The sequence below is a fragment of the Rosettibacter primus genome, from assembly GCF_036860675.1.
Taxonomy (GTDB): Bacteria; Bacteroidota; Ignavibacteria; order Ignavibacteriales; family Melioribacteraceae; genus Rosettibacter; species Rosettibacter primus.
The window spans coordinates 230,687-288,357 of record NZ_JAYKGK010000003.1 but is presented as its reverse complement, the minus strand read 5'-3'; the positions used below and the strand labels follow the sequence as shown (position 1 = coordinate 288,357).

Here is a 57,671-nt window from a genome sequence, read left to right as displayed (position 1 = left end):
CGGCTTTGATGATTTTATTTTCTTCTTGCATCATTTCTTCTATTTTTAATTCAACTATTCCAGTAGTATTTCCAATAATGTAGATTGCATCACCAACAATTAAATCATTAGCTTCTATTTTCACATAAGCAATTTTATTTTTCTTGTAATAGTTCAAAACTTTGCCAATATAAATTTTTCTTGTGGTTGCAATGCTTCCGTATGCGTTTGCATAACTTTCAATTCCCGGAGTTCCAAAATAAAATCCTTTTGAAAATCCACGGTTATAAACTTTTGACAGCTCTTCTGTTAATTTTAATTTAATTTCATCTGTTAATTTGTTTTCGAAATATAAATCTATAGCATTTCTATACACTGATGTAACTTTGTAAATATATTCAGGACTCCTTTTTCTCCCTTCAATTTTGAAGGCATCAATTTTTGCTTCAATTAATTTATCGATAAAATCAATTGTGCATAAATCTTTTGGAGAAAGAACATAACCATCACCTATTAGTAAACTAAATTTTTCATCTTTATCATAAATTTCATATTCCCTTCTGCAGGGCTGAAGGCATTCTCCTCTATTAGCACTTTTATTAAATACTTCGTGACTCATAAAACATCTGCCGCTTACAGCTATACACATAGCTCCATGTATAAAGGTTTCGATTTCAATATCTACTTTATTTTTGATTTCTATGATTTTATCAAGTGTGCATTCTCTTGCAAGTACAATTCTTTTTGCTCCGAGATTTTTATAGAATTTAGCGGCTTCGGAATTTGAAATTGATGCTTGTGTGCTTACGCAAAATGGCATATCATATTCTTTACACTTTTGGAGAACTGATAAATCCCAACCAATTATCATATCAATTCCGTTTTCTTTGGCAGCAAGAATAATTCTATCTAATTCGTCAAGTTCATTTTCGAAAATTATAGTATTTAATGTAAGATGAGATTTAATTTCATTTTTTCGACATATTTTAGAAATTTCTTTTAAATCCTTCAGTTCGAAGTTTTTTGCCATTGCCCGCATATTCAGGCTTTCAACACCAAAATAAATTGCATTTGCCCCTGCTTTAATTGCTGCATTAAGCATACTCCAGTCCCCGGCAGGAGCTAAAAGTTCAGGTTTATTTTTATATTTTGCTTCCATTATATTCAAATGTAATTAAAAGACATTGTAAATCTATTTATTTAACAAATAATCTGCTTGTGAAATAATCATGCATAAAAATTTTTATATTGCTTTAATTGGGATTGGTATAGGAGGAATTGGATTTGGTCTGGTTACTCCTGTTACAGTAATGCTTCTTGAGCATAATAAAGCTCCTGCATTTATTACTGGAAGCATTACAATGGTAAATTATTTGAGTGTTGTATTATTCTCGCCATTGGCTGGAATATTAATAGATAAATTTAATGTTAAGAAAATCTTAGGATTGGGTTTGTTGATATGGTCATTAGGTGCACTGCTACATGTTTTCTGGTATGTATATCCTTTATTATATGGAATTAAATTCTTGATGGGAATTGGTGGTACAATGATTTTTGTTTCAACAGAATTTATAATTAATTATTACAGTGATGAAAGCAACAGAGGAAAAAATATAAATCTTTATGCAGTAATTTTATCAATTGGTATTGCTGCCGGAACCATTTTAATATGGACAATTAAAATTGCTTCATGGCTTCCTTTTGTTATTGGTTCTACGATAATGTTTGTAGTGTTCATACTTCAGGTAATGGCGTTTGAAGAAATTGAGAATGTGTATTTGGAAAAAGAAGTAGAAAAAATGTCTTTCGCAAAAATGCCTTTGTTAAGTATAATATCTTCTGCTTTGTATGGCTTTTTTGAATCATCAATTATTGTTGTAATTCCGATGTTTGGATTAAGAAATTTATTTGATGTAAATCAGGTCTCATATTTTATTGCATCATTTGTAACAGGTGGTATATTATTGCTTTACCTAATTGGGTTTATAAGTGATAAATATAATAGACGTAGTCTGTTGTTGTTAATTTCACTTTTATTATGTGCACTTATGATGCTTCCATCAATTAATACTAATTTTATTTTCCTGATTGGTGTATTCTTTCTAATTGGTGGAATAGTTCCAGCTATCTATACAGTTGGTCTAAGATATACTATTGAAAAAGTAGAAAAAAAATTTATGGCACAGGCAAATGGTTATTTTATAATGATGTATGGAGCTGGAACTATAGCCGGACCAATTTTAGGTGCAATGCTTGTAGATTTTGATAAAAGATTCGGCTACTGGTTCTTTGCATCGTTTATATGTTTGTTGTATTTTGTTTTTTTTCATAAGTGGAGAAATAAATCTTAGTATGTTTACTTAAATGAATTTATTATTTTAGAATAAAATTTATAGATATTTTTATAAATGATTAATAACTCGATAAATATTTTAGAAATACTTGAAGAAATTGATGTGCCTGTATTAATTAATTACCCCAAAGCAAAACAAATTGTATCAAATAGTAAATTAAAAAATCTGTTCGATAATCCAGAAAATTTTAATATAGACTTTTGGGATAAAGAAAAATTTTATGATACAAATAACAATCTGTTATCAACTCAAGAATTACCTTTCATTAAAGCAGCAAAGGAAGAAAAAAGCATCCCATTTTTTAGATTAAAGTATATTGATAAAAATTTATCAGAAAAATTTTTTATTGTTAATTCATTGTTTATTCCCGAAAAAAATGACGAATCTTATGTAATCTCCTTATTTACAGATGCAACAAAAGAAATCGGGATTGAACAATTATTAAAAGAATCAATTGGTAGCATTCAGGCAGTTCTTTATTCAACAAGTGCAGACGGTAGTGAATATTATTTTATTACAGAGGCAGTAAGACAATTATTCGGTTTTACTCCCGAAGAAATTTATGAAAATAAATTCTTAATTCTTCGAACAATAGCAAAAGAACATTTTGGAACATTTAAAAAGTTTATTGAAAAATTAAGAGCTGGAGAACCATCTATCGTTGAATATAAAATGAAAGATAGATTTGGAAAAGAACACTGGGTTAAACATTCTGGTGTTCCAATATTAAGAGGTGGTAAAGTTATTAGAATTGTGGGAATAATTCTCGATACAACAGAAGAAAAGATTACGAGACTTAAACTTGAAAACTCGGAAGAAAAATTTAGAATGCTGATAGATACAGCAGACGATTTGATTTTTATATTAAATGGATTTGGCTATTTTAATATGGTGAATAAAAATGGTGCAAATACACTTGGTTATAAACCCGAAGAGATGATTGGAAAGCACTTTCTGGATTTTATCGACAAAGAAGATGAACCTAAAATTGCCGAAGCTTTTTCAAAAATTTTGACAACACAAGAAAAAGTTGTTTTTGAAGCACCATTTGTTGACAGATTTGATAAAAGAATTACATTTGAAGTTCATTCAAAACCAATGATAGTTGACGGCGAAGTTTCTGGCATGATTGGAATTGGAAGAAATATTACAAATAGAAAAATTGATGAACAGAAAATTCGTGATTTAAATGCTAAACTCATAGAAGCTAACAGAATAATATCAATTGAAAGAGAAAGAGCCCGTCAAAAGATTAGTCTGCTTGAAGAATTAAGCAAACTTAAAAGTGAGTTCATATCAAATATTTCACACGAATTAAGAACACCGCTTGCTTCAGTTGTAGGTTTTGCAGAAACCATTGCAACAGATGAAGATTTACCTCGCGAAACAATAAAAGAATTTAGCGAAATAATTTTGAGCGAAGGAAGAAGGTTGGCTAAAATTATTAATGATGTTCTTGATTTTTCAAAACTAGAATCTGGCGAAGAGGAATTAAAGAAAGAAGAATTTGAAATTAAGAAACTTGTGGATGAAACCGCTGCAGAATTTTCTGAGGATATTAAAAAGAAAGAAATTGTTTTGTCAAAAGAGTATCCAGAAAAAGAAATAAAAATTTATGCTGATAAAAAAAGAATAAAACAGGCATTAAGTAATCTTATTTCAAATGCAATTAAGTATACACCAAACGGCGGAAGAATTTCTTTGATGATAAATGATTATGATAAAGAAATGGAATTTACAATTAGCGATACAGGCATAGGAATTCCTGAGAAAGAAATTCCGAAGTTGTTTCAAAAATTTAGTAAAATATACAGACCAAATGCACCAGTCTCTGGAGCAGGAATGGGTCTTGCAGTGGTAAAACAAATAGTCGATTTGCATAAAGGTATTATCAGAGTAAAAAGCGAAGAAAACAAAGGAACAACATTTATTATTAGATTACCCAAATAAATTTAAGAGGGTGAATTGGAAAAATTAATTTTTATAGTTGATGATGAAGAATCAATATTAAAAATGCTTACACATTGGTGTAAAAACCAATGGGGTTACAAAGTTAAAACATTTCTTTCCGGCGCTGGTGTGATTGATGCTCTATCTGAAGAACCAGATTTGATTTTGCTTGACATTATGCTGCCGGATATTAATGGTAATGAGTTGCTGATAAAAATAAAACAGCAAAATCCACAGTTGCCCGTAATTATGCTTTCTGCACAGGGAAGTATTGAAGTTGCAATTGAATCAATTAGACTTGGGGCTTTCGATTATTTTCCTAAACCGATTGACAAAAATAAACTTGAATCTGCAATCCGAAATGCAATTAAAAATTATGACCTCGAACGAGAGTTGAAAAAGCTGAAAGAAAATATTCAAAAAGAATACAGCTTCGATAACATTGTTTCTGCAGATAAAAAAATGCAGGAAGCCTTTAAAATGGTTTCGAAGGTTCTTGATAATGATATAACAGTATTAATTCAAGGAGAAAGCGGAACTGGAAAAGAATTAATTGCAAGAGCAATTCATTATAATGGAAAAAGAAAAAATGCTCCATTTGTTGTAGTTAATTGTGCATCAATACCAAGAGAACTCTTAGAAAGCGAATTATTTGGTCATGAAAAAGGTTCGTTTACCGGAGCCCATCAAAGAAAAATAGGTAAGTTTGAATTGGCAAATGGCGGCACAATATTTCTTGATGAAATTGGTGAAATGGAAATGTCTCTTCAAGCAAAAATACTTCGCGTTATTCAGCAAAAAGAATTTGAAAGAGTTGGAGGTAATGAAGTAATTAAAACTGATGTAAGAATTATCTCTGCAACAAATAGAGATTTAAAAGAGTGTGTTGATAAAAAACTTTTCCGAGAAGATTTGTATTATAGATTAAGTTCTTTTCCTATTTATATTCCACCATTAAGAGAAAGAAAAGCAGATATAGTTGTTTTAATAGACCACTTCATTAAACAATTAAATGAAAAACACGGTAAAAACATTAAAGGTGTAACAAAAAATGCCCTTAAACTTATGTATGATTATAACTGGCCTGGAAATGTTCGTGAACTTGAAAATACTCTCGAAAGATGTATGATTCTTACTGATGGAGATTATATTGATGTTGATGTGTTACCCCCTTCTATTACTTCTCAAACAATAGCTGTAGATTCTAAAACTGCTCTCTTTTCAGATGATTCTCCAATAATACCAATTGAAAAATTAGAAGAACTTGCCATTCGACATGCTATCAAAGCAACAGGTAGAAATATGGTTGAAGCAGCAAGAAAATTAAAAATTGGGAGAGCAACTTTGTATCGTTTAATAAAGAAATATAATATAGAAATTAAGTAGGAGCCATTATGGAAATTGTAGAAGAAATTATTGATGATATTGTTGTTGAAATAATAAACACTGAAAGAGCAACATTAAAAGAATCGAGCAATTTAAAAAATATGATATATGAAAAAATTGATAAGGGTTATAAAAATGTGATTATTGATTTGAGTAAAGTTGATTTTATAGATTCAACATTTCTTGGAGTAATTGTAAATGCTCTTAAAAAAGTAGCGAATCTAGGAGGCGATTTAAAACTTGTTGGATTTAAACCTGCTGTAAGATCAATGTTCGAATTGACAAGATTATTCAGAGTATTTGAGTCGTATCCTGAACTGCAGGATGCAATTAGAAGCTTTCAGAAAAATTAAATCTGGAGTTTAACTTTGTCAGCTGTTGAAAACAATAAAATATCCGGTAAAATTCTTCTTGTAGAAGATGAATTTAATATAGCAAAACTTTTTATGCACAATTTGAGCAAAGCAGGATTTAATTGTGAACATGCTTCAAATGGAAAAGAGGGATTAAAACTTGCTCATGAAATTAAACCTGATTTGATTATTAGCGATATAATGATGCCCGAGATGGACGGATTCGAATTTAGAAGAGAATTGCTTAAAGATCCGGAATTAAAAACAATCCCATTTGTGTTTCTTACTGCAAAAGGTTCAGAAGAAGATATTCTTAAAGGATTTGATTTAGAAATCGAAGATTACATTATCAAAACTGCAAGTCCCAAAGTTGTTATTGCAAAAGTGTCGGCAATTCTAAAAAGTCTGGAAAAAGAAAGAGTGAAGGTAGTTGACGAAGTACAAAGAGCCGCAGATTCTATGGTTGCTACTGTGGTTCCAGATGTGCCGCCAAAATTTCAAGGACTTGAAATTAATCAATTGTATATGCCATATAAAAATGTACCCGGTGGAGACTTTATAGATTATTTTAGTATAGACGATAACAATATTGTAGTAATACTTGGGGATGTTATGGGGAAAAGATGGGGAGCCTGGTATTTTGCTGTTGCATATGCTGGTTATGTTCGCAGTGCTGCAAGATTTGTTCTTGAATCTTCTAAAGAATTTAAACCAAGCGAAATACTTCAAAGAATTAATGAATCTGTTTACAAAGACGAAAGAATTTCAGAAGTCTTTATAACACTTTCAATAATAATTATTGATGTAAAAAATAAAATTGCAAAATATTCTGGGGCTGGTGACTTACCAATAATTCATAAATCTTCCAAACAGGCAAAATACATTCAATCAACTGGGTTACTGCTTGGATTTAGTCAATCAGGACAATATGAAGACCATGAAATTAAGTTACAAACGGGAGAAGAAATTATTTTAATTACTGATGGCATAACAGAATCAAGAAATAAAAAAGGTGAACAATATGGTCAGGAAAGATTAATCAATTTTTTGAGTTCATTATCTTCGAACGACAATACAATTGATGCGCTGAAAAAAGAAATTATGAATTTTACTGATGGTGAATTAGAAGATGATGTTAGTATCATTTCAATTAAGATGACTTAGTTACTTATTTAATCTTAATCGCTTTCATTTTCTATTGTTTCTTTTAATGTTAATCTTAAAATAATGTAGCCAATTGTACCTGCAATTAACGAAGCAAGCAATATTGCTATTTTTGAACTGTTGATTATTTGTATGTTTTCGTAAGCAAGAAGTGTGATAAAAATTGACATTGTAAATCCTATACCAGCAATAAATCCAACCCCAATAATGTTTTTCCATTTTAATTCTGATGGAAGTTGACAAAGTCTCAATTTTACCCCAGCATAAGATAAAATTGTTATTCCTAAAGGTTTACCAATTACTAAACCTAAAATAATTCCCAGGCTATAATTTTTAATTAAATTATTATAAAGTTCAGTTTCAATTGCAATGCAGGTATTAGCAAGAGCAAAAATAGGAAGTATAATAAAAGCTACAGGTTTGTGTAAAAAGTGTTGAAGTTTATATGATGGTGATTTTTCTCCTCCATCAGTAAAGGGAATTGCAAAAGCAAGCAATACTCCAGTTATAGTAGCATGAACTCCAGAATGAAGCATAAAATACCACATTATAATTCCACCAATTATATATGGAGCAAGGCTGTGAACTTTTAATCTATTTAATAGAATCAAAATAACAAATATTCCAAGAGCAATAAATAAATTTAAAAAGGAAAGACTGGTCGTATAAAAAATAGCAATAACTAAAATTGCACCAAGGTCGTCAATTACAGCAAGAGCAGTTAAAAATATTTTGAGTGATGCGGGCACTTTATTTCCTAAAAGGGAAAGAATTCCAATTGCAAAAGCAATATCTGTTGCCATTGGAATTCCTGCCCCGGACTGTGTTTCAGTTCCAAAATTTAGAGATAAGAAAATAGATGCAGGAATAATCATACCTCCAACCGCAGCAAAAATTGGCAGAGAAGCATTTTTTATATCTGATAATTCACCCTGATAAATTTCTCTTTCCAGTTCCAAACCAATTAACAAAAAGAATATTGCCATCAATCCATCATTAATCCAGTGCGCAAGTGAATGTCCTCCAATATCATGATTCCAGAAATTAATGTAACTGATTTGCCAAGCGGAATTAGCTAATAAAAGTGAAATTACAGTCATAATAACGAGGATAATTCCACCTGCTTTTTCGCTTTCAAAAAATTCTGCAAATAATTTGGTTAATTTCATTATTCTTATTCTATTTTGTTATCTTAAAATAATGGTAAATCTGAGAATTGTAGTTTCAAGATATAAAAATGATGCTCTTATTCAAACAAAATTTTTAATTTTTGCTATAGTTGATTGGTTATGTTAGGAAAATCCCTGCTCAATTTTATTTAATTTCTTTTCTTTTTTTATTGTTTTGATTTTTATCTAATTCGGGTGTCATTCTTTTTTCTGCAGGAATTGCAAATACAAACCTTCCTTTTAATACGCAGCCTGGTCTTCCGGGAATACAATCTTTTTTTAATCTTATACAATAACTTTTTTCACTATCTATAAATTGACATGAAAATGAGCTCATAAATATTCTCTCTATTTTTTAATCTTTTTAAAGATTATAAATTTTTTATATCATTAATTATTTCTTCAATATTGACTTTACTTCCCACATAATTTTTTCTAACTCTTCCAAGTTTATCGAAAAGCTGAATTCTATCTGTGTGAATGTAATAATAAATTTTTCTTCCATCTTTCAATATTGTTGAATCCCCAGGAATTACAAAAACTTCTGCTTTTTTAATTAATGAATCAATTACCTTTTTTTCTCCAGTTAGAAACTGCCAGTTTTGTAAATCAAGATTTCTAATCTCTGCAAAATTTTTTAACACTTCAGGTGTATCCTGCAAAGGGTCAAAACTTATTGAGACAAGTTCTACCTCATTAATTTTTTCTTTTTTCAATTTCTCTTGAATTAACCGCATATTATTAGTTGTAAGGGGACAAATATCCGGACAGTTTGTAAATATGTAGCCCACAATAATTATTTTACCTTTGAAATTAGAAGGAAAATTTATTTTCTCTTCGGACTGATTAATCAACGAAAAATTTTCATGACTAAAATCTTCAATCACCGGCAAATTATTATTGCACGATGATAATAAGATAATAAAGATAAAGCTAAAACAGATTGTTTTAATTAACCGTGATTCAATTTTTTTTATATACATTTTGGTTAATACCATAATTTTATATTTTTCATACCAAGAGTTTGTTTTCATAACAAATTTAATAACAATTTAGTTTTTATAAATGAAACAAAAAATTTTTCTGCTGATTTTTTTAATCTTTTCAGTAACTCTATATTCTCAGCAATATATCAGAATAATGACCTACAACATTCATGATTATACTGCTTACAATCCTACTCCTGCAAATCCAAATCAATTTGATTGGGATAATCCTGCTTTAAAATATGTAATAAATTATGTTTCACCGGATATCCTTGTTTGTCAGGAAGTAAGAGATAAAGCTTCAGTAAATCAACTACTAAATTATGTGCTTGATAACAAATATGCAGCAGCAGAATTTGTTGAATCAACAAATATGAATAGTGTATTGTTTTACCGGGATGATAAATTTATTTCACTTGGTAATATTGTTCATCAAGCAGAAACACGGCCAATCAATGAATTCCCTTTAATCAACAAGTTTACAAATGATACATTAATAATTTTTTCTGTTCACTTAAAAGCAAATACGCTTACAGGAGATAATTCAGAAAACATGCGAAGACGAGCTGTAGCAGTGGATTCATTGAGAAAAAGAACAGCACAACTTCCAGCAAACAAAAATTTTATTGTGCTTGGCGACTTTAATACTTTGTTCGGTTCAGAATCTGCAGTTCAAAAATTAATTGATAAAACTGTAAAAGGTTATGTTATTGACCCGCTTGATGCTATTGGTGAATGGGGCGATAATCCTCTTTATGCCTTTACACATACAATGTATGCTAATAATTTGACAGTTCGTTTTGACATGATATTAATTTCACAGGCAGTAAAAGATTTAGGTGGAATTGAATATGTAAATGGCACATATACAATTGTAGGAAATGATGGCAATCATTTTAATAAAGCAATTAATTATGGCTTTAATTCTTTTGGAAAAGAACTTGCTGACTCTTTAATTTCTGCATCAGACCACTTGCCGGTGTATGCAACTTTTAAATTCTCTGGCTCTACTGATGTAAAAGATGATTACAAATATGGTTTATATTATCTCAAACAGAATTATCCAAACCCTTTCAATAATGAAACTACTATAAATTATTCAACTCCATTTGCATCGTTTGTAACACTGAAGGTTTATGATTTGCTCGGAAGAGAAATAGCAACAATTGTTGAAGATTTCAAATCTGCTGGCAATTATCAAGTTAAATTTTATGCAGATACGTATTTTCTATCAAGTGGAATTTATTTTTATAAATTAACTGCACAAAATTTTTCTGAAATTAGAGCAATGGTTTATATTAAGTAATTATGTGAAACTTCTGAAAAATATATTTCAAATTGACTGTCATTCTCGCTGCCATAGACATTTCAATGGAAGATAGCGGGAATCTACTTAATAGTTAATGGATTCCTGGTTACACAGGAAAGACGAATTGAATTTTTAAGAAAACTATATTTTAATTAAAATAGAAATCAATTATGTCAGAAGAAGAAATTTATTCTTTATTAATTAAGAAATTAAGCAAAGATTTATCAATTCCTGGTGAATCTCTTCCTGCAAAGGCTGAACAAAAATTTATTAGGGAATATTTGATTGAAAAGGTTAAAGAATTAATGTCCCAAAATTTTGACAGGTTTATAATTAATCTTTATAGAATAGATGTTGATGAAAATAAAGTTCATGAAATTTTGCATTCGAAAGATAAAACAACAATTCCTGAAAAACTTGCTGATTTAATAATCGAACGACAGCTGCTGAGAATAAAAACTCAATTAATGTATAAAAAGGGAGAGTTATAAATTTTTTTTACTCTTTCAGTCTCACTATCTTTCAGAAGAATAAAATAATATTTTGATATGATAAGAGAAATTTTCAATAAGTACCCAATCATTGATTATATTGCAATTGTTTTTGGTTCTGCAATAATGTCAATTGGAATAGGAGTATTCCTTGTAGATGCGCGTGTAGTTCCAGGTGGAGTTAGTGGTCTTGCTATGGCAATTTATTATTTATCGGGGAACAAAATTTCAGTTGGAATTCTTGTCTGGCTGCTGAATGTTCCTTTATTTATCTGGGGATTAAAAGAATTAGGTAAAAAATTTGGGATGAGAACTTTTGTGGGATTTTCTCTTAATTCATTTTTTATTGATTTATTCAGAGGTGATATTCCAGGTTTGCAGTCAATTCAACTTCATAAATCTCAAGCTGTATTAGACCTTTACAAAAATGATTTTCTCTTTATGATTATTATTGGCTCTGTTCTTCTTGGAGTTGGGCTTGGAATCATTTTTAAATTCAAAGGCACTACAGCTGGTTCTGATATAATTGCTTCTATACTTCACAAACGATTTGGAATTAAACCCGGTCAGGCAATTATGATAATTGATTTTTTTGTTATTGCACTGGCTGGATTTATTATTGATATCAAGAATCTTTCACCGGAACGTCCAGCATTAACTTTAACATTTTATGCTGTGTTTTTGTTGTTCGTATCTTCCCGTTTAATTGATATGATAATTGATGGCTTTGATTATGCACGTGCAGCTTATATTATCTCTGATAAATTTAATGAAATAACAGAGTCAATTCTGAATGAAATGGGACGCGGTTGTACAGCAGTTAAAACACGCGGAGCTTTCCGAAATGTCGAACGCGAAATGTTGCTTACTGTAGTTCCTTTAAGAGAAGTTTCTAAACTTGTTGATGTGGTAAAATCAATTGACCCATCTGCATTTGTAATTATTTACAATGTTCATGAAGTGCTTGGTGAAGGTTTTAGAAGAAGAATATAAATTATGAATTCCTCAGAAAAATTTTTAACAGCAGAAGATATTAGAAATATTGCATACTCATTCCAGCAAAGCAGAATTCTTTTGACAGCAGTAGAATTAAAAATTTTTACTGTTATTGATAAACACATGCTTACATCAAAAGAAGTTGCCAGTAAATTAAATATAGATGAGAAAGCAACAGATAGATTAATGAATGCTTTGTGTGCAATGGGTTTATTGAAAAAGATTCATGGTAAGTTTTATAATTCGGAAAGTGCATCACAATTTCTTGTAGAAGGAAAACCTGAATTTATGGGAGGATTATTTCATACAAATGAATTGTGGAAAACATGGAGTACTTTAACTGAAGCAGTAAAAAAGGGAACCTCAGTTTATAAAAGAAACCTTGAAAATTCACACTGGACAAATTCATTCATTGCTGCAATGCATTATCGCGCATTGAAAGAAGCTAAAATTGTTTCATATATGATTGAACTTAAAAATGTTAAGAGAATGCTCGACGTAGGTGGTGGCTCGGGTGCATTTACAATGAAATTTGTTGAATCTAATCCTGATATGAAAGCTGTCATTTTTGATTTGCCAGAAGTTATTCCATTGACCAGAAAATATGTTGAAGAATTTTTATATAAAAACAATATCTCTTTTATCGAAGGTAATTATCTTACCGATGACATTGGTAACAACTTCGATTTGATTTTTCTTTCTGCAATTGTTCACAGCAATAGTTTTGATGAGAATATATTGTTGATTAGAAAATGTGCTGATGCCTTAAATAAAAATGGACAGATTATAATTAAAGACTGGATAATGGATGAAGACAGAACTAAACCTGCGGGGGGTGCACTATTTGCAGTTAATATGCTTGTCGGAACTAAAAATGGAGATACCTACACAGAATCTGAGATGAGAGATTGGCTTAACAATGCAGGTATTTCAAAAATTGAAAGAAAAGATACAAGTTTTGGATTTTCTCTTTTAATTGGTAAAAAAGACTGATAACAGTAATGAAGAAATATTTATTTTTATTTTTTATTGTGATTACAGCATGTAGCACCAGAAAAGATATTAACGAAGTATTACAAGGAACTTTTGTAGTTAGAACAATACCTCAAAATGATACTATTGAAATTGAGCTTAATAAAAAATATTTCAAAGAAATATTAATTCTTCTGCATGAAAATTTTGATAATGACAGAATTAAAAAACTTCTTGGATTGAATGACATACAATATGAAGAAAAAATAAATTTTCTTTATGCCAATAGTCTTATTAAAAAGAAAGATGACGGAGCTTTTGTTCCATCATGCATGATTATGGATTTTGAAAATCAGAAACAATTAAAAAAAATAGCAAAGCCAATCGGGAAAATTGTAGCAGAAATTGTTGTTGCACGTCTCCCAATGATTAGAAATTTTTATTCAGAGCATTTTACGAAAGTGAGTTCTAAACAAAAATCAGAACTTCAGAAAAATTCTTTTGAAGATTTATCTTTGTTTTTATTAAGCAATGTAGTATTGAATAAGTGGCAATTAGAAAATATTCAGGAAAGATTTATAAAATCTTCCCCACCAAAAAGAGGGAACAAAAATTTTTATGCAGCTCTTTTTCAGTTAAAAGATGATAACGATTCATTAATTTATTCTGAAAAATCAATTAATGATTCTATGAAGGTATATTCGAAGAATTTTTTTGTTAAAAATTATTTTAATGTGGCCTCAAAAAATTTTTATAATTATAAAAATGTTATGTTAAAAATAAACAAGAGTGATGAAAAATATTTTGAACAAATAGCATCGATAATTACAAAGGATTTAATAGAAAATCTCGACAAACAAAAACCGAAACTTGTTAAATATTATCTAAATTCTGTTTATAAAGAGGAAACATCATTCTGGGAATGGTTAAACTGGTTGTATCAATTTATAATTGCTGAAGCTACTGATGAACTTATTCGAGAAGGTTACATAAAGAATAATTCTATAATTTATTTTGCACAACAGTATGATAAGAATTAATTGAGTGACTGTTGCCCGATTGAAATATTTGAAATGTAACTCTTATGGTGGTTCCAATTCCTTTTTCGCTTTTTACTTCAATTATTGCATTGTTTAAGTCACAGTATTTTTTAACGAGTGCAAGTCCTAAACCCAGACCTTCATATGTTCTTGTATAACCAATCTCTTCTTGATTAAATGGGAAAAACAATTTGTCCATAAATTCTTTTGTCATTCCAATTCCCGAATCACTTATTTCAGCATATAAATTATTTCTCGCATCTCTTCCAATAGATATTTTTACAAATCCTTTATCGGTATATTTTATTGCGTTATCTATCAAATTTTCAAATATCTGTATTGTACTGTATTCATCTATTCTAATTTTTGAATTATTAGTAGAGCTTTCAAATCTGAAATCTAATTTTTTAACAGAAGCATCGTGTTTAAATTCTTGATAAATATCATATATCAAAGAATACAAGTCTCGTTCTACAAATATTGGTGTGTAAGAATTAGTGTGCATTTCAGACATATTCAAAATTGTATCTATCGTTCTTATCAGTCTACGGCTGGATAAATTTATTAAAGTATAGTAGTCATAAATTTCAGGGTCAACGTAATTATTTGTAAGTTCAATATATTCTTTAATAAGTTCAACAAATCCAAGTATTTTTTGAAGCGGACTCCTTATTTCATGTGACATTTGAGATAGGAAAGCGGTTTTTAATCTATCTGATACTTCTGCTCTTTCTTTTGCTTCGATTAGCTGTTGTTCATATTTTTTTCTTTCAGATATATCATTTACAATATCTGCGTGAATATATTGACCTTTATATTTTATAGTATCAACAAATATTTCTACGGGATATTCTCTTCCAGATTTTGAACGATGAATTGTTTCGAAAACATATGAATTCTTTTCAAGTGTTTTTTGCCAGTGTTCTTCCCAATTTTCCCTTTTTATATTGGGGTCAATATCGAACACAGTCATTTTTAAGATTTCTTCTTCAGAATATTCCAAGGATTTGCAGGCAGCTTTATTTGCATACAAAAATTCCCCTTTGCTGCCCACCCAGACAATTGGAATTCTTGCGTTATCAACAGAGTAGCTCACTAATTCTAATTTTTCCTCTTTCTCTTTGTAATGTGTAATGTCATATAAAATTCCATGAATAATTTTTTTATCATCTTTAAATGTTGTTGCTATATCTTTAATCCATACTATATTGCCATTTTTATGAACTATTCTGTATTCATTATCAGCCGTATAGTTATCGGATAAAGCTAAATTTTTTGCTTCGTTTAAAAATTTATTAACATCTTCACTGTAAACAATATCTATCCAGAATTTTTTCCCGCTCATAAATTCTTCAACTGAATATCCCGTAAGTTCTTCTACATTTCCTTCCATAAAAGTTATCTGCGGATGTCTAACATCAATTTGATAGGCAATACCGTTAAGGTTTTTAAGTATTAGTTTATTCCTCTCTTCGCATAGTTGAGCTCTTTCATTTAAAAAAGAATTTTTATTTCTAAGTATTTTTTTAAGAAAATTTTTCAAAGCAAGCACTCGCAAAAAATGGTAGATTACTACTTAATAATCGAAAATGCGGGGGAATTTTTGAACTTTATAGAACAAAAAAGTTATTTTTAATTAAGACAATTAATTAACTGAATATGATTGTAAGTCTTCCACGCGCATTATCAAAACTTGGTTATTGTTCTCGAAAGCAGGGTGAAAAATTAATTGCTGAAGGTAAAATACTTGTAAATGGAAAGATAATTACGGATATTCATAAAAGAGTTAATCTGAACAAGGATAAAATATCAGTAGAAGAGGAAGTTATTAATGAATCCCTGAAAATTTATATTGCTTTGAATAAACCGCGTGGTTTGATAACAACAAGGTCTGATGAAAAAAATCGTGATACAGTATTCAAGTGTTTTGCAAATTATAATTTGCCCTATATATTTCCAGTTGGCAGACTTGATAAAGCAAGCGAAGGACTCCTGCTTTTTACTAACGATACACAATGGGCAAATAAAATTTTGAATCCAGAAAATTACATTGAAAAAAAGTATCATGTTAAAATTGACAAAATTGCAGATGAAGATTTAATTAAGAAACTTGTAAATGGTTTTTATGTAGATGGAGAATTTTTAAATGTAAAAAGTGCAAAGATAATAAGGTGTGGTAAAAAGAATTGCTGGCTTGAAATTGTTCTTGTTGAAGGAAAAAACAGGCACATAAGAAGAATGCTGTTGAATTTAGGAATTAATGTTTTGAGATTAATCAGAATTTCAATTGGACAGATTAAATTAGGAAATCTTGAAAAAGGTAAATTTAGATATTTGACTGATGATGAAATAAAATCATTCAAATAAATTTTTTATTAATGATATTATGAAAGGAATTTAATATGAAAAAAATAATCATCAGCAGTTTAATCATATTTACTTTTTTATTATCCTCTTGTTTTGAACATGATAGTGTTATATCTCCCGAAATAAAAAAATATTCTGTTAAATTAAATGATTCTATTGTGGTACAATTAAGCTACAAACAAGAAATTTTGCTTGATGATAACATAGCAATAACTTTTGATGATGTTGCTGCAGATTCAAGATGTCCACTTTATGCAATTTGTGTATGGGCAGGTGATGGTGAAGTAAAACTTAGTATTTCAAAAGATGATGTAATTACTCAAACTTCGCTGCATACAACCTTAGAACCTAAGTCTGCTGTGGTGTTTGATTATGTTATCAAATTAAATTCATTAATGCCTTATCCCGAGATTGATAAAGAAATTAAAAAGGAAGATTATAAGATTGAGTTAATAATTAAAAGGATATAGATTCAGTTATTGAACGAAAAGCAAATCAGCTTAATTTTTTTTCCATCTGCTAAATGTTGTTTTTCATATTTTGTTTGAATTTTTTCTTCCTCGGTAAGTGAATTTGATTTGTAAAGGTCTTCTGTAGCTTTATGCAATATTAAATTTTCTTCCTCAATTACTTTTAATGTGTAAGAATATAAAGTTTCGTCATCAGTCTTTAAAAATATTTTTCCTTCAGGCAATAAAAGTTTTTTATACACTTCAAGAAACCTTGGATGAACAAGACGTTTTTTCATACTGCTTCTTCTTGGATATGGATCGGGAAAAGTAATCCAGATTTCATCGGTTTTTATTTGTTTGAAAATTTCATCGAGTTTTTCAATATAAGCAATTAAGAAAGCCACATTATTCAAATTTTCTTTAGTTGCATTTTTTGATGCATTCCATAGTCGTGCAGCTTTTCTATCTATTCCTATAAAATTTCGATGAGCGTAAATTTTAGCAAGATTAATTGAGTAATCTGCCTGTCCACACCCCAATTCTAAAGTTACAGGTTTGGCTGTTCCAAAAAAATTTATAATTTTTTCTTCGACATTTTCCTGTTTATAATCAAAAACATTTTGAAAAGTTCTAACTTCAGCAATTTTGATATGTTTTCTTCTTGGCATACGTTTTTAGAAATTTTTATTCACAAAAATATATAATTATATCTACTTGAGTTTATGAAAAATGGAGAATAATAACTTTCGATTAGAGGTAGATTTATATTTTATTGTAAAAAGCGTGTGAAAAAATTTTCAAATAAAATTTTTAATAAATATATAATTGTTTATATTTGAGCAGGTTGCTACTCGTTCACTTTGTATTCCACGCTGTTGCAACTCGTTTATTAACAAATCCATAAAAAAGGAAATCATTTCTGTAAGGACTGAAAGAATTTCTAAAGTGGTATAAACAAATTAACAACAAATCAAAAAGAAACGACTTAAAGTCGTTGGAGGTAATTTAATATGGCAGTAGCAAAAAGCGGCGATACTGTAAGAGTTCACTATACAGGAACGCTGAAAGATGGTAAACAATTTGATTCATCAATAGGCGGTGAGCCTTTGGAGTTTACCATAGGCGATGGAACAATTCTGGAAAAATTCGAAGAAGCTGTTATTGGTCTGCAGCCCGGAGAATCTATAGACATCACAATTCCGGCTGAAGAAGCTTATGGTGCTCGAAGAGATGATTTGATTATCAAAATAAGCAATGCAAATCTTCCGCCGGATTTAAATCCAGAAGTTGGAATGAAACTTCACATGCAGACAGCAGATAATCAAATTCTTGCTTTGCGTGTTGTTGAAGTATTGCCTGATGGTGTAATGATAGATGCAAATCATGAATTAGCTGGCGAGGATTTGAACTTCAATATTCAGTTAATCGAAATTTTGTGATAGATTAATCAATAAATATTTTTCTTTTTTGCATCTGTTAAAATATTTTAAGCGACCTATATAATTATGGGTCGCTTTTTTTATAATTGTTCTGCTCCTTCCGGCTTTTTCAATCAGTTGAAATATTTATTAAAAAAATTGAACCGTATTATCTATCCAGCAAAAAAATTTTTTTACTTGAGAAGGGCAAATCTATCGTAGCAATATTAGTTTTTTTGTTTGTGAAAAGGAGCCGGCAATTAATCTATAAAAATATACTCCACTTGATAAGTTTTCAGCATTCCAATTTATTGAATAAATACCCGCTGGCAATTTTTCTGATACTAAAGTAGATATTTCTTTTCCAAGAGTGTTATATATTTTTAATGATACAAATGAACTTCTTGAAATACTAAAATTTATTGTTGTTGTTGGATTAAAAGGATTAGGATAATTTTGCTCTAATAAAAAATCGTATTGTAATTCTCCAGGAATAAGATTAGCTATCACTAAAGAATCAATTCCGCCAAGTTCACTTGGAGTAGATATATCATTTGTTATGCAAAGTTTGTCAAAGAAGGCACCATCTTCACGATAACCAATTTGAATTGTGTGATATCCTTTTGATAATTCGTAGCTGTTTAATTTTTTCCATTCCCAGCCATTAGTTTTTAATCCATTAGCATTATAAAATTGATTATTGTCGACAGTTATCCAGAATGAATCGTCATCGTATGTGGGGCAATTTATGCGAGCAAAAACATTGTAAGTTGTGTCATATTCTACTTTAAATGGTATTGTAAGCAAATCTTCCTGAAGGGCTGGTGGAGAATTAAGAGATTGAATTCCAGTGCGAACAGTTATGTACTTTCCATTAGAAGCAGCGGCATCGGATATAATATTATAATTGCTTCCTTCTTTGACAAATCTTTCTGCTTCGAACCAAAGATATTCGAGATTACCCTGTTGAAAAGTTGTATCTTCACCTATAAATAAATTTAAGTCAATAGACTCTCCCATTTTTTTGTAACCATCAGCATCTGGATGCAAACCATCATTCTGAAATGAAGAGATAATTCTTAATGTATCCTGAGGGTCACGCATAATTTTATCGAAATCAATAAATGCATCAAAATTTCCTTTAGTGCGAATCCATTGATTTACAATACTTCGGCATGTTTCACTATATTGATTGTAATATTGATTTCCCTTAAATGGCATTATGGTAGCACCGTAAATTTTTATATTCTTTGCATGAGCTTTTGCTATCATTTGTTTATAAGCTTCAATAAGATTGTTTGCAATGTTTTTCGCTGCTTCTGAAGTTTTTACACTTCCAATATCATTTACTCCTTCAAAAACAATAATCCATCGTACACCTGACTGACCAAGAATATCTCTATCGAATCGACTTACTGCTGATGGACCAAGACATTGTGACAACACACAGTTGCCGCCTATTCCAAGATTTAATACACCAATGTGTTGTGTCCTTGAATCTTTGAGAAGTTGTTCTGAAAAAATATCAGTCCATCGATTTTGCATGTTTGTTGTTGAACCTCTTCCATCTGTAATCGAGTTGCCAAGAATTGCAATAGATGCATAGTTTGATGGAACTAAAACTTCAATTGCATTAATATTATACCAGTGGTCAGTTGTAACTGCACCTGTAAAATCTTTTACTTCGGGATTATTTCCGGAAATTATATATGAGGTTGTCCGAGAGCCGGGGTGACCTGTAACAGTTGATGATGTTTTTCCATAATAAATTGTGATTGCAACATCCATTCTTGGTTTTAAAGGAAATGCAATGGGGTCTGATATAACTGCGGTTCCAGGACTTATTGTAAATTCTGATTTTCCATTAAAAGTTAACTCTTTGTTTGTTGATACATCAATGGAACTACCTCCGGTAGATGCAGCTATTTGAACTGACTTTATTTCAACTGATTGGTAACTAAATTCGTTAGAGAGTTTAAGTCTTATAGAATCACCACCAATGGAAACCCTCACAATCTGTCTAAGTGAATTATTTGTTAGACCTGGAGATGGAGGCATGTTGTTCGGTTCTACAAGTTGAGGTGCAGTAGCCCATGTGCCAACCCATTTTTTTGATTGTCCTAAAAGATATTCTGTGCAAAACAATAAAAAGAAAATTAATATGATTGTGTAAGAAAGATTGGGTATGAAAATTTTAATAGAATTTTTGTTTCTCATGATATTTCTCGAAAGTTATTTGGTGATTAATTCAAAATAAATGCTTGCATTAAATAAATTTATCGTCAAGATAAAAAAAGATTTAGTGAGAACCAAAGTAAGAGTTCAATAACAGTATTAGTTTTTAATTTTTAAAAAAGATTATTGAAAAAAATTAATTATTATCAAATAATATTACTTTGAAGAGTAATTAAATGGCAGGTTCAAAAATCTTTTGATATGATTTTTAAAAATGGGGGTGTCTAAAAAGTAATTTTTCAATTTTATGATCTGTGAAAATCTTTTAAAATCTGTGTTTTCAGTGTTCTATTTTTTATAAAAGCCTTACTTTTTAGACAACCCCTGTTATTAAAAATTCGAAATGTTAATTTTCGTAGTCTCCGTTCATTTCCATTTCTTCCGGGCGTTCCTGGTCTCTTCTTTCATTTTTATAATTGTTTATGTTAAATCTCAAATTCAACATAACCATTGGCCATTCGCGTTCTGCAGAACGATAATTGTAAAAGTCAAATGATTGTGTTTCGGATTTGAATTTTGATGCACCAAATAAATCTCTAACCTGTAAAGTTGCTGTTAACATTTTTCCAAGTAAATCCTGTTTGATACCAATGTTTGTTGAAACAAAACCTTCTCTCCTGCCCTGCGAAGATACAGTTGGACTGTTATACATAAAATTTATTTGCAGCTGCGTAGAACTTAACAATTTAATGTTGTTATTAAATCTTAAGTTCCAATTAAAGCTATTACGTGAAAATGGAATTCCATTTAAATCTCCCTCGATTTTATAATTATATAAATTACCCATTAAATTCACATTCCAGTTTTTTATTAAATCAAAATTAAAGAACAACTCTGTTCCTAATGAGTAATCTTTGCCAACATTTTTAACAGATTCAAGATTAACATTTTCTGAATAGACCGAGCGAACATGTTCAATTTTATTGTTTGTTACTCTGTAATATGTATCAATTGAAAAGACAGTTTTTCCTAATAGTGCTTGGTAGCTTAGTTCGTATGAATCAATAAGTTCAGGCAGCAAAGATGGATTTCCAACTCGCACATTGTAAGCATCCATCCATGTATAAAATGGTTCATAATCCCAGCCACGAGGACGATTAATTCTTCTAGTGTAACTTGACATTACTTGATGTCCACGAACAATTTCGTATGACAAATGAATTGTTGGGAAATAATCCCATCTGTCTATAGTGAAACTTTGATTAGTTTCGTTTAACACAGTTTTAATGCCTGTGTATTCTGTTCTAAAACCAAGCTGATATCCAAAAGAAGAAATTTTATCTGAGTAAATTGCATAAAATGCAAGTTCATTTCTTGAGAAATCTGATTTATTACTATACTGGGGATTAAATTCAAATAATTCCGAAGTTATGTTAAAATCATATAATTTATGGTCTTCGCCCGATTTTTCAATTATTCCCTGGTATCCTGCTTCAAATTTTCTGTTTAAACCGAGCGGAAGTGTGTAATCAATTTTAGTTCTAAATTCACTCTCTGGTTCATCTTCTTCTGTTCGTTTTCCATTTATTATTTTATTTACATTAAATAATTTGTTTGTTGATTCACTGTTTGATTGACTGGAACTATAAAAAGCTTCAGCAGATAGCTCGTGACCTTTTTGTTCAAACTTGTGAGTGTAATTTGTAAAGAAAGCATAATAATCACCTGAACGATTATCATCAGTGTAGCTTAAGTAATTTGAAGGAATTTCATTAAGTGAAGTCCATTCACTATAATTTCTATTTGAGTTCCCTCCAAAGGACCTTCCTCCAAATCTTCCACCTAAAGAGATATTATTGTTGCCAAAGTCAATCGATATATTTCCACGCAGACCCCAGAAATTCATTTTTCTATTCATTCTGCCGTCAGAATTGTAATATGATATTTTTACTCCATCATTAGTCCAGTTTCGTTCTACAGAATTCATATACATATTTCTGTTATTATAATTTGCACCAAGTGTTATTTGTATATTGTCTTTTTTAAAATCACCAACGGCTTCGCCGCCATATTTATTTCTCAAACCGCCATTTAAATTCAACATTCCACTTGCACCAATATTACTATTTTTCTTCATTACAATATTGATTATCCCTGCTGTTCCCTCTGGGTCATATTTTGCAGATGGATTTGTGATTATTTCAATGTTTTCTATTGCACTTGCTGGAATTTGCTGCAATGCTTCGCTACCTTGCAAAATAGATGGACGACCATCAATCAATACTGTAAAATTTCCGCTGCCTCTTAAACTTACATTGCCATCAATATCTACTGTAACAGAAGGAATATTTTCCAGAACATCTACTGCAGTTCCAGAAATTGATGAAAAACTTTCACTTACATTAATAACCTTTTTGTCAATTTGATAAGATATTTGAGCTCTCTCTCCGCTTACTACAACATCTTTTGTTTGAATAGTTTTTGGTTTAAGATAAATTTTTCCTAAATCAATTTTTGTGTTTCCTCTTATCTGTATTTGATTTATAAATGTATTTTCAAATCCAATGAAACTGACTCTTAGATAATAATTTCCATTTCTAATGTTTTCAAGAGAAAAATAACCTTGAGAATTTGTTACTGTTCCAGTTACCTGAGTGCTGTCCGATGCTCTAAATAAAACAATATTTGCAAATTCCATTGGAACAGAAGAAGAAGCATCAAAAACATAACCAACTATTTCACCGCTTCCCATTTGACGTGGTTGTGCATATGAAAAAAATGATATTAATAGAAATCCAAAAGAAATCTTGATAATAGTTTTAGCCATATAAAAATACCTTTATTTTTTCTGAAATCGCTTATTTGACAGAAGGTTTTTTAATTCGGTTTAAGTATATAAGTTAATTACGCACATAAAAGTTCATTACAAAAATATTATATTATTCAAAGCTTTTTATTTGATAAATTATTGATACTTTTGGCTACTATGTTTAAGTTCACTTAGTATTTTATTTCATTTAATAAAAAATTAATTAGTTATGAAAACTTCTGGCTACATCTTTATGTTTCTTGCATGGGGTGCAATTTTTAGTCTTGTTTATTATTGTTTTTATAAAATTTTTAAAACAAGAAATAATGATTCAAAAACATAAAAATTCTCTATCATCTACAAAACAACATCTCTAATTCTCAAAAAGATAATTCAAGTATTTTTTATGAAGAATTTATTTTTAATTAATCTAACTGAAAACTTTACTTGTCAAAGTCATATAAATTTGAGTGAACTCATTTTTTAAAAAATAGGTTATTTATGAAAAAAATAAAAAGTATTTCTATCGGGACTGTAATCGTTATTTTACTTGTTATTTTAATTTTACCTAAGCTTATATTAAATAAAAGCAAGAATGATGATGCGCCTTCTCAAAATCCAAGATTACAAGCATTAACTGTTAATGGTATTATAATTAAACCAAAATATTTGCAGAATAAAATTTTTTCCAATGGCACATTAATGAGTAACGAAGAAGTAGAAGTTAGAAGTGAAATTACTGGAAAGATTACTCAGATTTTATTTGAAGAAGGAAGAAAAGTAAAAAAAGGAGAACTTCTTGTTAAGATTAACGATGCAGAACTTCAAGCAACATTAAAGAAAAATAAATCTCGAGAAACTTTAGCTCGGGATAAAGAATACAGATATAGACAACTTCTCGAGAAGAATCTCACAAGTCAGCAAGAATATGATGTTGCACTTGGTGAACTTAATTCAGTTCTTGCAGATATTGAATTTACTCTAGCACAAATCGAAAAAACAGAGATCCGTGCACCATTTGATGGAATAATTGGATTGCGTTCTGTAAGTGTAGGAAGTTATATATCTCCACAAACAAAAATTGCAACACTTCAAAATATTAATCCAATTAAAGTTGATTTTTCTGTTCCTCAAAAATATTTTGGTTTGATTAAGGAAGGTAAAACAATATATGTTAAATCATCTTCAACTGGAAAAGTATATACAGGAAAGATTTATGCAGTTGAACCAAAAATAGACCAGAATACAAGAACAGTTCAAGCTCGTGCTTTAATACCTAATGAAAGAGGCGAACTAACACCCGGAGCTTATGTGGAAATAGATATTGTTCTTGAGGAATTTAATAATGCAATATTGGTACCATCGGAAACGGTTGTCCCAGATTTTGAAGGTGAAAAAGTTTTTATTTATCGAAATGGAAGAGCCATACCTCAGTATGTTACAACAGGGATTAGAACAGAAAAAGAAGTTCAAATATTAAATGGTCTTAAAACAGGTGATACATTAATAACCTCTGGTATTATTCAATTAAAACCAAATATTAGGGTGAAATTAAATTTAGTGAATTAATTGTCTTCAAAAGATGTTTGATAACAAAGAGAAAAAATTAGTATGAGTTTATCATCAATAAGTATAAGAAGACCTGTTCTTGCGATTGTAATGTCGCTTACAATTGTTTTATTTGGAATTATTGGTTATACTTTTTTGGGAGTAAGAGAATATCCAAGCATTGACCCGCCAATAATTACAGTATCAACAAGCTATGTTGGAGCAAATGCTGATGTTATAGAATCTCAAATTACAGAACCACTTGAAGAACAAATTAATGGAATAGCAGGAATTCGTTCTTTGACTTCAGTAAGTCGTGATGGTAGAAGTGTAATCACAGTAGAATTTGATGTTTCTGTAGACCTTGAAGCTGCTGCAAATGATGTAAGAGATAGAGTATCAATTGCACGTGCACGTCTTCCTCAAGATGTTGACCCACCAACGATATCCAAAGCAGATGCTGATGCAGTTCCAATTGTTTTCTTGAATATTAAAAGTGATAAAAAAAATCTTCTTCAATTAACTGATATTGCTCAAAATATTTTTAAGGAAAGATTGCAGACAATTCCAGGAGTAAGCCAGGTTAATATCTGGGGGGAACGCAGATATTCAATGCGTTTGTGGATGGACCCTTCTAAACTTGCAGCACATGGTGTTACTCCACTTGATATTAGAAATGCATTGAACAGAGAAAATATTGAATTGCCATCCGGCAGAATTGAAGGAAGCAATACAGAATTAACTGTTAGAACTCTGAGCCGATTGTCAACAGTTGATGATTTTAATGACCTTATCATCAAAGAATCCAATGGTGCAATTGTTCGCCTTAAAGATATTGGATATGCAGAATTATATCCTGAGAACGACCGCTCTATTTTAAGAAGAGATGGTGTTCCGATGGTTGGAGTTGTTCTAATTCCTCAACCTGGTGCAAATCATATTCAGATAGCTGATGAATTTTACAAACGTATTGAACAGATAAAAAAAGATTTGCCTCCAGATGTAGAACTTGGTGTTGGGTTCGATGTAACAAAATATATTCGTAATTCAATTGCAGAAGTTAAAGAAACAATTTTACTTGCCTTTGCATTGGTTATTTTAATTATATTTTTCTTCTTGAGAGATTGGAGAACTACATTAATCCCAATAATTGCAATTCCCGTTTCTTTAATAGGTTCGTTTTTCATAATGTATCTTGCAAATTTTTCAATTAATGTACTTACACTTTTGGGTTTGGTGCTTGCTATTGGAATTGTAGTTGATGATGCAATAGTTGTTCTTGAAAATATTTACAAAAAAATAGAACAGGGTATGAATCCGGTAGAAGCAGCAACAAAGGGTTCATCAGAAATTTTCTTTGCAGTTATATCTACAACTATTACACTGGCAGCAGTATTTCTTCCAATTATGTTTTTGCGCGGAATAACCGGAAGGCTGTTTGTAGAATTTGGAGTTGTTATTGCTGGTTCTGTAATAATATCTGCTTTTGTTGCTCTTACATTGACGCCGATGTTAAGCTCAAGATTCCTGAAATCGAAAGAGAAGCATAGCTGGTTCTATTATAAAACAGAACCATTATTTGAATGGATTGAAAATTCGTATCGAAATGCACTTGAAAATTTTATGAAAAGACGATGGCTTGCTTTTCTCATTATGATTGTTTCAATTGTAGTAATTTATCTAATTGGTACGAATCTGCAATCAGAACTTGCACCAATTGAAGACCGAGGAGAAATTCGTGTTCAATCTACTATGCCTGAAGGAACATCATTCGAAATGATGGACAGATATATTTTGCAAATGACAAAAATTCTTCAGGATTCAATAAAAGAAGCAGAAGCAATTATTTCTGTTACTGCAGGAGGCGGTGGAGCAAGTGGTGCAAATAGTGGATTTGTCAGATTGGTTCTTACTGATGCATCTAAGAGAAAAAGAACTCAACAGGAAATTGCTGAACAAATTACAGGCATAACGCGAAAATTAAATGATGCACGTTCTTTTGTTGTTCAAAGTCAATCGATTTCAACAAGGAGAGGAGGACTTCCGGTTCAATATGTTGTGCAGGCTCCAAACTTTGAAAAGTTAAAAGAAGTTGTCCCAAAATTTCTTGAAGCAGCTCAGGAAGACCCAACATTTGCAAATGTTGATGTTAATCTGAAATTCAATAAACCTGAAATTGTAGTTGAAATCAATAGAACAAAAGCAAGAGAACTTGGTGTTACTGCAATGGATATTACTCAAACACTTCAACTTGCTTACAGCGGTCAAAGATTTGGTTATTTCATAATGAATGGAAAACAATATCAGGTAATTGGCCAGGTCCTTCGTGAAAATAGAAATAAACCAATAGACCTTGCTTCTTTATATGTAAGAAATAATCGAGGTGAATTGATTCAACTTGATAATCTTATAACAATGAGAGAAAGAAGTAATCCACCTCAACTTTACAGATTTAATAGATATGTAAGCGCAACCTTTTCTGCAAGTCTTGCCCCTGGCAAAACAATTGGAGATGGAATTAAAGCAATGGACGCAATTGCTAAAAAGGTTCTTGATGATAACTTTTCTACTGCTCTTGAAGGTGCATCAAAAGATTTTGTTGAAAGTTCTTCCAGCCTTCTTTTTACATTTGTTTTAGCTTTGATTCTTATATATTTAACTCTTGCAGCACAATTTGAAAGTTTTAGAGACCCATTAATAATTATGTTTACTGTTCCACTTGCAATTGCAGGAGCTCTATTTTCTCTCTGGTATTTTAATCAAACATTAAACATCTTTAGCCAGATTGGTCAAATTATGTTAATTGGTCTTGTAACTAAAAATGGAATTTTAATTGTCGAATTTGCAAATCAAAAAAAAGCTCAGGGACTTTCAGTAATAGAAGCAGTTAAAGAAGCAGCAAGTTTACGTTTGAGACCTATTTTAATGACAAGTTTTTCAACCATACTTGGAACATTGCCAATAGCACTTGCACTTGGGGCTGGTTCAGAAAGTCGAGTATCGATGGGAATTGCAGTAATTGGCGGTTTAATTTTTTCAACAATATTAACATTGTTTGTAATCCCGGTTATTTATTCTTATTTATCCGAGAAAACAAAATCTGTAAGCAATGTGGTTGTAGGAGAAGTTGAAAAAGAACTTCTTCATATTAATGATAAAGAACTTGTTACAAAGTAATTGGTTATTTCTTTCTAAATTGTATAATCAATGAATAGTAATTCATCCGTTCATTATTTAGTGGAGATTTATGGATTTTAGCTCTACTTCTAAAGTCAGCATCCTTAAAGCCTTCTCAAAAAATTTCTGGACTGTAATAGTAATGGAATTTTTTGAACGCGGGTCTTACTATGGAGTTATGTCTGTATTGTCTGTCTATCTTATTTTGAATGCTAATGAAGGAGGATTAGGTTTTTCTAAAGAAAGTGTTGGAATAATTAAAAGTACAATAACACCTCTGCTTTATTTTCTTCCAATACTTTCAGGTGCAATAGCAGATAGATTTGGTTACAGAAAAACATTAATGTTTGCTTTTGTAATGATGAGTCTTGGATACTTTCTTACTTCTTTATTTACTTCTTATGTTCTTGTATTTATGAGCTTGATTTTAATGGCAATTGGTGCTGGTTTTTTCAAACCGATTATTTCCGGAACAATAGCAAGAACAACGGATAAATCAAATTCGACACTTGCTTTTGGAATTTATTATTGGTCAATCAATCTTGGGGCATTTTTGTTTCCATTGATTCTTGTTCCAATCCTTAAACAAATTTCATGGAAATATATTTTTATAATGGCAGCAGTTGGAACTGGCTGGCTTTTACTATTAAATCTTTTTGTCTATAAAGAACCAGATAAACCCGAAAGCACTAAAACATTAAAGAATGTTTTGATTGATATGTTTAAGGTTCTTGGTGATTTTCGTTTTGTCATTATGATTGTAATTTATTCTGGATTCTGGATTTTATATTTCCAGCAATTTGATACGGTCCTCTGGTATGTAAAAGATTATGTTGATACCACACCTGTAAATAATCTTGTAAATTCGTTCCTGTCAATTTTTGTGTCGAATCCAAACTGGAAATTTGATGTTGAACATGTTACTGTAATAAATGCCGGCACAATAATAATTCTTCAAATTTTTATCTCAAATTTTGTTAAGAATAAAAAAGCTCTTCCAACAATGATTGGTGGTATTGCTCTTGGAACTCTTGGAATGGCAATTCTTGCTATATCAACTCATCCATTTGTTTTTATTGCTGGAATATTCATTTTCTCAATTGGAGAAATGACTGCACATCCTAAATTTATTAGTTATGTTGGATTAATTGCCCCGGAAGATAAAAAGGCACTCTATCTTGGATATGCATTTTTATATGGTGTACTGGGAAGTGGAATTGGTGGAATACTTGGAGCAAATCTTTATGTGCATTTTGTTGATAATCTTAAAAATCCAACACTGCTCTGGATAATTTTTAGTTCTATTGGATTACTCACAATTGTTGGGTTGCTTCTTTACAATAAATTTCTTGCACCTAAAAATGTTGATGCATGAAATTCTATCAGGATTAAAGATTTTTTCAAGATGTGTTTGCTTTTAGTTATTTATCAAAAAAATATCAATTTTATTTTTTGGAGATTCTTAAGAAATTTTTTCAGCATAGTTAAATTTATGTTTTCATGCAGTCATTAGTTATAATCGCAGAATCAAGATTTATTTCTTAAATTTGAACACACATTAAAATTCTATTGAATACCTATGAAAAAAATTTTCTTAATTGTTGCGGTTATATTTTTATCTTTCTGTGTCATTTATTCCCAGCAAGAAAATGTTCCCGTTGACCATGATGTCTATATATTTTTGAAAGAGATGAAGGTAAAAAAAATATTGGATTATATTCATGATGATAATCCAATAATGTCTCGTGCCGAAGTTCGAAGTCATCTCGAAGAAGTTCAAGCCAAATATGATTTGTTGAGTGCTACAGAAAAAAAATTATTAAAAAAATTTCAAGATGAATTTTATGATGATTTAGCTGATTCCACAAACACCATGCAATTTTTAGGTTATTCAGAAAAATTTTCGAAAGATATAATAGATATTTTTTCAAATAAAATTAAATTCATCTATGCTTATCGTGAAGAGAAAGCAAATTTATATCTTGAAATGCTTGGCAGGGCAATGCATGGACAAATATTCAAACCTGAAATCAATAATTCTGAATTGTTTGACATTGGATTTAGACTTCGTGGTACTCTCTTCGATAAACTTGGTTATAATTTAGTTGTGCAAAAAGGTGGGGTTGCAGGTTCGACAAATTATGCAACCACATTCGACCCGCGATTAAGATATAATTTCAAATTTTATGAGAATATTGAAAATATTAGCAACTACGATTTTACAGAAGGATACTTAAGATATTTCACCGAGCCAATTGATAAAATGAAATTATCATTTCAAATTGGAAGAGAAAAAATAAAATTGGGATATGGATACAGCAGTAAACTTGTTCTTTCTGGAGACCATCCTTATCTCGATTTTATAAAAATGGATTTTAATTATGGAATTATTAGTTTTTCTTCTCTTCATGCAACTACAGTAGGTGAATTTCATGAAGACCGTTCTCTTAATTACACAAAATTTTATGCTTATAACAAATTGAAATTTACATTCAAAAATTTATTTCAAGCAGGAATTGGAGAAGCAATTATTTATACTGGAAGAGGAATTGACCTTGCTTATCTGAATCCATTTGCATTTTATAAGTTCGAGGAAATGTCTTTGCAGGATAGAGATAATGGTGTTCTCTTTTTAGATTTTCAATCGGACTTTCTTAAAAATCTCGAACTGCAAGCAACTTTTTTTCTTGATGAAAATATTCTTTCTCACCTTCAAGATTTAGATTTATATTCAAATAAAACTGCATATCAAATAGGACTTTTCTGGTATTCACCATTATCAATTAGTGATTTGTCATTTGTTATGGAGTATACAAAAATTCGTCCATATGTTTATAGCCATACTAATATTAAAAATTCTTACACAGCACATAGTGAATTGCTCGGGCATCGAATTGGACCAAATGCAGATGAAATTTGCTCTAAACTTTCATATAATTTTTCTGAAAAGCTGAGAGGAAATTTTAAATATCAACACATTCGTTCAGGTGAAAATATTTATGATGCTCTTGGCAATTTAGTTTTTAATGCCGGGGGTGATGCACTTCAGCCATTCAGACAAGGTGTTGACCCGAAGCATATCAAGTTTTTGGATGGTGAAAGGATTAATAAAGATATTTTTACACTTAGTTTTCGTTATGAACCTTTTAGAGAAATATTTTTTGATTTGAATTATACTTACTTGATTGAAAAAAATATTACAAAAGAAAAATCATTCTATTCGAGTTATGCTTACTTGAAGATGACACTTGAGTTTTGATTAATATAGTTGACTATTGATTTTCAATTTTCAAATTTGGAAGAAAAATTGTAAATGTGCTTCCCTTTCCCACTTCACTTTCAACCCAAATTTTTCCGCCAAGTTTTTCAATTAACTCTTTGCATATTGTTAAACCAAGTCCAGTTCCCTTTTCGTTGTTTGTTCCTCTTGTTGTAAAACCAGATTCACCACCAAAAATTTTGGGGAGATTTTCTTTTGGAATTCCTACTCCCGAATCAATAATTTTAATTTTATAGCCATTATTTTCTTTTGAAGCAATAATCTGAATTGTCCCTTTATGAGGTGTAAATTTAATAGCATTGGAAATTAAATTTCTCAGAATAGTATTTAGTGAATGCTGGTCTGTAATTATTTCATAAGCAGGGTCTACTTTCTCAATGATTTGAATTTCTTTGTCATTATAAATTGGTTGATAGAGATTTAAAATTTTCTTAACCTCATCAAATAAGTTTAATTCTCTCGGTTCAATTTTCAATCTGTTTCCTTCGAGGCGACTCCAATCAAGTACATTTTCAAGCAATTGAAATTGATTTTTTACAATCACATCAAGACTATGTGCAAATTCTTTGATTTCCTGATAGGTAAGATATTCAGCACTGGTAGCCAACAGATCTGTATAACCAAGAATAGGTGTAAATGGACCTCTTAAATCATGAGCTAAAACTGAAATAAATTTATCTTTATTCTTATTTAATTCTTCAAGCTGTCTGGAATACTTTTTAATTTCATCTTCTTTTTCTTTTCTTTCTGTTATGTCAATCTCCATGCCTATTATATAAACTTTTCCGCTTGATGTATCCTTCAATGGAAACTTATGAGTTAACCACACATGTTTTTTCCCTTCGCTCATGATTGTCTCTTCAAATACTTTTGATTGCATTGAAATTAGAACTTCTGTATCATGCTCACGGAGTTTTTGAACAATCTCAGGTTCCCAAATATCTGAATCTTTTAATCCTTTCCACTTTCCATTCCTGAATTTTTCTGGGAGATATTGTTCTGCAATTTTATTCATATAAATTAAATTTCCTTCACCATCTTTAATGAATGTACTCATTGGGGAATTATTAAGTAGCTCATAAAACTGTTCCTGACTCAGTTTTATTTCTTTCAAATATGAGTACAATTTTCTGAATACAAAAGTGAAAGCAAATGAACCGATGAACCAAATCAATAGATGAAGAATTATGTCATTTTTTAGTTGATGATTGTAATATCTATCGTAATTTGAAGAAAGAAGTGCTATGCTGTAAGCTCCTTTAATCTCTCCAATTTTTTGATTTGCATGACACGATAAACATTCTTTTTTAATTTTCAATGGGATGATATATCGAAAGTATTTTTTGTTGTTAATTGTATCAAAGGAATAAAATTCATTTTTTCCTTTCTTGAAATGTTCAAATGATTTTGATTCCCAGTCGTCAGCTTTATATTCAGGATTAATAGAGTTTAATGATGTTAATTTGATTATTAACTTATTTTTATCTTTTAATTGCTGTTGTAATTGTTTATGCATTAAAGCAGGTGGAACAAAGTTAAAATTATTTTTATTGTTTTTGTTTGAGTTATTACTTTTTATATAAACACTGCCGTGAGATATAACCCAGTTTGTATAAAGTGTATCGCGCTCTGCAAGTATGCGGGCTTCGTTCAAAATTAATTCGAGATTTGTTGAATTAAGCTCGGATATTTTCCAGGAAAGGAAAAAAATTATAATAATTGTCCATCCAATCAGCAGAAAAGCAAATGTTAATTTATAATGATTAAGAATTTTTTGGATGTCAATCTTTTCAGAAAGTAGACCGATTTTATATTTACTTGTTTCTTTCATTTCTGAATTAATTAATTATTATTAAAAATAAAATTAATTGTTAAGAAATACCAATTGATTTTTATTAGCATAGATGGGGATAGAGGGAAGTGCAGAAGCCGATGTCGAGGGCAAAACACCGGCTGGAATAACTTCCCTCTATTTTAATGAGTGGGACAAAAAATTTTAACGAATAAGAAATCATAAATTAATTCAAATTAAAATTCAGTAGAAGTTGGAAGAAAAGGAATCGTTCTCCACTTACATTATCGAAAATATTTAATTTTTCTTTAGTGTTATTGTTTAGAAAGGTTATTCCTAAAAACGAATAACCCTCCTAAAATGGCAGATTTATCTAACTTTTATGTGAAGTTCGGTTAATTGTGATTCGTCTACATAAGAAGGTGAATCATCCATTAAAGACATTCCACTTGATGTTTTCGGAAATGCAATCACATCACGAATAGATGACTTTTTAGCAAAGAGCATTACAAGTCTATCGAAACCAAAGGCTATTCCACCATGAGGTGGTGCACCATATTTAAATGCATTCATCAAAAATCCAAATTTTTCTTTAGCTTCGTTTTCATCAATGCCAAGAACTTTGAACATCTTTGCTTGTAAATCTGCATTATGAATTCTAATACTGCCGCCAGCAATTTCATTTCCATTTAATACCAGATCATAAGCACGGGCTTTTACTTTTAACGGTTCTGTTTCCATCAAATCTATATCTTCAAGTCTTGGCGATGTAAAAGGATGGTGCATAGCATAATATCGTTTTGTTTCATCGTCCCATTCAAATAATGGGAAATCTGTAACCCAGAGAAGTGATGGTTGTGCGTCCGATTTAATTAAATTCATTCGCTTAGCCATTTCAAGACGTAATGTGCCCATTATGGAAAGTGTTCTTAGCTTCTCTCCTGTTAACAGCAATATTAAATCGCCTGGTTTTGCTTGAAGAGCTGTAATTAAATTCTTTTTTTCATCATCACTTAAAAATTTTGCAATTGGAGCTTCAACATCATTTTCTTTAACGCGCATCCAGATTAAACCTCCTGCACCTAACTTCTTTGCATAGTCAGTCAATCCATCTAACTGATTTCTTGTGTAATCTCCGCAGCCTTCTGCAACAAGACCTGTGATAATTCCATTTTTTGAAATTGATTCTTTGAAAACTCTAAATTCTGAGTTTTTGAAAACATCATTAAGTGTTTTAAGTTCAAGACCAAATCTCAAATCTGGTTTATCACTTCCATATTTTTCCATAGCTTCTTCAAAAGTTAAGCGAGGAATTGGAGTTTTAAGGTCGATATCCCAGATTTCTTTGAAGAAAATTTTCATTAATCCCTCAGCCATCTCCAGAATATCTTCCACATCAACAAATGACATTTCAATATCAATTTGGGTAAATTCATATTGACGGTCGGCTCTTAAGTCTTCATCTCTAAAACATTTCACAATTTGAAAATATCTGTCAAATCCGGCAACCATTAAAATCTGTTTATAAGTTTGAGGTGATTGTGGTAATGCATAAAATTTTCCTTTGTGCAATCTGCTTGGCACAAGAAAATCTCTTGCACCTTCGGGGGTGCTTTTCATTAGAACAGGGGTTTCTACTTCAATAAATCCATGGGAATCAAAATATTTTCTTGTAAGCTGGTACATCTTATGTCGAAGCAAAAGATTTTTTTGCATTTCAGGTCTTCTTAAATCGAGATATCTATATTTTAATCTAATGTCTTCATTCACATCAATATTGTCTTCAATTGGGAAAGGTGGAGTTTCAGAAGGATTCAAAATGATAAGTTTATCGGCCATTACATCAATGTATCCTGTTTCTAAAGCAGGATTTTCAGTTCCTTCGGGTCGTTTTCTTACTTTTCCTTCAACAGAAATTACATATTCGCTTCTTAATTTTTTTGCATGCTCATGTGCTTCTGCATTATGTCCGGGTTCAAATACAATTTGAGTAATTCCATATCTATCTCTCAATTCAATAAAAATTACACCTCCTAAATCACGTCTGGTTGCTACCCAACCGTTTAATACAACATCTTGGCCAATGTTTGATTCTCTTAACTCACCACATGTATGTGTTCGTTTTTTGAATTTCATTTTATAAAGGTACTCCTTTTGATTTTTTATTGTGGAATCAAAAAATTTTGGCAAAAATAAACAAATATTAAAGTGATTACAAATTTTCAGGATAAATGATGATTCGGTTTTGAAAATCCATAATTGCAATTAAAAAATATTTATGATGAAATTTAATATAGCTATTAACATTCCTATATTTGAACTTCAAGAATAATTTTTTAGGAAATTAAGAACCATGTTAATAATCGCAGATGAAAATATTCCTCAAGTTAAAGAAGCTTTTAGTGCTTTTGGTGATGTAAAATTATTAGCCGGGAGGTCAATTACAAAAGGTGATTTAAAAGATGCAGATGTTCTGCTTGTTCGTTCAGTTACAAAAGTAAATAAGGATTTGCTCGAAGGTACAAATATTAAATTTGTAGCTACTGCAACAATTGGCACTGACCATATAGATAAAGATTATCTAAAAGAAAAAAATATTGCATTTGCAGATGCTTCCGGTTGTAATGCATATTCTGTAGCAGAATATGTTATTTGTGCTGTCACATCAATATTTTATAAACTTGGTAAAAAGTTTAGTGAAAGCTCAATTGGAATAATTGGATACGGTAACATCGGAAAAAAGGTGGCTAAGTTTACACGAGCCCTTGGATTTAAAGTTTTGATTAATGACCCCCCTCTTCAAAGAGAAGGATATCCTGAGGAATTTTGTTCTTTAGATGAAACTCTTTTGTGTGATGTTGTAACATTTCATGTTCCGCTCAATAAAAGTGGAATCGATAAAACTTTTCATCTTTTAGATGAAAGTAATATTGGATTAATAAAAAAAGGAGCAATTTTAATTAATTCTTCGCGTGGTCCAGTTGTAGATAATCAAGTTCTTAAAAGAAGATTAGTTGAGAAAAAAGATTTAATTACAATACTTGATGTGTGGGAAAACGAGCCTAAGATAGATACTCAGTTGCTTGATTTAGTAAACATTGGAACACCGCATATTGCAGGTTATTCGTATGAAGGTAAAATCAACAGCACTGTTTTTATATACAATAAATTTTGTGATTATATGAATGTTAAACCATCATGGCAACCCGTAGTGAATGAAGTGGAAAATTCCTTAATCACAATTGATATTAATGAATCGATAGAAAAGATGCTTAATGAAGTTTGTAAAAAAATATATGATATAGAGGAAGACAGCCATCTTTTAAAGCAAGCAAAAAACTATAATCCCGATGACTTCGGGATATATTTTGACAGCTTAAGAAAACATTACAGGATTAGAAGAGAGTTTAATAATTATACAATCAAGTTAAATGAAGAAAATGATGTAATAAAAAAGATTTTTGAAGCATTGCGATTTAGAATTTTATAAAGATTCTGCCAATCAGACAAAAAAATGCCCTTCTAATTAAAAAAATATTTGCAAATTTTCCGACCAAACCTTATATTTTAAACCATAATTTACAAATTACCTAAAAAAATAAGAGTAAATATGATTGATGAATTAGATATTTCAATACTAAAAAAGCTCCAGGAACACGGCAGAACAAAAAGAAGTGAGCTGGCGGAGCTTATCGGTTTATCTTTACCTTCGCTTAGCGAAAGATTAAAAAAGCTTGAAGATAATAATGTTATCGAAGGTTACTATGCTAAATTGAATCGTCATGTGTTTGGTTATGATATTATGGTTTTTATAGTTGTATTTATGGATTCCTCAAAAAATTATGAAAAATTAATTGAGCATGTTAAAAAAACACCCGAGATATTAGAATGTCATGCAATTTTGGGAGAAGGTTCTCATATACTTAAAGCAATAGTAAAAGATACCAAGTCATTGGAACAGTTGTTAAGCAAAATTCAATCCTGGCAGGGTGTAACAAGAACAGTAACAAATTTTGTATTATCAACAATCAAAGAAACAACAAAAATAAATATCTAAGGAGTAACAAAAATGGGCAAAACAGAATCACCAATTGAAAAGGTGTTATCTTTCATAAAAGATAACAAAATTGAATTTATTGATTTCAAATTCATGGATTTTCCGGGTCAATGGCAGCACTTTACTGTTCCGGCAAATCAGCTTGATGAATCATCATTCGAAAATGGATTTGGATTTGATGGTTCATCAATCAGAGGCTGGAAAAGTATTAATGAAAGTGATATGCTTATTATTCCTGATCCCGAAACTATGTTTGTAGATCCTTTCATAGAAGCACCAACATTGTCTCTAATATGTGATGTTTATGAACCTATTACAAAAGAAAAATATGCACGCTGTCCAAGAAATATTGCACAAAAAGCAGAAGCTTATTTAAAATCAACAGGTATTGCTGATACATCCTACTTTGGGCCCGAAGCTGAATTTTTTGTATTTGATGATGTTCGTTTTGATTCTGGACCAAACTTTGCTTTCTATTATCTTGATTCTATTGAAGGAAAATGGAACTCGGGCAGAGAAGAGAATCCAAATCTTGGTTATAAACCTCGTTATAAAGAAGGTTACTTTCCAGTTCCACCAACTGATAAGTTAATGGATTTAAGAAATGAGATGGTTCAGAATTTAATTAAAGTTGGTATTGAAGTAGAAGCTCAGCATCATGAAGTTGCGAGTGGTGGTCAATGTGAAATTGATATGAAATTTAAGCCATTATTAAGAGCAGCTGACCAGTTGTTGATGTTCAAATACATTGTAAAAAATACAGCAAGAAAACACAATAAAACTGTAACATATATGCCCAAACCAATTTTTGGTGATAACGGCAGTGGTATGCATGTTCATGTCAGTTTATGGCTGAAAGATAAGCCGTTGTTTGCTGGCGGAGGCTACGCTGGATTGAGTGAAACAGCTTTATATTTTATTGGCGGTCTATTAAAACATGCTCCTTCACTTCTTGCATTTACTAACCCAACAACTAATTCTTACAAAAGACTTGTACCAGGTTTCGAAGCTCCGGTTAATCTTGCTTATTCTCAAAGAAATAGAAGTGCATCTATTAGAATACCCATGTATTCTCCTTCTCCAAAATCCAAACGAATAGAGTTTCGTTGCCCGGATCCATCAAGCAATCCATATCTTGCTTTTTCAGCAATTTTAATGGCTGGACTTGATGGAATTATAAATAGAATTGACCCCGGTGAACCACTCGATAAAGATATTTATGATATGTCACCAGAAGAATTAAAGAATGTTCCATCAACTCCTGAATCTCTAAGTGCTGCATTAAAAGCTCTTGCAGATGACCATGAATACTTACTTAAAGGAGATGTATTTACCGAAGATGTAATTAATGCGTGGATTAATTATAAAATCGAAAAAGAAATTAAACCGATGGCTCTTCGTCCTCATCCATTCGAATTTGAGCAATACTTTGATGTATAATTAAAAGTAATTGCCAAAAATTAGAAGCCTGATGAAGATTATTTCTTCAGTCAGGCTTTTTTTTGAAATTGGAATTAAGTCTTAACTTTTATATTAAATGAAAATTTCTCCAAATCGATATTACCGCCAGAAATTATAATTGCAATGTTCTTGTCGATAAATTCTTCTTTGTTTTCCCATACAACTGCAAGAGCAACAGCACTTGATGGTTCAACAATTATTTTCATTCTTTCCCAGATTAGTTTTGTGCAATAAATAATTGATTCCTCTTCGGCAGTTAAAATTTTATAAACATTTTTTTTGATGATAGAAAAAGTTTTTTCAGAAAGTTGAGTAAGCAAACCATCACAAATTGTTTGAGGATTAATTGAAGGATAAATTACATTATCACGTATTGAACGAAAAGCATCATCAGCTCCCTTTGGTTCAGCTCCAATTACTCTTGCATAAGGATAAAAACATTTTGTGCTTAAAGAGGTTCCGCTCAATAATCCTCCGCCACCAACTGGTGCAATTATATAGTCAATTTTAATTTTATCAGAAAGCTCTTCAAAGATTTCTTTTGCACAGGTTGCCTGTCCTGCTATTACAGAGTAATTATCATAAGAGTGAATTAGAACAGCATTATTTTTTCTAATTAACTCATTCACAGTCTCTTCTCTTGATTTAAGATTGGGTTCACAGTAAATAATTTTTCCTCCGTAACTTTCAACTGCTTTCTTTTTAGAATTTAATGCGTTATTTGGCATTATAATATAAGCAGGGACATTTCTAATTTTTGCCGATAAAGCTATTGCTGCAGCATGATTCCCTGAAGAATGAGTTGCAATACCATTTTTAATTTCTTCATTGCTTAATGAGAGAACAGCATTACTTGCCCCTCTAATTTTGAATGCCCCAATCTTTTGAAAGTTTTCACATTTGAAAAAAAGATTACAGCCAAATAAAGAGTTAATTGAACTCGATGTTAAAATAGGAGTTTTGTGAATGTAGTTTTTTATTCTTTCATGAGCTTCAATTATATCCTGCTTAGAAGGCTCTTCTTCTAAAAACATTTTATAAAAAGTTTTTTGAAAAATTAAAAAAAGCTTCGATTAATTTAAATCTGATAGTATATTCTGAAGTTTTTCAAGAGCTTTTTGCCAGTCATTTAATTTATTTTTTTCTCTTTCAATTATATCTGCTGGAGCTTTTGTAATAAAACTTTCGTTGGATAATTTTTTCTTTACAGATTCAAGCGAAGAAGTTAGCCTTGCAATTTCTTTCTGAATTCGATGTCTTTCAACATTTATATCAATTAAGCCTTCAAGAGGAACGTAAATTTCGCATTCTTTTACTACAGCTGAGGCGCTTGCCTTTGGTTTGTGAATTTGAGAATCAATTATCAAATTTTCAATTTTTACGAGTGATTTTATGTAATTACTTTGTTCTTCAGTAATTTTATCTGTTTTAAGATAAACATTAATTTGTTTGGCAGGAGGAATATTCATCTCTCCACGAATATTTCTAATTGCAGTAACAATATTTTGAACGAATTCAATTTCTTTTTCTGCTTTTTCATCAATCATTTTTTCATTGAATTCAGGGAAAGAGGTTATTGAAATGCTTTCGCCATCTTTTCTTTCATCAAGCATCTGCCATATTTCTTCTGTTATAAAAGGCATAAATGGATGAACAAGTTTCAACATTTCTTCATATAATAAAATTGCTCTTGTAAGAACAGCAGATTTTTCTTCGTCGCTGCCATGATATAATCTGAATTTTGAAAGTTCTACATACCAATCGCAAAAGTCATTCCACACATAAGAATAAATAATTTTTGAAGCAGAATTGACTTCGAAGTTATCAATTGCGTTTGTAAATTCTTTAATTGTTTTGTGGAAGCGGGAAAAAATCCATCTGTCGGTAAAATCAATATATTTATCTTTAAGGGACAAATCTATTTTAATGTTTTGAGCATTCATCAATAAAAATCTGCCGGCATTCCAGATTTTATTTGCAAAGTTTCTTCCTAATTCTACCATTTCGTTGCTGAAATAAACATCCTGACCAAGTGGAGAGATGTATGTCATTGTAAATCTTAGAGCATCTGCACCATATTCATTTATTAAGTCGAGCGGGTCAGGGGAATTGCCGAGAGATTTACTCATTTTTCTTCCCTGAGTATCGCGCACAGTACTTGTGAAATAAACATCTTTGAATGGAATCTCATTCATAAAATGCATACCGGCAATAATCATTCTTGCAACCCAGAAGAAAATTATATCTGGAGCGGTAACAAGCAGGTCAGTTGGATAATAATATTTCTGGTCGCGTTCATTTGTAAAAACATCTTGAGCCCATAGCCAGCTCGATGCCCATGTATCAAGCACATCATCATCCTGACGCCAGTTTTCAATATCTTCTGGAGGATTAACTTCACAATAAATTTCTCCGGTTTCTTTATGATACCAAACAGGAATGCGATGTCCCCACCATAATTGACGAGAGATACACCAATCTTTAATATTTGTCATCCAGTGTTCATATGTTTTAATCCAGTGTTCGGGATGAAATTTTATTTTCCCTTCAAGAACAACTCTTAATGCTGGTTCAGCTAATTCTTTCATTCTCATGAACCATTGTTCTGAAAGATATGGTTCGATAGGGACGTTGCCTCGTTGAGAGTAACCAATTTTGGTTATATAATCTTCTTCTTTATGAAGTAATCCTGATTCTATAAATCTATCAATAACCTTTTTTCTTGCATCATATCTGTCCAATCCCTGAAATTCAGTAGGAACATTTCCATTTGTTGTAGCATCTTCGTTGAATATGTTTATAATTTCAAGATTGTGTCTTAATCCCATATCGTAGTCGTTAGCATCATGAGCAGGGGTTACTTTTACTGCTCCTGTTCCAAAAGTCATGTCAACATATTCATCGGCAAAAATTGGTATTTCTCTTCCAACAATTGGAAGAATTATTTTTTTGCCAATTAAATGTTTATAACGTTCATCTGCAGGATTAACAGCAACTCCAGTATCACCGAGCATTGTTTCGGGACGTGTAGTAGCAACGATTATAAATTCATTTGATTCTTTTACCGGATATTTTAAGTAATAGAGTTTTCCTTTTATTTCTTTATAAAAAACTTCTTCATCGGAAATTGCAGATTTGGAAGCCGGGTCCCAATTTACCATTCTGTAGCCGCGATATATATAGCCTTCTTTATAAAGTCTAACAAAAGCTTCTATGACTTTTCGATAGTAATGGTCATCCATTGTAAAGCGTTCACGCTGCCAGTCACAGCTTACGCCAAGCTTTCTTAATTGTTGAAAAATTATTCCGCCATATTTTTCTTTCCATTCATAGCAATATCTCAGAAATTCTTCTCGCGAAATTTTATCTTTTGTAATATTTCTTTCTTTTAACATTGCAACTACTTTGGCTTCTGTTGCAATTGATGCATGGTCAATCCCCGGAACCCAGCAAGCATTAAATCCTTTCATTCTTTTGTAACGAATGTAAATGTCCTGAAGTGTATTATTAAGAATGTGTCCAATGTGAAGAATACCAGTAATATTTGGCGGAGGAATTACAATTGTGTAAGGTGTTTTTGTTTCATCAACTTCTGAATGATAAAGATTATGGTCATACCAGTATTTATACCATTTGTCTTCAACATCTTTTGGATTATAAGCTTTTGGGATATCAGAATGACTTCTTGGCTGCATTTGTATCTCAACTTATTCTGAAAATTAAATGCAAATATAAGAAAAGCATTTCGTTTTTACATTTTGGGAAATTTTGGTCACAGGTAAATTATTCCATTAATAATAGTTAATCTTAAACCTTAGAAAATCAGGTTATAAATTCTGTCTAATTCACTTTTCAATTCTTCTAAATTTATAAATCGAGATTTTCTAATATATTCTTTCCCATCAATAAATAAGATGATTGTCGGAATTGCAAATACGCTGAACTGAGCTGCAATTTCTTTTGATTCATTCACATTTATGTAAAGAAAATTTATCAATGGGAATTCATATTCAATTAATTCTTTGACCTTTGGTTTTAGAACTTTACATACATTACAATCATTTGTGCTGAAATATGTAAGAACAATTTTGTGTGTATTAAAATATTTATTTGCTTCTTCAAAGCTTATTGCATTATACATTTTTGCCTTTATGTTTTTGAATTTTCATTATTTGTTTCTTTTATCTTGAATCTAATTCTCAGTACACCATTTTCATAACTTGTAGAAACAATTTTGAATGAACCAATTTCTTTTGTGGATTTAACATGAGGTCCGCTGCATAAACATTTGTCGTAATCACCTATTTTAATTACGCGCAGAATTTCACCTGCTTCTTCTGGAAGTCGGTGAAGACTGAAATATTTTGCTGCTTCATCTCGTTTCATAAATTCTTCTGTAATTGGCAAATCCTGTGCAATAAGCGAATTAATTTTTTCTTCTATTGTTTTAATTTCTTCTTCTGTTAAATTTCTATTGAAATGATAATCACATTTCGATTTTTTCTTTTCGATGTGAGCACTAAATGCTCTTCCACAATTAAACATTTTGTCCATTGTTCCATTCAAAAGATGTTCTGCTGAATGCATCGGAGGATAATATTCTTTTGGATTTACATTGTATTCCATTTTTTTCTCTTTTTTTTAATTGATTTAATCTTTTTCAATATTTAATTCTTTGTCAAGTAAATATTTAAACCAGAATTGTGTTTTTAATTTGAGGGAATGATTTCTAAGAGGCATTGTAATGCCATGTCGTGCATTTGGATAAATCATCATTTCAAAATCTTTATTTAGTTTTTGCAGTTCATAAATCAATTGAATTGAATTTTGCATGTGAACATTATCATCCATTGTGCCGTGTGTGATTAAAAGTTTTCCTTTATAATTTTTTACATAATTAAGGACAGAGGATTTTTTATAACCCTCTTCATTTTCTTTTGGTTTGTCCATATATCTTTCAGTGTAAACATTGTCATAAAGATGCCAGTCCATTACACCAAATTCTGCAATTCCATAATTAAAATAATTTGAGCCATAAGTTAGAGCAAGAGCTGTAATATATCCACCGTAACTTCCGCCATTGATTGCAATTTTTGTTGTATCAATAAATGATTTTTTCTTTAACCATTTTACTGCTTCGATGTAATCATGCATTTCCCATTTACCAAGATTGCGATGCATTAAGTCAATCCCTTTTTTGCCAAAGTGTCCAGAACCTCGATGGTCTACTGAAATATAAATAATTCCATTTTGGGCGAGATAGTAAGGTTCCAGAAAATAAGGGAAAGCATTTCGAACAGTTGGAGTTCCAGGTCCACCATAAATTGAAAATATAACAGGATATTTTTTGTTTTCGTCGAAATCGGGAGGTAAATACCATATAGCAGGAAGCTGATAGCCGTCTTCAGTTGGAATTCTAAACATTTCTGCTTTTGCAAGTTTATATTCATTGATTATCAAATTTTTTGAATCGCCAAGAGTTTTAATTTTTTTTCCATCAATAGAGAATAATTCAATTTTTGCAGGTGTGTTTATATTGCTGAATCTGTCATAAAAATATTTTGCATTAGGAGAAATTGTGCAGGTATGAGTTCCTTCAAGCGTTGTGATTTGTTTGAGTCCCTTTCCTTTTAGATTAACAACAAATAAATGTTTTTCGGTTGAATTGTCTTTCCATCCATGAAAATAAACTTTTTCTTTAATTTCATCAACAAGTGCAATATCAAGGACAGTTAAATTGCTGTCGGTTAATTTTTGTTTTAGTTTTCCATTCATATCGTAATAATAAAGATGATACCAGCCATCAACAGAGGTTCTTAATAGAAATCCTTTGTTGTTTTTTAGAAAATATAAATCTTCAAACCATTCGACCCATGTATTTTGAGTTTCGTTGTATAGTTCTTTTAATTTTCCTGTTGATGTATCAACAAAATAAATTTTGATATTATCTTGTGCTCTATTCATCCATTGAATTGTAAGTTGATTTCCATCTGGAGTCCAGAATGGCCATGCAATGTATTGGTCAATATTTTCATCAAAATCTGCCCAGACAATTTTATAATTATTTAAATCAACAATACCAAATTTAACTTTTGGATTTGGGTCGCCTGCTTTAGGATAATGTTGAATTTCAAGGCTGCCATGTTGTCCATCAGCTCGATATAGAGGGAATTCCGGCACAGGAGAATCATCAAATCTCAAGAAACAAATTTTATTGCTGTTTGGCGACCACCAGAATGCAGCGTATTGACTTGCTCTACCAAGTATTTCTTCATAATAAACCCAGGAAGCCCAGCCGTTGTAAATTAAATTGTTTCCATCAAATGTAAGCTGAATTTCTTTTTGTTTTTCTAAATCGTATACAAATAGATTATTGTTTTTTGTATAAGCAATTTTTTTTCCGTCAGGAGAAAATTTCGGATTTTTTTCTTCTATCGTATCTCTTGTTAATTGTATAAAATTATTTTTATTGAGTGAATAATAATACAAGTCATTTTTTTCGTTGAATAAAAATCCATTATAATCTGAAGATGTAATTGCATATTCAACATTAAATCCTTTTGGTAAATTCTCATTTATTTTTCTGTAATCAATAAATATTTCTGACAAGCCACTATTTACATTTACTTTCATTAATACTGGCTGAAAGATAGATTTTGTTGAATCTGATTTTAATTCGAGATAATGATTATCATCAAGCCAGCCTTTTAACTGTGGCAGTGGTTTTGTTAATCGAGGTTCTGCAAAATTATAAACCTGTTTATAAGTTAGATTTTTGTTTTGTGGAAATAAATTATTCTGAATTAATGTAAGAATCAGCAACAAGAAAATTTTCAATTTCATAGCGCACCTATATTATTATAAATAATTTTTATTTCTAATTTAAGATTACCATGCATAAGCTTCTGGAGCTTGATTTCCAGGTCCTGGCCAGATTTCATCTAATTTTTTCAATACATCATCTGATAATTTTAATTCAAGTGCTTTTACATTTTCTTCAAGTTGTTCTAAAGTTCTTGGACCAATTATTGGTGAAGTGACAACTGGATTGTTCAACACCCATGCAAGTGCAACATCGGCCGGCTTTTGATTTATTTCTTTGCATAATTTTTCATAAGCTTCAATCTGAGGACGTAATTTTTCAATTGATTTTTGTAATGGTTCTCTTGTTCTTCGTCCTTCTTTTACTCCTTCTAAAACTCCACATAAGATACCGCCACCTAATGGACTCCATGGAATTAATCCAATGCCCAATGCTTTGCAAGCTGGGATAACTTCCAGTTCAATATGTCTGTTTCTTAAACTATAAATACTTTGTTCAGAAACAATACCCAAAAAATTTCTCTCTTTTGCTTTATAAAATGCTTCAACAAGATTCCATGCAGCAAAGTTAGAACTTCCCACATAAATTATTTTACCTTCTCTTACAAGCTGTTCCATTGCCTGATAAATTTCTTCCCATGGAGTGTTGCGGTCTATATGATGCATCTGGTATAAATCAATATGGTCTGTTTGAAGTCTTCTTAAACTGTCTTCACAGGCTTTTCTAATGTGATAAGCTGAAAGTTTTGAATCATTTGGTCCTTCTCCCATTTTACCATAAACTTTTGTTGCAAGAACAATTTTATCTCTTCTGCTTTTATCTTCAGAAAGCCAACGGCCGATAATTTGTTCTGTAAAACCGACTCCTTTTTCCCAGCCATATACATTTGCTGTGTCAAAAAAATTTATGCCAAGTTCAAGAGCACGACTCATTATCTTAAAACTTTCTTCTTCACTTGTGAAAGGACCAAAATTCATTGTTCCCAAACAAAGTCGACTTACTTTTAATCCTGTTCTGCCTAAATATGTGTATTCCATTTTTATACCCTTTCTTTTTTATTTATTTACCAAAATATAAAAACAATAATTTTTTATCACTCGTTTATTGTTGTTTTAATAATATATATCTTTACATAAAATATTCAGAGGATAATTATGAAACATATAAGATTATTTTTATTAGGTATCTCAATTATTCTGACAAACAGCAATTACTCACAAACTATTAATATAAAAGATGCCTGGGCACGAGTTTCTGCAAAAGGCAGTAACTCTGCTGTGTATTTTAAAATTACAAATAACAGTGCAAAAAATGATACTTTAATTAGTGCTGAATCAAATTCTGCCGAGGTAGTAGAAATACATGAAACTTTTAATGAAAATAATAAAATGGGAATGCGTGCTGTTAAATTTGTAGAGATTCCTGCAAAATCCGAAGTTAATTTTAAACCCGGTGGACTTCATATTATGCTGATTAATTTAATTAGAAACTTGAAGAACAACGATACAATAAATCTTGTTTTAAAATTTAAACACTCAAAAGAAATTAAAATGAAAGTGCCTGTTAAAGATGCAATGAATTCAATGAAGCATTAAGAATTTTTCACATACTCGAATACATGGCCGCATACCAGACAAATCCAATCTGATTTTTGGTTTTCAATTTTTTTGTGGTCTAAAATCATTGTAGTCCTTGAGTTGCAGAATGGACAGATAGCGTTTTGAAAAATATAATTATTCTCTCTTTCATTTTTTAATTCATTTCTTTCAGATTCTTTTTCATTGTTTATGTTATTCATGATTAATTTCCTTTGAATCCGTATGCAAACTAATATTTTTTATAAAAAAATGCTTTTTATCTTCATTCCAAAAAGAATTAATTTAACAGTTGAAGAAAAGAGTTAAAGCTTATTCATAATTAAGGTGAAAGATGGAATCACTAAAAAAATTTTTCTATCCAGAATCAATTTGCATTGTTGGTGCATCGACCAAAGAAAAAAGCATTGGTTATGAATTGTTGAAGAATATTCGCGATTATGGTTATAAAGGTAAAATTTATCCCGTTAATCCTAAAGCCGATGAAATTTTATCTTACAAATGTTTTAAATCAGTTGAAGAAATTTCTGATAAAATTGATCTGGCAATTGTAGTTGTTCCTAAATATGTTGCTGAAGAATCAATAAATTCATTATTGAATAAAAATGTTAAATCAATAATTCTTGTAACAGCAGGCTTCAAAGAAATTGGTTTGGAAGGAGAAAAATTAGAAAAACGAATTTTGGATTTAATCAAGAATTCAGGGGCGAGATTAGTTGGACCAAATTGCATGGGAGTAATAAATACTCTTAATGAAGTAAAACTCAATGCAACATTTGTTGCCGAAAAACCCGAGACTGGTTCTACCGGATTTTTGTCTCAAAGCGGAGCTCTTGGAGCAGCAGTTCTTAATTCACTTAGAGAAACAGATATAAAATTTGCTCATTTCATAAGTGTTGGAAATAAAGCAGATGTTAATGAAAATGATATTTTAGAGTTCTGGCAAAAAGATGAAAACATTAAAACAATAGCTCTTTATCTCGAGAGTTTTGTTGATGGCGAGAGTTTTATAAAGAAATTTATTAAAGGTGAAATTACCAAACCAGTTATAATTCTTAAAGCAGGAAGAACTCAAAGTGGAATGAAAGCCGCAATATCTCATACAGGTGCATTGAGTACAACAGATAAAATAGTTGATTCTATTTTGAGTCAGTTTGGAATTATTCGAGCAGAGAATTTGAATGAACTTTTTAATACTGCAAAAGGATTTGAAAATTTTCCACTGCCGCAAGGTAATAAAATTGCTGTAGTAACAAATGCTGGTGGTCCGGCAATTCTTTGTGCAGATAAAATTGAAAAAGAAGGCTTGCTCTTATCTTCATTATCATATGAAACAAAAGAAAAATTAAGAAAAATTGTTCATCCCGAAGGAAGCGTAGAAAATCCAGTTGACCTCTTGCCAAATGGAGATGCACAAACTTTTAAAAATGTTATTGAAACAATTATTCAAGATGAAAATGTTGATGCTGTTATCTCTATTTTTGTTGAACCGATTATGGTTTCTGCTTTTGAAGTTATTGAAGGAATAAATTCTATTGAAAGTAAAAAACCAATATTTCAAGTAGCAATGCCTTTGCCAGAGTTCTGGCAGTATTACCGGAATAATTCAAAATATAAATTGCCAGTTTTTAGAAATCCTGAAGACCCTCCAGAAGTTATTTCGAATATGCTTTTTTATTTAAAGAGAAGAGTGAACACAAAAAGCTATGAGTTGATTTCTTCAATAGAAAAAAAAGATTTTGCCTTTTTATCGAATAAAATTTTAAATCAATTAGAGCTGAAAAAACTTCTTTCTGCCTATGACATTCCATTGGTTCAAAGTAACATTTGTTTGCCGGATGATTTAGAAAACACAGAAGAACATTTTTATCCTCTTGTTCTAAAAGGACTTTGCAAAAATTTAATTCATAAAACAGAAGCAAAAGCAGTGATATTGAATATTAAAAATAAAGAAGAACTTTTGACAGCTGCTAAAAATATTCAAAACAATTTAGAACAAAATGGATATCAGATTGAACAATTTTTAATTCAAAAGTATATTAAACCAGTTCATGAAATTTTAATTGGAGGTTATAGAGATGTTTCTTTTGGACCAATGATAATGTTTGGACTTGGCGGGAAATATGTTGAGGTTTTTGATGATGTGGCAATCAAATCATGTTATTTAAGTGAAGAGGATGTTGACGAAATAATTGCATCAACAAAAATTGGGAAAATACTTAAAGGTGTTCGCAATGAACAATTCAACAATTTGGCTGAATTGAAAAAAATTATTAAGTCCTGTGCTAAAATGATGATTGAAAATCCTGTGATAACAGAATTTGATATAAATCCTCTAATAATTGATGAAGAAAATAATTTTCATGTTGTTGATGTAAGAATAAGAACAAACAAGTAAATTTTTTAAATGAATGAAAATGAATCTCTTTTACATTTCAAAATATGGAAATAGTAGTTATTATTTAGTCAAAAAATTTTCAGACTATGCCGCTTAGAAATTTATTCATTGATTTCAATTCATTTTTTGCTTCGTGTGAGCAGCAGCAGTTTCCTCATTTGAGAGGAAAGCCAGTTGCAGTTGTTCCAGTTAAAGCAGATACAACTTGCTGCATAGCTGCAAGTTACGAAGCAAAAAAATATGGAATTAAAACAGGAACCCTTGTTGCAGATGCGAAAAAAGTGTGTCCGGATTTAATTATTGTTCAGGCGCGTCATCGAGTTTATATCGAATATCATCATAAGCTTGTTCAAGCAGTAGAGATGTGTATTCCTGTCGATAGTATTTTTTCAATTGATGAAATGTCCTGCACTTTAGTAGGCAAACAACAGATTCGGGAAAATGCAATTGAACTTGCAAAGAAAATTAAAAAAACTATTTATAATCAGGTGGGTGAATGTTTGAGATGTTCTATTGGAATTGCACCAAATCAATATCTTGCAAAGACTGCTACAGACATGCAGAAACCAGATGGTCTAGTTGTAATTGAAGAAAAAGATTTACCACAAATTTTATATTCATTAAAATTAAGTGACCTTGTTGGAATTGGAAGAAGGATGGAACCGCGCTTAAAAAAATTTGGAATAGATACGGTAGAAAAACTTTGCAATGCAAGCAAGTCTATGCTCAAAAAAGTTTGGGGAGGAATTGAAGGGGAAAGAATGTATATGCAGTTACGAGGAGAAATTGTAAAAAGACCCCCAACACATAGAACAACAGTTGGCCATTCACATGTCATGCCTCCAGAATTTCGTTCAAAAGAAGGTGCTTATTCAGTTTTACATCGGCTTTTGCAGAAAGCTGCAATGAGATTAAGATATATGGGATTTGTTTGTGCAACAATGTCAATAAAAGTAAAATTTATTAATGGTAAAAAATGGCGTAATGAAATTTCATTCAATCATACGCAAAATACTTTAATGCTGATAAAAGCTTTTGAAGAAATGTGGAAATTTTATCCCTCAACAAAAGAAAAACCATTGGCTGTTGCAGTTACATTATATAATTTAATGCCTGAAAATCAATATACACTTTCACTTTTTGAAGATGATGAAAAATTTCAATCTCTTAATAGTGCAATTGATTTGTTAAATAAAAAATATGGGCATGATGCTGCATATTTTGCCGGCTCACATTTCGCAATAAATTCAGCTCCAATGAGAATAGCATTTACACAAATTCCTAATCTTGAAATTGAAGAGGATGATATTGAAGAGATATAAAAGACGCCACTAAATGTGACGTCTTTTTTATATTATTTTTTTTCGAAGACTAATTTGCCTGCACCTGGGTAACGAACAACAACAGTATCTCCTGGTTCATACTTGTTCATTAATAGTTCTGTAGCCAGTGGATTGATAAGATATTTCTGAATTGTTCGTTTTAAAGGACGAGCACCGTAAGTTACATCATAACCATGTTCCATTAGAAAATCTTTTACATCTTCTTCAACTTCGAGAGCCAAGCCTTTTTCAGCAAGCATATTGCCAACTTTTTGTAATTGTATATCTATAATTTGTTTAATTTCATGTTTCAACAATGGTTTGAATAGAACAATTTCGTCAATACGATTTAAGAACTCGGGTCTAATTGTCTGACGCAGCAATTCGGTCAATGCAATTCTTAATTCTCCCATTACATATTCGAAATTATTTTCATCTATTACACTTAGTTTTTCTTGAATTAAATGAGAACCAAGGTTGGAAGTCATTATTATAATTGTGTTTTTAAAGTCAACAGTTCTGCCTTTATTATCAGTTAATCTGCCATCATCCAGAACTTGAAGCAGTATGTTAAATACATCTGGATGAGCTTTTTCGATTTCATCGAGCAAAACAACAGAGTAAGGTCTGCGGCGAACAGCTTCGGTCAACTGTCCCCCCTCTTCATAACCAACATAGCCTGGAGGAGCACCAATCAATCTAGAAACAGAAAACTTTTCCATATATTCACTCATATCAATCCTTACCATTGCATGTTCATCATTGAATAAAAATTCGGCCAATGCACGTGCAAGTTCTGTTTTGCCAACTCCTGTAGTTCCTATGAATATAAAAGAACCAATTGGGCGATTTGTATCCTGAAGTCCGGCACGAGACCTTCTGATTGCATTAGCAACGGCTGCAACAGCATCGTTTTGTCCAACCACTCTTTTGTGAAGTTCTTCTTCGAGACGCAATAATTTTGTTCTTTCGCTTTCGAGCATTCTGCTTACAGGTATTCCAGTCCATTTTGCAACGACTTCTGCAACATCTTCAGCATCTACTTCTTCTTTTAACATCTTATTATTTTTTTGAATTTCAGCAAGTTCTTTAGTTTCTTTCTTAAGTTTTCTTTCAAGTTCATTAATTACACCGTAACGGAGTTCTGCAACTTTACCAAGATCGCCTTCTCGTTCGTATCTGTCTGCTTCAGCTTTAGCTTTTTCAATTTCACTTTTCATTGAACGAATCTTTTGAATCTTTTCTTTTTCGAGCAGCCAGTGACTTCTTAGTCTGTTTCTTTCTTCTTCGAGTTCACTTAACTCTTTTTGTAATTCTTCAAGACGTGTTGCCGAATCAGAATCTTTTTCTCGCTTTAATGCTTCTCGTTCTATTTCAAGTTGTTTTACTTTTCTTTCAATTGCATCAAGTTCTTCGGGCATAGAATCAATTTCAATTCTTAATTTTGATGCAGCTTCGTCTATCAGGTCAATTGCTTTATCGGGCAAGAATCTATCTGTTATATATCGATTAGAAAGTTGAACTGCTGCAACAATAGCACCGTCCGTAATTCGAACGCCATGATGAACTTCGTATCTTTCTTTCAATCCGCGCAAAATGGAAATTGAGTCTTCTTCACTTGGTTCTGCCACATAAACAGGTTGAAATCTTCTTTCGAGTGCTGCATCTTTTTCGATATACTTACGATATTCATCAAGTGTTGTTGCTCCAATGGCATGAAGTTCACCGCGAGCAAGAGCGGGCTTCAAAATATTTGCAGCATCCATTGAACCTTCTGCCCTGCCAGCACCAACAAGTAGATGAAGTTCATCAATAAATAAAATTATTTCACCATCAGATTCCTGAACTTCTTTTACAACTGCTTTTACTCTTTCTTCAAACTGTCCACGATATTGAGTTCCTGCAACAAGAGCTCCCATATCGAGAGCTACAATTCTTTTTGTTTTCAATGTTTCTGGGACATCACCAGCAACAATTCTGTGAGCAATTCCCTCAGCAATTGCAGTTTTGCCTACACCGGGTTCACCAATCAAAACAGGATTATTTTTGGTTCTTCTTGAAAGAACCTGAAGCACTCTTCGAATTTCTTCGTCTCTTCCGATTACAGGGTCAAGCTTATTAGAACGAGCAAGTTCATTTAAATCACGTCCATATTTTCTTAATGCTTGATATGTATCTTCAGGATTTTGTGAGGTTACTCTTTGCGTACCACGAATATCTTTTAAAGCGGCAAGCAAAACATTTTTATTAATGCCATTGTCTCTCAATAATTTTCCTGCTACGCCATCATCTTCGCTCATTGCAAGTAAAATATGTTCCGTCGAAACATATTCGTCTTTTAGAGCTTTAGCTTCTTCAAAAGCTTTATCAAATAATCTTGCTGTACTCATCGAAAGCTGCTGATTTCCAAGTCCTGAACCTGTTACTTTAGGAAGTCTTTCGAGGAGTTCACCAACTTTAATTTTCATTGAATTAATGTTTCCGCCGGCTTTTTGTATTGTAGAAACAGCAACACCGTTTGCATCCTGAAGCAGAGCTGCAAGAATATGTTCAGGTTCAACAATTTGATTGTTGTAGTTCTGTGCAATTTCAACAGCCTCTTGAATTGTTTCCTGAGCCTTTACTGTAAACTTGTTAAAATTAAATGCCATAACTTTTCACCTATTTTTTTCGCTCATACAAAATTAATTTAATAAAGTTTCATAATAAATAAAAAAATACTAATCAAAATATTACTAACTCGTAAAATAATAAATCTTATTACCTATTCTTTTCATTTACCTTGTTACTGCTTTTCTTTTATTTTAATTTTGCATTTCAATTTGAAAGATTTTTATGTCACAAATATTATCACAAAACGAAGATACAATAGTAGCACTTGCTACACCGCCCGGTATTGGTGCAATATCTGTTATAAGAGTTAGCGGTCCGGAAACATTTATTAAGGTTGATAAAGTATTCCAAGGCAAAAAGAAAATAGCAGATAGTCCTACACATACAATTCATTATGGTAAAATAATTGATTTGAACAATGAAATAATTGATGATGTTTTAATATCTGTATTTAGAGCACCCAATTCATATACGGGGGAAGATTCTGTAGAAATAAGTACTCATGGAAGTCAATTGATTGTTGAAAAAATTATTTCGTTGCTGGTTGAACAAAATATAAGATTAGCAGAGCCGGGCGAATTTACAAAGCGAGCTTTTCTAAATGGTAAATTAGATCTTGCACAAGCAGAGGCTGTTGCAGATGTTATTAATTCAAGAACTGAAGCATCACTTCGTGGTGCAAGAAATCAGCTTGATGGAATTCTTTCTAAAAAAGTTGATTCTTTGAGAGAAAAATTAATTAATACTTCATCATTAATTGAATTAGAACTTGATTTTGCTGAAGAAGATATAGAATTATTACCTGTGGATGAAATTTTGAAAAATATAAATGAAATTGAAAGTGAAATTGAAAATTTATTGAGCACTTTTTCGTTTGGAAGAGTAATCCGTGATGGAGTTAATGTTGCATTAGTTGGGAAACCAAATGTAGGAAAATCTTCTTTATTGAATTATTTATTGAAAGAAGCACGAGCTATAGTAAGCGAAATTCCGGGAACTACAAGAGATGTAATCAGAGAAGAATTAACAATTGATGGGATATTATTTAGACTTCACGATACTGCAGGCATTAGAATGACCGAAGATATAATAGAAAAAGAAGGGGTTTTAAGAAGCAGAAATGTAGTTAAAGAAGCAGATATTGTTTTATTTTTGAACGATATAGAAACAGGTTTTGATGAGGGACTTTTCCAAGAAATTTTGTCATTAAACAAAGAGGATAAAATATTAAAGGTGGTTAATAAAATAGATTTGAAAAAGATTAATGACAATCGATATGATGTTGGTATTTCAGCTAAAACAGGGGAAGGAATAGAAGATTTATTTCAAAAATTGAAAGAAAAAGCTATTGGAACAAATATTTATACTGAAAAAACTGCAATAGTATCAAATATCAGACATTATAATGCACTCAAAAAGGCAAAAGAGCATCTAATTAATGCAAAAATTTCTATTTCAGAGAAATTAACAGGTGAATTTATAGCTGTTGATTTAAGAAATGCAGAAAATTCATTAAGTGAAATTATAGGAAAAGTTACAACAGACGACATTTTAAATAATATATTTTCAAAATTTTGTATAGGCAAATAAAAAGTTTCACGTGAAACTTAAAAGAACTACGGAATTAAGTTAAAAATTTTTTCACGTGAAACAGAAAGGATGAAAATGAAAGAATACGATGTAATTGTGGTGGGTGGAGGACATGCAGGCATAGAGGCGGCAACCGCACCAGCAAGAATGGGTTGCTCTGTAGCTATGATTACAATGGATAAAAATGCAATGGGAAGAATGTCCTGTAATCCAGCAGTTGGTGGAAGTGCTAAAGGTCATCTCGTTCATGAAATTGATGCACTCGGCGGTATGATAGGATTAATTGCAGATAGGTCTGGTATTCAGTTTAGAACTTTGAATAAATCAAAAGGTCCTGCAGTATGGGCAGGAAGAAGTCAAAACGATAGAAAACTTTATTCCGTGGAAGCATTAAAAATTGTTCTTTCTGTGCCTAACCTTGAAATTATTGAAGATTCTGTAACTGAAGTTATTGTAGAAAATAAAAAAATTGCTGGCATCAAAACTCAAAAAGGTCAGGAGATAAAATGTAAGGCACTCATTATTTCTACCGGCACTTTTTTGAATGGATTAATGCATACTGGATTAAGAACTTTTCAAGGTGGAAGATATGGTGAACCACCTGCAATAGGCTTAACAGAATCTCTTGTTAAATTGGGTTTCGAAGCAGGCAGATTAAAAACAGGAACACCACCAAGATTGAAAAAGAATACGATTAATTGGGATATTCTTGAAGAACAAAAAGGGGATAATCCACCTCAACCATTTTCTTTAAGAACTCCCAAAGAAGAATTTCCATATTTACCTCAGTTAAGTTGCTATATAACTTATACTGATAAAACAGTTCATAAAATTTTAGAAAAAGGATTTGATAGGTCGCCATTATTTACTGGAAAAATTAAAGGAAGAGGCCCACGTTATTGTCCATCAATTGAAGATAAAATTTATCGATTTTCAGACAAAGAAAGACATCAGCTTTTCCTTGAACCAGAAGGATTGGATTCTGATTTGATTTATATTAATGGATTTTCAACATCTCTTCCTGAAGATATTCAGTTCGAAGCATTAAGAAAAATTAAAGGTCTAGAAAATGTCGAAATGGTTCGTCCAGGTTATGCAGTTGAGTATGATTTCTTTCCTCCACATCAAGTAGATTTAACTCTTGAAACTAAGCTTGTAGATGGACTTTATTTTGCAGGACAAATTAATGGTACATCTGGTTATGAAGAAGCAGCAGCTCAGGGAATTGTAGCCGGTATTAATGCAGCCTTAAAAATTCAAAAACGACCAGAGTTCGTTCTTAAAAGAAGCGAAGCTTATATTGGAGTTTTAATTGATGACCTCGTTGATAAATCAACAGATGAACCATATAGAATGTTCACATCTCGAGCAGAACATAGATTGGTTCTAAGACAAGATAATGCTGACAGAAGATTGATGAAATATGGATATGAATTTGGCTTAATACCTAAAGAACTTTATAATGAACTAAAAGAAAGAGAAGCATTAATTTCAAAATCAAAAGAAATTCTTAGTAAAACAAAACTTCTGCCTTCAGAAATTAATCCTTATTTAATTCAATTAAATACCACTCCAATTGATAATGCAGAATCTGTTAATAAACTTGTTAAAAGACCAGAAGTCAATCTAAAAGATTTGCTTGAAGTAATTAAAAATAGGGATGGGTTATATGAAAACTTAATCAAAGATTTGAAAGCTTTAGAGCAAGTTGAAATTGAATTTAAGTATGAAGGATATATTCAAAGACAGATGGAATTAATTGAAAAGATGGAAAAATTAGAGAATGTTTTAATTCCATTAAATTTTGACTATTCTAATTTGAAAGCCATATCATCTGAAAGCCGAGAAAAATTAAGTAAAGTTAAACCAAGGTCAATTGGACAGGCATCCAGAATTTCTGGTGTAACGCCTTCAGATATTTCGGTTTTATTAGTATATTTGAAAAGTTAATTTTGAGGTTTTTTCTTTGAATTCATACGAGCAATATCTTCGTGAGTTGAAAATGCTCTTCTGGGAAAACAATATAAATCCAGATGAGTATCAACTCGAACGTCTTGCAAATTTTGCCGTTCTTGTAGCTCAGAAAAATTCTAAAGTTAATTTGATTTCCCGCAAAGATATTCAAAAGATAATTGAGAATCATGTATTCATATCATCTTATGTTTCAGAATTTCTTCCTCAAAAGATTAATAATTTTTTAGATGTTGGAACTGGAGGCGGTTTCCCAGGTATTCCTCTTGCAATAACCCGTCCACAATTTAAAGGTGTTCTTGTTGATTCAACTGCTAAGAAAATTGATGCAGTGAAAGAATTCATTTGCAAACTTAAATTGAATAATTTAACTGCAGAAAATTTTAGAGTTGAAAGTGAAGAATTCAGGCAAAAATATTCTCAATCTTTTGACCTTGTGATTAGTCGTGCTACTGTTCCTTTAATTATTCTTTTTAGTTATGCATTGCCTTTACTTAAAGAAAAATCTTTTATTGCATCTATTAAAGGCGGAGATTTGAATGATGAATTTACTGCAGCGGAGTTAAAGTATAAAGCTTATATCAAGAAATCTACAATCTTTGAACTTGCCTATAAGCCAACTAATTCAAGAAATGAAAAAGGAAAAAAGCTAATACTTTTTGAAATAAATAAAT

At 31.0% G+C, this 57,671-nt stretch carries 44 protein-coding genes (2 of these 44 running past the window's edge); 26 read left to right on the top strand and 18 right to left on the bottom strand.

Annotation, left to right across the window (positions count from 1 at the left end; translation table 11 throughout):
- On the bottom strand, nucleotides 1-1,138 hold the 5' portion of the coding sequence (locus VJY32_RS06015) for a peptidase U32 family protein (protein WP_353676994.1). 86 nt of this gene lie to the left of the window's left edge; only the first 1,138 of its 1,224 coding nucleotides appear in the window; its start codon is at nucleotides 1,136-1,138; the stop codon falls past the left edge of the window.
- Between the two features lie 70 nt (nucleotides 1,139-1,208).
- Here VJY32_RS06015 and VJY32_RS06010 point away from each other — a divergent pair, with 70 nt between their 5' ends.
- Genes VJY32_RS06010 through VJY32_RS05990 form a run of 5 tightly spaced genes read left to right on the top strand, consistent with a single transcriptional unit; the run spans nucleotide 1,209 to nucleotide 7,186 of the window.
- A complete protein-coding gene (locus tag VJY32_RS06010) occupies nucleotides 1,209-2,330 on the top strand; it encodes an MFS transporter (RefSeq protein ID WP_353676993.1) in 1,122 nt (373 codons plus the stop codon).
- Between the two features lie 57 nt (nucleotides 2,331-2,387).
- Nucleotides 2,388-4,283 carry a sensor histidine kinase gene (locus VJY32_RS06005; RefSeq protein ID WP_353676992.1) on the top strand — a complete coding sequence of 632 codons (1,896 nt, stop codon included), beginning with the start codon at nucleotides 2,388-2,390 and terminating at the stop codon, nucleotides 4,281-4,283.
- Nucleotides 4,284-4,298: 15 nt separating this feature from the next.
- Nucleotides 4,299-5,669 carry a sigma-54-dependent transcriptional regulator gene (locus VJY32_RS06000; RefSeq protein WP_353676991.1) on the top strand — a complete coding sequence of 457 codons (1,371 nt, stop codon included), beginning with the start codon at nucleotides 4,299-4,301 and terminating at the stop codon, nucleotides 5,667-5,669.
- A gap of 8 nt (nucleotides 5,670-5,677) precedes the next feature.
- On the top strand, nucleotides 5,678-6,022 hold the full coding sequence (locus tag VJY32_RS05995; RefSeq protein ID WP_353676990.1) for an STAS domain-containing protein: 345 nt from the start codon (nucleotides 5,678-5,680) through the stop codon (nucleotides 6,020-6,022).
- A 15-nt stretch (nucleotides 6,023-6,037) separates the two neighbouring features.
- Nucleotides 6,038-7,186 carry a SpoIIE family protein phosphatase gene (locus VJY32_RS05990; protein ID WP_353676989.1) on the top strand — a complete coding sequence of 383 codons (1,149 nt, stop codon included), beginning with the start codon at nucleotides 6,038-6,040 and terminating at the stop codon, nucleotides 7,184-7,186.
- A 14-nt stretch (nucleotides 7,187-7,200) separates the two neighbouring features.
- Here the strand turns inward: VJY32_RS05990 and nhaA are convergent, their stop codons facing one another.
- The 3 genes from nhaA to VJY32_RS05975 form a co-directional block, all read right to left on the bottom strand.
- Nucleotides 7,201-8,355 carry a Na+/H+ antiporter NhaA gene (gene nhaA / locus VJY32_RS05985; protein ID WP_353676988.1) on the bottom strand — a complete coding sequence of 385 codons (1,155 nt, stop codon included), beginning with the start codon at nucleotides 8,353-8,355 and terminating at the stop codon, nucleotides 7,201-7,203.
- A gap of 145 nt (nucleotides 8,356-8,500) precedes the next feature.
- Nucleotides 8,501-8,692 (bottom strand): hypothetical protein, encoded by a 192-nt coding sequence (locus VJY32_RS05980; protein ID WP_353676987.1) that lies wholly within the window; start codon nucleotides 8,690-8,692, stop codon nucleotides 8,501-8,503.
- A gap of 34 nt (nucleotides 8,693-8,726) precedes the next feature.
- Nucleotides 8,727-9,338 carry an SCO family protein gene (locus VJY32_RS05975; RefSeq protein ID WP_353677066.1) on the bottom strand — a complete coding sequence of 204 codons (612 nt, stop codon included), beginning with the start codon at nucleotides 9,336-9,338 and terminating at the stop codon, nucleotides 8,727-8,729.
- Nucleotides 9,339-9,495: 157 nt separating this feature from the next.
- On the opposite strand from VJY32_RS05975, the gene VJY32_RS05970 reads away from it, so the two are divergent.
- From VJY32_RS05970 to VJY32_RS05950, 5 genes are all read left to right on the top strand, one after another.
- Nucleotides 9,496-10,647: a T9SS type A sorting domain-containing protein gene (locus VJY32_RS05970; protein ID WP_353676986.1), complete on the top strand. Its 1,152-nt coding sequence runs from the start codon at nucleotides 9,496-9,498 to the stop codon at nucleotides 10,645-10,647.
- A 173-nt stretch (nucleotides 10,648-10,820) separates the two neighbouring features.
- Entirely contained in the window at nucleotides 10,821-11,141 is a 321-nt protein-coding gene (locus VJY32_RS05965) for a hypothetical protein (RefSeq protein WP_353676985.1), read from the top strand.
- A gap of 57 nt (nucleotides 11,142-11,198) precedes the next feature.
- Nucleotides 11,199-12,134, top strand: coding sequence for a YitT family protein (locus VJY32_RS05960; protein WP_353676984.1), 936 nt, complete (start codon nucleotides 11,199-11,201; stop codon nucleotides 12,132-12,134).
- Between the two features lie 3 nt (nucleotides 12,135-12,137).
- Nucleotides 12,138-13,130, top strand: a complete 993-nt coding sequence (locus VJY32_RS05955; protein WP_353676983.1) for a methyltransferase — start codon at nucleotides 12,138-12,140, stop codon at nucleotides 13,128-13,130.
- A gap of 8 nt (nucleotides 13,131-13,138) precedes the next feature.
- The gene (locus tag VJY32_RS05950) at nucleotides 13,139-14,149 is read left to right on the top strand and encodes a hypothetical protein (RefSeq protein ID WP_353676982.1); all 1,011 of its coding nucleotides are present in this window, start codon (nucleotides 13,139-13,141) and stop codon (nucleotides 14,147-14,149) included.
- Here VJY32_RS05950 and VJY32_RS05945 read toward each other — a convergent pair.
- Entirely contained in the window at nucleotides 14,112-15,692 is a 1,581-nt protein-coding gene (locus tag VJY32_RS05945) for a sensor histidine kinase (RefSeq protein WP_353676981.1), read from the bottom strand. The genes VJY32_RS05950 and VJY32_RS05945 overlap by 38 nt on opposite strands.
- Nucleotides 15,693-15,808: 116 nt before the next feature.
- Between VJY32_RS05945 and VJY32_RS05940 the strand changes: the two genes are divergently transcribed.
- Together VJY32_RS05940 and VJY32_RS05935 are read left to right on the top strand one after the other, a co-directional pair.
- On the top strand, nucleotides 15,809-16,516 hold the full coding sequence (locus VJY32_RS05940; RefSeq protein ID WP_353676980.1) for a pseudouridine synthase: 708 nt from the start codon (nucleotides 15,809-15,811) through the stop codon (nucleotides 16,514-16,516).
- A gap of 35 nt (nucleotides 16,517-16,551) precedes the next feature.
- The gene (locus tag VJY32_RS05935; protein WP_353676979.1) at nucleotides 16,552-16,986 is read left to right on the top strand and encodes a hypothetical protein; all 435 of its coding nucleotides are present in this window, start codon (nucleotides 16,552-16,554) and stop codon (nucleotides 16,984-16,986) included.
- A gap of 2 nt (nucleotides 16,987-16,988) precedes the next feature.
- On the opposite strand, the gene trmB is transcribed toward VJY32_RS05935, so the two are convergent.
- Nucleotides 16,989-17,636 carry a tRNA (guanosine(46)-N7)-methyltransferase TrmB gene (gene trmB, locus VJY32_RS05930; protein WP_353676978.1) on the bottom strand — a complete coding sequence of 216 codons (648 nt, stop codon included), beginning with the start codon at nucleotides 17,634-17,636 and terminating at the stop codon, nucleotides 16,989-16,991.
- 342 nt (nucleotides 17,637-17,978) lie between these two features.
- On the opposite strand from trmB, the gene VJY32_RS05925 reads away from it, so the two are divergent.
- Nucleotides 17,979-18,407, top strand: a complete 429-nt coding sequence (locus tag VJY32_RS05925; protein ID WP_353676977.1) for an FKBP-type peptidyl-prolyl cis-trans isomerase — start codon at nucleotides 17,979-17,981, stop codon at nucleotides 18,405-18,407.
- Between the two features lie 192 nt (nucleotides 18,408-18,599).
- On the opposite strand, the gene VJY32_RS05920 is transcribed toward VJY32_RS05925, so the two are convergent.
- The gene (locus VJY32_RS05920; protein WP_353676976.1) at nucleotides 18,600-20,603 is read right to left on the bottom strand and encodes a GDSL-type esterase/lipase family protein; all 2,004 of its coding nucleotides are present in this window, start codon (nucleotides 20,601-20,603) and stop codon (nucleotides 18,600-18,602) included.
- Nucleotides 20,604-20,967: 364 nt separating this feature from the next.
- A complete protein-coding gene (locus VJY32_RS05915) occupies nucleotides 20,968-23,388 on the bottom strand; it encodes a TonB-dependent receptor (RefSeq protein ID WP_353676975.1) in 2,421 nt (806 codons plus the stop codon).
- 483 nt (nucleotides 23,389-23,871) lie between these two features.
- Between VJY32_RS05915 and VJY32_RS05910 the strand changes: the two genes are divergently transcribed.
- The 4 genes from VJY32_RS05910 to VJY32_RS05895 all read left to right on the top strand — a co-directional run bounded on the left by VJY32_RS05910 (nucleotide 23,872) and on the right by VJY32_RS05895 (nucleotide 31,354).
- Complete coding sequence (locus VJY32_RS05910; RefSeq protein WP_353676974.1) at nucleotides 23,872-24,939, top strand: efflux RND transporter periplasmic adaptor subunit; 1,068 nt, start codon at nucleotides 23,872-23,874, stop codon at nucleotides 24,937-24,939.
- Between the two features lie 42 nt (nucleotides 24,940-24,981).
- Nucleotides 24,982-28,095 carry an efflux RND transporter permease subunit gene (locus VJY32_RS05905; protein WP_353676973.1) on the top strand — a complete coding sequence of 1,038 codons (3,114 nt, stop codon included), beginning with the start codon at nucleotides 24,982-24,984 and terminating at the stop codon, nucleotides 28,093-28,095.
- A gap of 70 nt (nucleotides 28,096-28,165) precedes the next feature.
- Entirely contained in the window at nucleotides 28,166-29,470 is a 1,305-nt protein-coding gene (locus tag VJY32_RS05900; RefSeq protein ID WP_353676972.1) for an MFS transporter, read from the top strand.
- Between the two features lie 204 nt (nucleotides 29,471-29,674).
- A complete protein-coding gene (locus tag VJY32_RS05895; RefSeq protein WP_353676971.1) occupies nucleotides 29,675-31,354 on the top strand; it encodes a capsule assembly Wzi family protein in 1,680 nt (559 codons plus the stop codon).
- 13 nt (nucleotides 31,355-31,367) lie between these two features.
- Here the strand turns inward: VJY32_RS05895 and VJY32_RS05890 are convergent, their stop codons facing one another.
- Both VJY32_RS05890 and aspS read right to left on the bottom strand, forming a co-directional pair.
- Nucleotides 31,368-33,206: an ATP-binding protein gene (locus VJY32_RS05890; RefSeq protein WP_353676970.1), complete on the bottom strand. Its 1,839-nt coding sequence runs from the start codon at nucleotides 33,204-33,206 to the stop codon at nucleotides 31,368-31,370.
- 330 nt (nucleotides 33,207-33,536) lie between these two features.
- Nucleotides 33,537-35,303, bottom strand: coding sequence for an aspartate--tRNA ligase (aspS, locus tag VJY32_RS05885; protein ID WP_353676969.1), 1,767 nt, complete (start codon nucleotides 35,301-35,303; stop codon nucleotides 33,537-33,539).
- 217 nt (nucleotides 35,304-35,520) lie between these two features.
- Between aspS and VJY32_RS05880 the strand changes: the two genes are divergently transcribed.
- The 3 genes from VJY32_RS05880 (at nucleotide 35,521) to glnA (ending at nucleotide 38,664) form a co-directional block, all read left to right on the top strand.
- On the top strand, nucleotides 35,521-36,657 hold the full coding sequence (locus VJY32_RS05880; protein WP_353676968.1) for a 4-phosphoerythronate dehydrogenase: 1,137 nt from the start codon (nucleotides 35,521-35,523) through the stop codon (nucleotides 36,655-36,657).
- A gap of 120 nt (nucleotides 36,658-36,777) precedes the next feature.
- Nucleotides 36,778-37,224 (top strand): Lrp/AsnC family transcriptional regulator, encoded by a 447-nt coding sequence (locus VJY32_RS05875; protein ID WP_353676967.1) that lies wholly within the window; start codon nucleotides 36,778-36,780, stop codon nucleotides 37,222-37,224.
- A gap of 12 nt (nucleotides 37,225-37,236) precedes the next feature.
- Nucleotides 37,237-38,664 (top strand): type I glutamate--ammonia ligase, encoded by a 1,428-nt coding sequence (glnA, locus tag VJY32_RS05870; RefSeq protein WP_353676966.1) that lies wholly within the window; start codon nucleotides 37,237-37,239, stop codon nucleotides 38,662-38,664.
- Between the two features lie 74 nt (nucleotides 38,665-38,738).
- Here the strand turns inward: glnA and VJY32_RS05865 are convergent, their stop codons facing one another.
- The 6 genes from VJY32_RS05865 to VJY32_RS05840 form a co-directional block, all read right to left on the bottom strand.
- Complete coding sequence (locus VJY32_RS05865) at nucleotides 38,739-39,719, bottom strand: pyridoxal-phosphate dependent enzyme (protein ID WP_353676965.1); 981 nt, start codon at nucleotides 39,717-39,719, stop codon at nucleotides 38,739-38,741.
- 39 nt (nucleotides 39,720-39,758) lie between these two features.
- On the bottom strand, nucleotides 39,759-42,380 hold the full coding sequence (locus VJY32_RS05860) for a valine--tRNA ligase (protein ID WP_353676964.1): 2,622 nt from the start codon (nucleotides 42,378-42,380) through the stop codon (nucleotides 39,759-39,761).
- A gap of 119 nt (nucleotides 42,381-42,499) precedes the next feature.
- Nucleotides 42,500-42,826 (bottom strand): thioredoxin family protein, encoded by a 327-nt coding sequence (locus tag VJY32_RS05855; RefSeq protein ID WP_353676963.1) that lies wholly within the window; start codon nucleotides 42,824-42,826, stop codon nucleotides 42,500-42,502.
- A gap of 8 nt (nucleotides 42,827-42,834) precedes the next feature.
- A complete protein-coding gene (locus tag VJY32_RS05850; RefSeq protein WP_353676962.1) occupies nucleotides 42,835-43,311 on the bottom strand; it encodes an alanyl-tRNA editing protein in 477 nt (158 codons plus the stop codon).
- Nucleotides 43,312-43,335: 24 nt separating this feature from the next.
- Entirely contained in the window at nucleotides 43,336-45,528 is a 2,193-nt protein-coding gene (locus VJY32_RS05845; protein ID WP_353676961.1) for a S9 family peptidase, read from the bottom strand.
- 45 nt (nucleotides 45,529-45,573) lie between these two features.
- A complete protein-coding gene (locus tag VJY32_RS05840) occupies nucleotides 45,574-46,545 on the bottom strand; it encodes an aldo/keto reductase (RefSeq protein ID WP_353676960.1) in 972 nt (323 codons plus the stop codon).
- 117 nt (nucleotides 46,546-46,662) lie between these two features.
- Here VJY32_RS05840 and VJY32_RS05835 point away from each other — a divergent pair, with 117 nt between their 5' ends.
- Entirely contained in the window at nucleotides 46,663-47,103 is a 441-nt protein-coding gene (locus tag VJY32_RS05835; protein WP_353676959.1) for a copper chaperone PCu(A)C, read from the top strand.
- Here VJY32_RS05835 and VJY32_RS05830 read toward each other — a convergent pair.
- Entirely contained in the window at nucleotides 47,100-47,306 is a 207-nt protein-coding gene (locus VJY32_RS05830) for a hypothetical protein (protein ID WP_353676958.1), read from the bottom strand. The genes VJY32_RS05835 and VJY32_RS05830 overlap by 4 nt on opposite strands.
- Nucleotides 47,307-47,437: 131 nt before the next feature.
- On the opposite strand from VJY32_RS05830, the gene VJY32_RS05825 reads away from it, so the two are divergent.
- Entirely contained in the window at nucleotides 47,438-49,501 is a 2,064-nt protein-coding gene (locus VJY32_RS05825) for an acetate--CoA ligase family protein (RefSeq protein ID WP_353676957.1), read from the top strand.
- Nucleotides 49,502-49,587: 86 nt separating this feature from the next.
- On the top strand, nucleotides 49,588-50,823 hold the full coding sequence (locus VJY32_RS05820) for a DNA polymerase Y family protein (protein WP_353676956.1): 1,236 nt from the start codon (nucleotides 49,588-49,590) through the stop codon (nucleotides 50,821-50,823).
- A gap of 32 nt (nucleotides 50,824-50,855) precedes the next feature.
- On the opposite strand, the gene clpB is transcribed toward VJY32_RS05820, so the two are convergent.
- Nucleotides 50,856-53,474: an ATP-dependent chaperone ClpB gene (clpB, locus tag VJY32_RS05815; protein ID WP_353676955.1), complete on the bottom strand. Its 2,619-nt coding sequence runs from the start codon at nucleotides 53,472-53,474 to the stop codon at nucleotides 50,856-50,858.
- Nucleotides 53,475-53,658: 184 nt separating this feature from the next.
- Here clpB and mnmE point away from each other — a divergent pair, with 184 nt between their 5' ends.
- From mnmE to rsmG, 3 genes are all read left to right on the top strand, one after another.
- Nucleotides 53,659-55,026, top strand: a complete 1,368-nt coding sequence (gene mnmE, locus VJY32_RS05810) for a tRNA uridine-5-carboxymethylaminomethyl(34) synthesis GTPase MnmE (protein ID WP_353676954.1) — start codon at nucleotides 53,659-53,661, stop codon at nucleotides 55,024-55,026.
- A 75-nt stretch (nucleotides 55,027-55,101) separates the two neighbouring features.
- Nucleotides 55,102-56,976, top strand: a complete 1,875-nt coding sequence (gene mnmG, locus VJY32_RS05805; RefSeq protein WP_353676953.1) for a tRNA uridine-5-carboxymethylaminomethyl(34) synthesis enzyme MnmG — start codon at nucleotides 55,102-55,104, stop codon at nucleotides 56,974-56,976.
- Nucleotides 56,977-57,028: 52 nt separating this feature from the next.
- Nucleotides 57,029-57,671 carry the 5' portion of a 16S rRNA (guanine(527)-N(7))-methyltransferase RsmG gene (rsmG, locus tag VJY32_RS05800; protein WP_353676952.1) on the top strand. It continues 2 nt past the right edge of the window, so the window shows 643 of its 645 coding nt (coding positions 1-643); its start codon is at nucleotides 57,029-57,031; its stop codon straddles the right edge of the window (only 1 of its three bases is visible, at nucleotide 57,671).

Bases quoted from the DNA above. Each gene is read 5' to 3' on its own strand.
- VJY32_RS06010 (WP_353676993.1), top strand. From the start codon at position 1,209: ATGCATAAAAATTTTTATATTGCTTTAATTGGGATTGGTATAGGAGGA.
- VJY32_RS06005 (WP_353676992.1), top strand. From the start codon at position 2,388: ATGATTAATAACTCGATAAATATTTTAGAAATACTTGAAGAAATTGAT.
- VJY32_RS05995 (WP_353676990.1), top strand. From the start codon at position 5,678: ATGGAAATTGTAGAAGAAATTATTGATGATATTGTTGTTGAAATAATA.
- nhaA (WP_353676988.1), bottom strand. From the start codon at position 8,355: ATGAAATTAACCAAATTATTTGCAGAATTTTTTGAAAGCGAAAAAGCA.
- VJY32_RS05980 (WP_353676987.1), bottom strand. From the start codon at position 8,692: ATGAGCTCATTTTCATGTCAATTTATAGATAGTGAAAAAAGTTATTGT.
- VJY32_RS05975 (WP_353677066.1), bottom strand. From the start codon at position 9,338: ATGTATATAAAAAAAATTGAATCACGGTTAATTAAAACAATCTGTTTT.
- VJY32_RS05970 (WP_353676986.1), top strand. From the start codon at position 9,496: ATGACCTACAACATTCATGATTATACTGCTTACAATCCTACTCCTGCA.
- VJY32_RS05965 (WP_353676985.1), top strand. From the start codon at position 10,821: ATGTCAGAAGAAGAAATTTATTCTTTATTAATTAAGAAATTAAGCAAA.
- VJY32_RS05960 (WP_353676984.1), top strand. From the start codon at position 11,199: ATGATAAGAGAAATTTTCAATAAGTACCCAATCATTGATTATATTGCA.
- VJY32_RS05955 (WP_353676983.1), top strand. From the start codon at position 12,138: ATGAATTCCTCAGAAAAATTTTTAACAGCAGAAGATATTAGAAATATT.
- VJY32_RS05950 (WP_353676982.1), top strand. From the start codon at position 13,139: ATGAAGAAATATTTATTTTTATTTTTTATTGTGATTACAGCATGTAGC.
- VJY32_RS05940 (WP_353676980.1), top strand. From the start codon at position 15,809: ATGATTGTAAGTCTTCCACGCGCATTATCAAAACTTGGTTATTGTTCT.
- VJY32_RS05935 (WP_353676979.1), top strand. From the start codon at position 16,552: ATGAAAAAAATAATCATCAGCAGTTTAATCATATTTACTTTTTTATTA.
- trmB (WP_353676978.1), bottom strand. From the start codon at position 17,636: ATGCCAAGAAGAAAACATATCAAAATTGCTGAAGTTAGAACTTTTCAA.
- VJY32_RS05925 (WP_353676977.1), top strand. From the start codon at position 17,979: ATGGCAGTAGCAAAAAGCGGCGATACTGTAAGAGTTCACTATACAGGA.
- VJY32_RS05920 (WP_353676976.1), bottom strand. From the start codon at position 20,603: ATGAGAAACAAAAATTCTATTAAAATTTTCATACCCAATCTTTCTTAC.
- VJY32_RS05915 (WP_353676975.1), bottom strand. From the start codon at position 23,388: ATGGCTAAAACTATTATCAAGATTTCTTTTGGATTTCTATTAATATCA.
- VJY32_RS05910 (WP_353676974.1), top strand. From the start codon at position 23,872: ATGAAAAAAATAAAAAGTATTTCTATCGGGACTGTAATCGTTATTTTA.
- VJY32_RS05905 (WP_353676973.1), top strand. From the start codon at position 24,982: ATGAGTTTATCATCAATAAGTATAAGAAGACCTGTTCTTGCGATTGTA.
- VJY32_RS05900 (WP_353676972.1), top strand. From the start codon at position 28,166: ATGGATTTTAGCTCTACTTCTAAAGTCAGCATCCTTAAAGCCTTCTCA.
- VJY32_RS05895 (WP_353676971.1), top strand. From the start codon at position 29,675: ATGAAAAAAATTTTCTTAATTGTTGCGGTTATATTTTTATCTTTCTGT.
- VJY32_RS05890 (WP_353676970.1), bottom strand. From the start codon at position 33,206: ATGAAAGAAACAAGTAAATATAAAATCGGTCTACTTTCTGAAAAGATT.
- aspS (WP_353676969.1), bottom strand. From the start codon at position 35,303: ATGAAATTCAAAAAACGAACACATACATGTGGTGAGTTAAGAGAATCA.
- VJY32_RS05880 (WP_353676968.1), top strand. From the start codon at position 35,521: ATGTTAATAATCGCAGATGAAAATATTCCTCAAGTTAAAGAAGCTTTT.
- VJY32_RS05875 (WP_353676967.1), top strand. From the start codon at position 36,778: ATGATTGATGAATTAGATATTTCAATACTAAAAAAGCTCCAGGAACAC.
- glnA (WP_353676966.1), top strand. From the start codon at position 37,237: ATGGGCAAAACAGAATCACCAATTGAAAAGGTGTTATCTTTCATAAAA.
- VJY32_RS05865 (WP_353676965.1), bottom strand. From the start codon at position 39,719: ATGTTTTTAGAAGAAGAGCCTTCTAAGCAGGATATAATTGAAGCTCAT.
- VJY32_RS05860 (WP_353676964.1), bottom strand. From the start codon at position 42,380: ATGCAGCCAAGAAGTCATTCTGATATCCCAAAAGCTTATAATCCAAAA.
- VJY32_RS05855 (WP_353676963.1), bottom strand. From the start codon at position 42,826: ATGTATAATGCAATAAGCTTTGAAGAAGCAAATAAATATTTTAATACA.
- VJY32_RS05850 (WP_353676962.1), bottom strand. From the start codon at position 43,311: ATGGAATACAATGTAAATCCAAAAGAATATTATCCTCCGATGCATTCA.
- VJY32_RS05845 (WP_353676961.1), bottom strand. From the start codon at position 45,528: ATGAAATTGAAAATTTTCTTGTTGCTGATTCTTACATTAATTCAGAAT.
- VJY32_RS05840 (WP_353676960.1), bottom strand. From the start codon at position 46,545: ATGGAATACACATATTTAGGCAGAACAGGATTAAAAGTAAGTCGACTT.
- VJY32_RS05835 (WP_353676959.1), top strand. From the start codon at position 46,663: ATGAAACATATAAGATTATTTTTATTAGGTATCTCAATTATTCTGACA.
- VJY32_RS05830 (WP_353676958.1), bottom strand. From the start codon at position 47,306: ATGAATAACATAAACAATGAAAAAGAATCTGAAAGAAATGAATTAAAA.
- VJY32_RS05825 (WP_353676957.1), top strand. From the start codon at position 47,438: ATGGAATCACTAAAAAAATTTTTCTATCCAGAATCAATTTGCATTGTT.
- VJY32_RS05820 (WP_353676956.1), top strand. From the start codon at position 49,588: ATGCCGCTTAGAAATTTATTCATTGATTTCAATTCATTTTTTGCTTCG.
- clpB (WP_353676955.1), bottom strand. From the start codon at position 53,474: ATGGCATTTAATTTTAACAAGTTTACAGTAAAGGCTCAGGAAACAATT.
- mnmE (WP_353676954.1), top strand. From the start codon at position 53,659: ATGTCACAAATATTATCACAAAACGAAGATACAATAGTAGCACTTGCT.
- mnmG (WP_353676953.1), top strand. From the start codon at position 55,102: ATGAAAGAATACGATGTAATTGTGGTGGGTGGAGGACATGCAGGCATA.